This window comes from Dolichospermum planctonicum (genome assembly GCF_005402965.1).
Lineage (GTDB): Bacteria > Cyanobacteriota > Cyanobacteriia > Cyanobacteriales > Nostocaceae > Dolichospermum > Dolichospermum planctonicum.
This window is the reverse complement of the sequence record NZ_BJCF01000008.1, coordinates 1-57671: the sequence shown is the minus strand read 5'-3', so window position 1 is coordinate 57671 and position 57671 is coordinate 1. Positions and strand designations below refer to the sequence as shown.

The following is a 57671-nucleotide window of genomic DNA, read 5'->3' as shown; positions in this document are numbered from 1 at the left end:
ATTTTCTGATTTTTGAAAATATATTTTATGATTTGATAAATCCATATTTGGCAGGCTAGTAATCATTGATACAATTTTCAGGATTTGAGATTTTGACAGTTGGTAATACTAGTCAATAACTAAGGCAATTTCATCACATAAACGTCCTCCAGATAAGTACAAAATAGGCCATAAGAATGTATTTACTAACCTATTTTTGATTGTTGGGTTATGCCATTGAAACATATAAATTTCTTTGGCATTTAGTCCATAACGAGACAATAAGCAAGACAAGGTTGCGACTGAATAATAAGCACTATGATCAGGATGAACATATTCATATCCTGAAAAACCATAAGTATGTGGTAATTGGGTAATCAGTACACCCAATATGTAATACCCGTTTTTTACGACAGGCATCCACTAACCAATCATCTCGGTTAACCATCTTTAGTCTAGGTAGTTTCATCATAAAATTATCTCTACTCCTAATTTTGTTTATAATCCTAATCAGCTATTTTGATAACCTTTAAATGCAGTCAATTTATTGATAAAAATGTAAACCTGACCCATTAAGTTTTATCTAGACTGGTAATACAAAGTTAGAAAATTGTTTCAGTTAACCTTTGCGGAAAAAAGCCAATTATTTTTTCATAATTTAAAGCTATTTGTTCAGATGTCCTTTTCCATGTTAAAGATTTTGATCTAAGTAGCCCTTGATCTATTAATTGCTTGCGGTAGACAGGATTAATGTGAAGATGATAGATAGCAGAAGCCATACTTTTAATATCCATGGGATTAAGCATGATAGCAGCATTCTCAGCTACTTCTGGGATGGATGAAACGTTAGAAGTAATTACGGGCAATCCGCACGCCATTGCCTCGATAACTGTCAAACCAAAACCTTCATAAAGTGATGGTGCTAAGAGAACATCGGCTGCATTGTAAAGTTGAATGAGAATGTTTTTATCAGCAATACCAAAATCCAGAATATCTTGCCCAAGATTATGTTCTTTAATAAAGTCTATTTGCTTGGGTGTGAATTTACCACCACAACGCCAAAGACTCACTGATAGTCCGCTCTGTTTTAGAGTTTTTAGCACTTTCAACACAGTAATAATGTTCTTTCTTTGGTGAGTTGAACCAACATTAAGTAAACAGATTTCTTCAGGGGATCTCTGATATTTTTGCCGAAAATATTTTATTTCCTCTGATGGTAATCGCTGAAACGATGCTTCAACTCCATTAGGAACTACCAAAATTTTCTCTAATTCAATATCCAGCCTTTTATGAACATCCTTAGCTGTATTTGAGGAAACAGCAATGACACAATTAGCATAACACATTCCTTTAACTGAAAATTGCCAGGATGCCATACTGAAAGCGGGAAAACGGGATTGTCCTTTGAGAATTTCTGGATAGACAAACTGCACTAAGTCATGACAGGTAATAATAATAGGTTTGCCTTTCTTTTTCAACCAATAAGCAACATGAGCATTGGTATGATCAATAATGTGATAAATGTCTCCTTCTAGCTGACAAACTTGTTGGGGATGATGCCAATAGCGTTCATAAAACTTGCGGATACCAGTGCCAGAGTGCCACAGGTTTTCTTGGCTTTTGCTCCAAGGTTGGGGTGCAACCTCGACAACTTCCCAATTTGGACGGATTGTTTTTAATTCGGCAACTAAATTGTCAGCATAGACATCCATACTCAGGGCAACACCAGCTTCTCTACGAACGATCACTAACCGCATTGATGATCTATCTCCCAAAAGACATACTGTGGCATTTATTTCACCTCTTAATTCAGAACAAGTTCACTGTTTTTTTGCCCCAATACTTTCTGCCATAAAATATTTAGACGAGAAGCAATCCGTTCATGGGAGTAAAGTTGATTGACGCGATGAATACAATAATTACTAATCTCTTGACACCACTGGGGTTCACTAATCAGACGTGCTAATATGGCGGCCAATTCCTGAGTATTTTCTTCTCGAAAAATTAAATCTTCTCGTCCAATGACATTGGGAATTTCCCCACTGTTAGAACCAACTACGGGAACTCCCATTGCCATAGCTTCAATTAGGACGTGACCAAATTGCTCTTTCCATTCAGGAGTGGTACGGGAAGGTAACACTAGGACATCAAACTGACTAATCATCTCTGGTGCTTGTTCATGACGGACAGCGCCCTGCCAGATTACCCAATCTGCCACCTCTTGTTCTTGGGATATCTGGTTTAGTTCCGCTTCATGTTGACCAGATCCACAGATCAGGATGCGGAAGTTGAAACCCTGTTCCCGCAACTGGTGAGCAGCAGCAAAAATCAGGTCTATTCCCTTACTGTGGGTTAATCGTCCCAGAAATCCAATCTGGAATGGGCGAACTGCTTGCAGCAGCGCTTCGCTATCGCCTCTAGTGATCCGGTGTGGGCAAGGGGCAAAAAATTCAGGATCAATACCCATTTGCGGCATCACGGTTAATAAACCCTTGTAACCCCAACGGCACATAATTTCCGCCCCATCGTGATTACCTGAGATAATTGCACTAGCAGTATTAAGAACAAATTGACAGATCCAGCGACGGGGAAGGGATAGTTGCCGATCAATATTTTCCCAACCAAAAATAACCAGGGGTTTACCTGTAAATCTACTCCAGAGGGCAAATTGATAAGCACATAGAGAAAATACTTCCTCCTCAACCTGGACAATATCGGGGCGAAAAACATTCAGCACTTGCCAGATTTTCCAGGGTGGATAGATATGTGCGCCTCCACGACCACTAAATAAAACAGGAGCGGAGTAGGTGCGGATATGAGGGTAGGGTGTTTCCAGGGGGATGTGGCGATTCCATTCTAAAGCCTTCCAGTTACTTGGAGTCAGAAGACCTACTTCAATATCATCAATTTCTGCAATGCCTACGGAGTTCGCACAGCGTCTTGAAGAGAGGGAAGCTATAGCATTCAATTTGCCCTGGTTGATACCGACAACGTAGGTGTGACTCACAAAAAGTATGCGTATGGATGAAGAATTGGTCATTATAACTTTTATCCCCTATATAACCATCCAGTCTTGTTTGCCAGAGAGTCTAATTGAATGAATGGTGCTATTATCCGCTTTAAGACCCCATCTGTGGGGGAATTGTAGGTGACATAGACATAAAGTTGATCAAGCACTTCGTCGGCTAACCAACCACTCGGAGTATGAAAACCACAGCCAAGATTAAGTTTTAACATTAAATATCTCCAAAATAGACAATAGCAACTCAAGAAACAAGTTAGGAGTTTATTTAACTAAGTTTTTTAGGCAATCAGCGCCCGGATTTTAGTCACAGTCCAATCAACTAACTTTGGACGATGTTGGGGCGCAAACAACCATGTAATTATTGGTTCAGCTAGAGGTAATGGCATCAATCCCACCCAGATAAACCAGAGGCTGTAGAAAAGTCGCTTTTGCCAATTAAAGTCTGAGTATTTCCATAGACAGCGAATTCCGTAGTAAATTAAATTGAGTGGGCGATCGCTCGAAACTGGATGGTTTTGAGGATCTAAGCGTAAAGAAATAATCCGCGACCATAAACGTCCAAGTGAGCGTTGTTCTAAATCAGTAGGAACTTCATAACCTAATGCTTTGGCTTTCTGAGTTAACAGGGAAAAGTTTTGTAAGTCATGGCGCACAAAGCGTTGAAATCGAGCAGCGGTGACAGTTGCCAATGCCCACTGATTTGTATCATGAATTCTGTAAGTGCCTAATGGTTCTTCTATTGCTGCTACATCACCATAAAAAGGAACTTGGAAAGATAAATAGTCATCTGCTGTGAGTTTATATTCATCAGGAATGGGAAAAAGCTTTTCCAGAACCTGCCGATTCAGGGCATTACCACTAGTGGGAGTGCTAACATATTCACCCTTATCTAAGAGGACTTTCCACACATCTCCAGTGGAAAGAGGGGCAGATCCTTGGGGACAAGAGTAGCCAAGAGATTTGCCAATCTTATCAACAACTGTTAAACGATAGTGGACTTTAGAAAGTTCTGGTTTCCAAACAGAAACGATTTGTGCAACGGCGTGAGGAAATAAATAATCGTCGGAATCAAGAAAAATAATGATATCACCCTGACTTTTAGCAAATCCGCTATTAAAAGCCGCAGCTTGTTTGCCATTGGGTTGGAAAATGGGAATGATGCGTTGACCATATCCAGCAATAGTATCACGGGAATTGTCAGTTGAACCATCATCAACAACAATAATTTCAGTATGAGGATAGGTTTGGTTAATGGCGCTATTGATTGCTTGTGGGAGAAAGCGATCGTAGTTATAGTTATTGATGATGATACTAATAAATAGTTGAACCTGCATATTACTAATTGGCTAATAGTTTTCTAAATTAATTTAGCAATTGCGGGCGGTAAAAATAATTTCATCAACCTACGAATTCCACCTAAACTCAATCTTTTAGACAATGGATAGTATTGGCTAAAATAAATATCTAAAGCTTGCTTCTTATTCCCCACATTAATCAGCTGAATGATTGCAGTTGAGGCTTCTTTTTTAAGTTCATAGTCTTTAGAGCAAGATAGTTCTTCTGGAAAATCAGTATTGAGAATTATATGGAAAGATTGTGCAGTGGAATCATCATTGATATTGCTAGACATTGAATTTTTAGTCATTCGATACTTAGCAGTATGTTTGTCCAAGAAAAAGAAATTCGAGTATGCAAAGCCCAGTCGTAAACTAAAATCAAATTCTCCTCCATTTCCTACTTCTTCATAAGAACGCCATTTTATAGCCTTAGCGGCAGATGCCAGAATCATAAAACAATCGTTGGGGAACTGGTGCAGTAAGGCAGCCTCTATGGAAGATTTTTGTAATCCAGATTTATCGCTAGTACGAAAGTAGAATTGATTAAGCTTAGAGCTAAGATTATGGTCAATAGTACCTTCCTCGGAAATAAAATACTGCTTGCCATAAGCTGCGACTAAATTGGGATGAATATCCCAGCAACTATTTAAGTCTTCTAGGGAATTTGGTAGTAGTAAGTCATCATCATGAAGAAGAACTATTTTATCTCCTTTTGCTATCTCATATATAAAGTTGATATTTCCTGCCTGACCTAGAGAAGGAGAATGCCTAGTATAAGAAATAGGAATTTTGCATTTATTCTTAATATCTAAAACTAGGTTCTCAGTTATGTTATCATGAGAGTCATCACCTATGACGATCTCGATTGGTTGGAGAGTTTGTGCAAATACTGAATACAAAGCTTCTTGAAGAAACTTAGGTCTTTGATATGTTGGGATACATACAGATATGGATGATTGCATTAATTTTTTAGTATCACTAATTTTATAGGACTATCCTCGTTTGATTAAGTTTGGTCGTTTATAGGTTAGAACTCTGACTTTGCATAAAGACATTTTTTCTCTCTTCTGATTACTACCCTGCCATTATTTCAGGTGAGTAAATTTCTCTCTTAAATTTATAGTCTGCTTATATAGTTCTGAATCGGTTGACAATAATTCTTTAAGCTTATTGACACTAACTGAGTATTTAGGATTCGCAATTAAACGATGAAAATAATAACTGAATGTTCGTACAAGTATAAATATCCTTTTTGGATATGGCATATGCTTATACTTAGAGAGAAACTGATCAGAAAGCCAATCATCAACAAGCTGATATAGCATTTTATGATCTGACTCTGATTCAGGTCTGACATAGTTTTCGCCTGAGTCGTTAGATATAAAAATGTTGTTAAATTGAATTATATCAGAACAATAAAAATTTTGAATTAGCACCTCTTGAATTTCGCAAGAAATCCACCAATAGATACTATCGAATTGATTTTGATAGGGTAACAGAATAAAATCTTTGACTACATCTTGATGAAATGCCATTAGTTGTTCATCATTAGTTAAAAAGCATTGAGATTTCATTCCTTTGAGGGGAGTCTGGAATGTTTTGCGATTTATCGGGACAGCGATCGCTGGTTTGTATTGCAATAGCTGTTTTTCAAATGTTTCCCAGCTTCCTTTGATGAATTTTATATCGTCATCACAAAATATATAGTAGAGATATTCTCCTTTATTCAAAGCCATTTCCAGTAGCTTGTTTCTTCCTTCTGCCCAGGTAGATTTGGGGAAAAATATTGATTCTTCAATGGCTTGATTTATTACTGTTTCAATGGGCTGATCATAGGTTAAAAAGATAACGTCAGCATTTGGGTTTTCTGATAGATGCAAGTAATTTTTCATCAACTCAGCTTTACCTTGGACAAGATAGATAAAATCTTTCATGACAGATTACAAAGAAATGGGCATGGGTAGAAACTATTTTGTGTGGGGAGGGTATTTTTTTCTTCCCAGCGATTATCTCAGTTTGCAAATATTCAAAAGTTAGATATATTTTCAATTTTTACAGCAAAAACTTATTGAAGCGTAAGATTGCTGATTTCCTGAAACGAGCGAGGTTGCAATATTTCCCAACAGAAAAAAGTACGTTTATTAAGCAGCAAGCTCTTGACCGACTACTAAATTCAAATAAACTTATATTCTTTTATGTACCAATAAGAATCTTGTAAATCTGCTCTTTGCCTCACTATCTTTTTACCTGTGTAGCCGATCAATGATCGCATTACTTTTTTCAATTTTGGGGTTTGATGAATATCAAAATGATAAATTATGTTCCTCCATATATTGGTAGAATACCCTAATCCATCTCTCATGGTAGATAATGACTTTTCTGCTTCATTGGCGTACTCTTCGATTTTGCGACTTTTCTGTTTTGATTGATGACGAATTCCACCTAATGGTGAATTTGTTCCATATAATTCTGCATAAATGAAGAAGCGAGACCAAAGTTCAAAGTCACTAGCGAGTTTTAAATCGGTATTAACATAACCACCGGCTTTTTCCCATAAACTACGTTGCCAGAAGGTAGACTCCTGTTGTATCCATCCTGCGCTTTTCCTGCCATAGCCAATGTAATAACCATCCAAAAATGCTGTTTTGGAAAACCCAGGATATAAAGCAAATCCCTGACAAAAGCCATGCCAATCCCAACCTCCTGGCTGAAGGCTTGTTAGCCACTCAATTTGTGGCAACTCAGATATAATACTTGCTACTGTCCTAAATGCCCAAGGGCAGTACATATCATCGCTGTTGATCCATGCCATGATTTCACCAGTAGAATGTGAAAATCCCTTGTTGATTGCATGATATTGACCATCATCAGGTTCGCTACACCAAAAAGCTAACTGCTTTTCATATTTTTTTATAATTTCTACGCTACCATCATTCGATCCTCCATCAATAATGATATATTCTAAATTGGGATAATTTTGAGAAAGAACACTTTGAATCGTAGCTTCTAAAAATTCGGCTTGATTAAACGAAGGCGTTATTATGGAAAGCTTAGGATATTTTTGTAATAGCATTATATCTCCTGGGATATTCTTATAACTTAGGCATTGAGAACAAACATCATCTATAGTTTCTAACTAATAATATTCTTACTAAAACTACTTCCAACAATGTCTAATTGCCTCAAAATCATCAATAACTGAAAAAATCTCTTGCACATAATCCTTTGGTGTCCACTTGTATGCTTTTTCCCAGCCACGTTCTATCAAACTTTGACGGAGAATAGAATCTTCCGATAAATATTTAATAGCCTCAGCAATTTCTTCTGGCTGTTTAGGATTAACCAGTAAAGCAGCATCTCCTAGTTGTTCTTTTGCACCTGACACATTAGATGCAATTACAGGACATCCCAAAGCCATAGCTTCTAATGGTGGTAAGTTATCAGGACCAAAGAATGACATAAAGGTGAGAGCAAAAGCATGACGATACAGGGGTGCTATATCCTCTTGAGAGACAAAACCCAGAAAATGTACTTGTTGTGATAAATCAAGTTCTTGCACCATTTCTTTGACATGAGACTGATTGCCTTTATCAGAGCCGACAAAGACTAATGAAAACTCTAAATTGTACTTTTCTTTTAACAATTTAATCGCTAGTAATAAACCAATATGATTTTTATGTGGCCAAAATTGAGCGGGGTAAAATAAGTATTGACTAGGTAGATTATATTTTTTTAGAATCTCTTGATCTATCAGACTCCCTTCTGATGGGAATTTGGGGGTAAAAAAAGGAATAACTTTAATTCTTTCACTAGGAATCTGATAAAACTTTTCAATTTCTGCTTTGCCTACTTCTGTTCCAGTAATAATAAATGTAGCACGTCTCAATATTTTGGAATGAAAATTTTCTCGCCAGTCCCATTGCCCCCATTCTTGTTCAGATATACTCACTTCTGGAAAATAGGGCTGTAATCTGTGTTGTAAATCCCAAACAGTAGTTATATAGGGATAATTGACTGTAGGGCATCCTGGTACAAGAGATAAAGTTACATCTATTTGATTTAATTTTAATAAATTTAATATGTATTTTTCATACCATTCTTCAATTTGAAATTTACATCTTGGATGTCTTAATTTGTGAAATATAGCTTTTGTTATCAGGAATATTTTAGATTGCATTCTTTGTTTGAATGAGCTATGGAGAGAGACTGATTGAACAGGCGAAGATAATATATAATCCGGGATTTTTTGATTGGATATGTATAAAACAAATGTATGCCTACTTTTAGGAGCTAAATTTAATATACTTTCTAATAACTGATTTTCAAAAGTATAACCTCCTCCTACATCTGGGAGTTGATTGCTAATAAACAAACCGACTTTCATTTAATTCCTCACAACAAAATAAACCTTCCAGGTTTTGAGTCCTGGCTGTTGGTTAGTCAGCCACTCCTGAGAAGTAACTAACTGCATTTGCAGTCCACTTAACAGAAATTCTATTTCAGATTTAAACAGATAGCGCATTGTGTGGGTTTCTCGTAGCTCGTCAACAGCACCACTATTTTTATCTTTAATAAAGACATGATAATTCACATCTACGCAATTCTCATTCGGATAAATCACAGGCTCGGCAATGCGAGTTACCTGAATTAATTCATCTTCTAGATGTTTAACTCTCACCGTTGGCAGTTCTGTTAATACTGCTGAACCATACCAAATATCAAATACAAAAATCCCCCCTGGTTTTAAATGAGTTTTCACTGTAGTAAATGCAGCTAATAAATCTTCATTAGTGGTTTGATAGCTAATGACATGAAATAGAGACAGGACAACATCAAATTTTTGATCAAGTCGAACTTGACGAATATCACCATGGGTAAATTGCAATCTTTTGGATAATTCCTGCGGACATTGAGAGAGTCGTTCATGGGCAAGGTGTAGCATTTCTTGGCTCAAGTCTACACCATGAAGATGGTAGCCCATTTTTGCCAGCAGTGTAGCGTGATTTCCTGTACCACAACCTAGTTCTAGAATGTTTTTACTATCTGGTGCATGGGTTTGAATCAGACTATGGATAAATTCAGCTTCCCCTACATAATCTTTATCACGGTAGAGTAGGTCATAGTAGGGTGCATAGTTACCAAAAACAGTCATATTAACGAATTAATTGTAATTGTTGGGAATAATTAATTATGATGCTTTTGAATTTGAAATTTATTTGGTTATCAGGAGGAATATTTGAAATTAATTAACATGATTAATTTAACATGATTAATTTCATCTCCTTAATAAGTCTCAGTCAGGATTTGGTTAACAGTTTTAGCAACAGTGATGATTTGTTCTTCAGTCAATGCTAATCCACTAGGAATATAAAAACCTCGCCGCGCCAAATTTTCCGCTACTGGACAGGAAATACCCGCAAATAATCCCATTTTTTTAAACACGGGTTGCTCGTGCATACACCAGAAAAAAGGACGAGTCCCAATCTTGTGATTAGCCAGCTTTTTCATGGCTATTTGTTTATCAAAGGGAACTTCATCTTTGAGGACAATACCATATACCCAATAAATATTTTCTGCATAGTCTGTCTTGAGTATTGGTAGCTGAATATTGGGTATATCTGCTAATAATTCAGTATACAGTTGCCCCATCCAGCGTTTACGGGCAACAAATTCATCTAAACGTTCTAATTGAGCTACTCCCACCGCTGCTTGGAGGTTACTCATTCTCATGTTCCACCCCAATTCTTCATGGACAAACCGTTTTTGGGGTTGAAAGCAGAGGTTACGTAGAGATAGACAGCGTTCAGCTAACTGAGGATTATCGGTAACAATTATTCCTCCTTCACCAGTGGTAATGTGTTTATTGGGATAAAAACTAAAGGTGCTAATGTCGCCAAAGCTACCACAAGGGCGGTTTTTATAGGTCTGCCCGTGCATTTCGGCGGCATCTTCAATGATGTATAATCCATATTTATCGGCTAAATTTAGCACTGAGTCCATATCCACTGGTAAGCCGTAGATGTGAACCACCATAATGGCTTTTGTGCGGGGGGTGATTTTCGCTTCAATATCACAGACATCCATATTCCAGGTGATGGGATCTGAGTCCACAACTACAGGGGTAGCACCAGCACGGACAATGGCCGCAGCACAGGAAATGATGGTGAATGTGGGGAGAATGACTTCATCTCCTGGTCCAATATTTAGGGCAGCTATAGCAGCATCTAGGGCAACAGAACCATTACTGACAGTAATACCATATTTGCGACCAACACGGGCGGCAAATTCCTGTTCTAGTTGTTTGACAAAAAGTCCTTCTGAGGAAATCCAACCTGTGTCAATACACTCAATCAGATATTTCTTTTCGTTACCATTTAATAATGGTTGGTTAACGGGAATTGGGTTCATTTTATGGCTACACAAATTCTACAACTTTTGCTTCTTCGGCGGTAATACCCACAAATCTGGTTTTGTCCTGTTCTCCCACGTAAGGACCTTGTTTAACTTCAATCATTTCAATTTCTTCTAATACTTTGAAGCCGTGTCCTCCAGTTACTAAGAGGATAACATCACCTGTTTCTAGAACGCGACTTTCTAAATATTTTTGTTGGTCGTTGTAGAAGTCTACGCGGAGTTTACCACTTTTGATAAACAGGACTTCTTGTGTGTAGCTAACTTGGCGAATTACAGGATTATGAACATGAGGTTGAATGACTTTTCCTGTGGAGTGGCGCATATAAGCCAGTTGTTGGGAAAGTTCATTGGGGGTGAAAAAGTGAATTCCGGGTTGATTGAATCGGTGAGATAGGATTAATGCAAGTAGCTGGTTTTGATGGGTAATTTTTTCTATCATTCATTTGCGATTAAATAAATTAATATTTTAGTTTGCCTTAATACAAACTTTGATCATAAGTGCAGATATTGCTCAATTCAGTAATGTGAAATATAAGCCAGAATAAACAGGAACAGAATATTCAGGGTAAAACGGGATTATACAACTATCAACTCTATCTTCCCAAATATCAACTAACTTATAACCAATATCAGTTAGTGAATCAATAAACTGCTTCCGATTAAAAATAAACTGTGGATAAAATACTTTTCCGCCATTTTGGAGGCTTACAAACTGTTTTCCATCATATAAAGGTAAGCGATTAATCAATAAGTGATTAGGTGGTTTTTCTAAGCAAGCAAGCAAGCAAGCAAGCGAATCAACATATTGTAAAGAACCAGAAGCAATAAAAATATTTTTTCCATTAGCTTCTATAAATTCTGTTGTAAAAGACAAAGATAGAGAAGAATTTAGGTCTTGAGCTAATTTCTCTCCAGCTTTTGCAATTGCAGGTACATCACAGACTGTCCAATTTAATCCATCAGGATATTTTAAGATAGTGGAATAACTGTAAAAATGATTGCCAACATTGCCACCAAAGTCAAATACAGTAAGTTTGTTAGAGGATTGATTAAAGATTTGACTTAGCCAAAATAAAACTGGATAGTCATAGGAAGCGGTGTTCGTAGACAATTTATCCTTGTATTCTTGAGCCAAATCAAGATTATCGTATCCTATTGATTTAGTTTTTGGAGCAGATGCTATAGCTTCTTCAAAGGTTGAAAAAACACCTCGAAAGCAGCCATAGCAATCACCGGAAAATCTGCGATCGTATTTCCTGGACTGAAAAGAGCGATAGATTTTTTTTGCAAATGGGATGTTTTTGATGATTTGTTTCATATTCTTGGTTTCAGGGCAGTTACAAATTTAATTAAAGTTGTCGTTTTATGATTTCATCCAGTTGAATTGCACGTTGAGCAAAGGTATGATCTTTTGCCGATAATAATCAGGTTTTACATGGTTCACTCTCAACAATAAACAAAGACTCGTAATTAACTTTATCAAATACATCAAGCAAACTACGTTTGGTTGCATTAAATATTTTTATATTTTTTGACTGTGCTATTGTATTTAGCATTTCATACTGATTCCAAAGCACAATGTAACTTAACAACCCGGATTTAAATGTAGATATATCAGTAACAAGTTTTGCTTTTTCTTCTGGATAAAAATGTTGATTAGCAAATTTTCCTGAATAATTTAATATTGAATCATGATCACATCCTAATAGATAAATCTCAGAAAACCCCATGAAAATAGCAGATTGTAGAGCCATGATAGTGACAGACATAGGAGGTAAAACTGGATGACATAAATCCACCTCTTTATCTAGTTTGATTGCTCTTGTATCGTGATAATATACATTGCGATCTAAGAGAATATTGTTCTGATTGACTCTAGCATATTCATTTATTCCCAAGAAAAAACTACATTTTTTAGATATATCTCCAATTTCTTTTAATAATTGTAAATAATTTTCTATGTTATGGGGTGGATGCCAAGGAGCAATACAATAGTATTGTGGATCAATTAACCTAAAATCTGGATGTAAATAAAAATTACTAACAGCAATACAAAATTCGTTTTTTAGTAATTTCAAGTTCTGATCATTAATTGATGGACCAGTTGCCAAAATAAAACATCGGTTTCCTTGATGAATATTTTTTAGCTCTCGATTTTGTTTTGTAATAGCATACTCTTTATGAGAGTGTCTATTGTTAAAAATAGTTTTATTTCTAATTGATCTGAAAATGTCTTGAAATCCTGGGGGTAAAGTCCAGAATGCTATTTGCTTGATTGTTTTTTTAGCCTTACTTTTAAGATTCATAGTAGTCTCTCTAACTTCTCTAATGCAATCCAAAAACCCTCACCTTCATTTTTATGTCCCTGCCATATTTCAGGAATAAAAGAAGCTTGAGGAGCATACCTTTCAATATCTTCAGCTAAGGCATAAAAGTCAATTTCACCTTCACCGATTTGTAAACCTTCCCCATCAACACCTTTAGCATCAGCAATGTGTAAATGAGCAGTGTAAGGTCCAATTTGTTCAAGAAATTCTTTGAATGATATTTTGTGATAAGTACAAGCTAGTTTGGAATGAGAGATATCTAAGCAAATACGATAGTTATGTTGACGACAAAAATCAGTAATGTCTTTTGGATCTACAAAAAGATTATGATTTCGTTGTCCCCCAAAATGCCAAGGAAAGGGGGGCATGGTTTGAGGGATGATTTCGACTCCATCTGCATCTAGTTGAGATAGACTATCGTCAAGTGTTTTATATAGTTGCTGGCGAACTGACAAAGATAATAAAGTATCATTTGTAAATCCACCAACATTGGTAACAATGCAGGGGCGACTTGCTCGGTTGAAAAACGGTTTTAATTGTCGAGTAATGTCGATCACTCGTTGTAATTCTTTAATTGATAGTTGACGGTAATCTTTGTCTTGGGAAGATAGATCCAATAAGTGATCGCCTGCAAACAACTCTGGAGCGTGTACAATTACATCTAAATCATAGACTTGATCAATATACTGGTGAATATCAACTTCTAAATCTTTATAGCTCAGATGAAATTCTAGTAAATCAGGATTTGATTGTGACAATAGAGTTTTAAAGTCATGGTAGCGAACTGGAACACCCCAAGGTCGTTTAAAACGATAATCTCTTGCTTTGACTTGTTCCACTTCTAAGTCGCTAGGGTAAAAAAAATCACCTGCTTTTAGCGATCGCCTGGAACGTTTACCAATTAACTCTGTCTTCCGATTGGGTTGTAAACCTTTTCCGGGACTTTTTACATCAATCATGGATTCAGTAATGATTTGTCCTACCTCTAAATCGCAGTTAATCACCAAACTCTTAGCCAAGTTTTCTCGGTTCATTAATTCCCCTTGACTGAGGTTTCGTTCTCCATTTGTACCCAGAGATTGTTCTACTTGGCGAATTCCTTCAATCATCAGCCGAAATTCATCTGGTAATAAACTCACTTTGTGGTCATTACCTTCCATTGTTTTGTCTAGGGTGAAGTGTTTTTCTATTACCTTAGCACCCTTAGCTACGGCGGCGATCGCTACATGAATACTCCGTTCATGGCCGGAATAACCAACGGGACAATTACCAATTTCTTTTAGACGGTCTATATAGTTTAGATTGACATCTTTAAAGGGGGCTGGATAGGTTGAGTTACAGTGCAGCAAAACATACATCGCACCTAACCGATTTAGTAATGCCACTGCGTCAATTATCTCAGCTTCAGCCGACATCCCCGTTGAACAAATTAATGGCTTACCTGTTTTTGCTAAAGCCGTGAGTAAATCATAGTTAGTCAAATCAGCCGATGCCACTTTATAAGCCTGTATTCCATACTGTTCTAGTAGGGATAAACTCTCAATATCCCAGGGTGTACAAAGGGGTAAAATTCCCTGTGTTTGACAGTAATCAAAGGCCGTGAACATTTCATCGGTTGTTAATTGGAAACGAGTTAACAAATCTAGAGTATATTGTGACCCTAAATCTTCACTAGCATCATTAGCATTCCCAGCATTCCGATATAGTGATTTGAGATCGCGCATTTGGAACTTTGCACAGTCTGCACCTACCGCTACCGCTTGATCAATTAACTGTTTAGCAAGTTCCAAGCTACCATTGTGATTATTGCCAATTTCCGCAATGACAAAAGTAGGAGATTGGGCATCAATGATAAAATTTCCGATCCGAATACCTGCTGACTTCCGACAAGCAACTGCAACTAAATGACGGTTATTGTCTAAAAGGGGAATGAATTCAACTTCATTAGAAAAGCAAGATTGAATCTTTACAGGATCATCATTGTAATTAGCAAATTTATAATTTTTGTTAGAAATTTTTGAGACTGGTTGATTGAGATTAATAGATTCTTGTTGCACCAACCAACGGCGAAAGTCTCCGTCTGTGAGGACACCTTCTAAAACACCTGCTTCTGTCACCGAGAAAATAATGCGGTTTTTGTTGTCGCTGATTTTTTTCAGGGCATTTAATATATCGTCTTCAGCGAAAACAATGTACTTTAATAAATTTTTGTCAATGATCATAATACTTTAATTTTTAAAAAATTTTAAAAGTTAATTTTTCACAATATAACAAGGTGTCATACAAAATGGAAATTTATTTATCACCACATCTTGATCCTGAAAATACTCATCTACAGCTTTTGTTTCTCCAGGAAAAACACCGTAATCGTCTATAATTAGTACCCACCCCCTGACAATTCTAGGAAACAGTAATTCTAAAATTACAGAGGCAGGTTCGTATATATCAGTATCTAAATTGAGAAGAGAAATTTTTAATTCTGGATGGTCATTCACATAATTGGGGACTGTTTTTAAAATGTCTCCCTTCACTAATTCTACATTCTTGTCAAATCCCTTAATTTTTAGCACTTTTGTAAGCTGATCTACATCAATACTTTCTTCCCCCGCACTATCAATAAAAAGCTGTCTAGGTGCTTTGTCTTCCTGAAAATCAGTTTCAGGAAATTTACCATAGATATCAAAACCAATTATTTTTTTAGCGTGGGAATTACTGAATAAATCTCGAAATGTGGCGAACCTTGTCAATGATGTTCCTTTAAAAACGCCACATTCTACTATTGCTCCTGGTATGTTTACCACCATTTTGTATAATTCATAATGAGCTAATAACTTAGCAATTCTGCTATTATCACAGGATAGGTAGAAGTTATTTTCGTATTCAAATGCCTTGGAAAAATCAGGTAGATTAATCATGTTTTTTTTAGAACTATTAAGGTTTACGTTTGTAATTGATTAAAAACTCTATATACTGAAAATCCTCTAACGAATCAATTTCCCAACTTTGAGCTTCATCCATCACAAACAGAGAAACTTTACCGCCCAATCGGTTATTTAATTCTTTTAAAACCCAGGGTTTAAAGATATAAATTGAACCATTTTCCATATATTGGAGGTTTAAATCTTGGCGACGGGGACGGTGGTGATAGTCATAGTTGATAGACTGGGCAACATCATCTACTTGATGCCAAATAAAGCGATGGGTTGGGGAAACTGAAACGAGAGAATCAGCGTTTTCCGCTCTGATTTGCTCAATAGCGCGATCTATATCTAGTCCGGTGCGTAAAGGGGATGTACATTGTAGGAAGACTATAAGTTCTGGGTTAATTCCCTCTTTTTCAATCTCTGTTAAGGCATGAATAAGAGCCGATTCTGAAGAAGCAGTATCTTTGGCAAGTTCAGGGGGTCGGTGAATAATACTTGCACCATAGTCTGTTGAAATTTGGGCAATTTCGGCATCGTCTGTGGTAACGTAAATGCGATCGACTAGATGGGATTCTTGTGCATCTAGGATAGAATGGGCGATTAAAGGTTTATTAGCTAGAGGACGAATGTTTTTGTAAGGGACTCCTTTTGAGCCTCCACGTGCAGGAATGCAAGCTATAACAGTCATTATTAAAATTTACCAACTACTTCAGTTTTTCTTGTTTCCCAAGGAAGCATTGGTAATAAATAACCTTTGCGATATCCTCGCGTATTTACATCTCCAGTCTCAACAAGACTAAAAATTAATGCTTCCACGCTTTCGTATACCTCAACCCCAGGGATTCCAGATCCCAATCTTAAAATGTAGCGTCCACTATTTAACCACAACCCTGGTATTCTGACTTGAGTTTTGTAAATACCTGGTTCACGATATTCTAAAAGACCATTATCCTGATCACAATCTTCTAATGACATAATATGGGAACCGTCACTTCCATGAAAATTTAATGCAATGACTGCCGCCCGAACTGAGTTGCATACTTCATAAACTGTTTCAATAATGAAATCTCTACGAACATCTAACTCACCATCTACCGAACCATTTTCATCTAAAAGTCTACATTCCATAATTCTTATTGGAGTATTTTTTCTGGCTGGATTCTTCCATAAACGTCCACCCAAATATCCAGAAGTAAGATATCTCTCTGTAGATGCTTCACTATTACCATTGAATACAAGACAGCCTTTTTCTAAAAAAAGACATTTCTTTGTCAAACTTAGAATTGCCCCCATATTATGACTCACAAACAAAACCGTCCTTCCCTCCTTCCCCACATCCTCCATTTTTCCCAAACACTTCTTTTGAAACTGGGCATCCCCCACCGCCAAAACCTCATCGACAATTAAAATCTCTGGTTCCAAATGTGCCGCCACCGCAAACGCCAACCGCACATACATCCCAGAAGAATACCGTTTTACGGGCGTATCCAGAAACTTCTCCACCTCCGCAAACGCAACTATCTCATCAAACTTGCGTTTAATCTCTTCCTTACCCATGCCCAAAATTGCCCCATTGAGAAATATATTTTCTCTCCCTGTTAACTCTGGATGAAACCCTGTTCCTACCTCTAATAAACTGGCAACTCTACCCTTGATTTTGATGCTTCCTTGAGTTGGTTCTGTAATGCGGCTTAAAATCTTTAATAGTGTTGATTTACCTGCACCATTGCGCCCAATAATGCCAACTCTATCACCTTGTTTAATTTCAAATGAAACATCCTTTAAAGCCCAAAACTCTTCAAAAGCGGGATTTTCCTTTTTAGCTTGAGGATTAATCAAACTACCGAGAGATTTAACTTTATTAGTAATCACATCTCGCAGTGCTGTGTAGCGTTCCTGTTGCTGATGACCAATAATATATTTTTTACCTAAATTTTCAACGCGAATCACTGTATCAGACATCTTTAAAAAAATAAATTAGTTTCCGTCAATTTTGTAGAATCCAGGTGCTATTATCAATAGATAGTCCTTATTGAGAAAAGTAGATCTATCTTTTTTTACAAAAAACTGCTACAATCTTTATCTGATAATCTTTTTAGACTATTTAGTTATCCCGTCAGGTTATCAACTAAATCACATCAGCAAATGTCTGTTCCATTTTGCGAAAATACCAAATTCCACTCAATAATAGTAAAACTACTAACATCATCGAAAGAATAAAACCTGGTAAATATAATTTTGATTCCCCTCCTAAAATTGTCCACCTAAAACCATCTATTACTCCTACCATTGGATTTAAGGAATAGATAAATCTCCACTGTTCAGGAACTATACTGCTACTAAATCCTACAGGTGAAATGTACAAACCAAACTGCACTATAAAAGGGACAATAAACCGAAAATCTCGATACTGCACATTCAATGAAGCTAACCACAAACCCGCACCCATAGAAGCAGCAAAAGCGATACCAATAAACAATGGTAAAGTCAAAATCCGCCAACTAGGAACAAAGTTATACCATGCCATTAATGCCAATAAAATCATTCCCGAAATCATAAAATCTACAAAGCTAACTACTATCGCACTGGTCGGTACTACCAACCGAGGAAAATAGACTTTAGAAAGTAAATTGGCATTAGTAATTAAACTATTACTGCACTCCGAAAGAGAATTGGAAAAAAACTGCCAAGGTAACATAGCGGAAAATACAAGAATTGGATAGGGCGCACCTTCTGAGGGTAATTTCGCCAATTGTCCAAATACAACTGTAAATACTACCATTGTCAAAAAAGGACGAATTAACGCCCAAATAATACCAATGACAGTTTGTTTATATCTAACTAAAATATCTCTCCATGCTAGGAAATAAAATAATTCTCGATAACGCCAGATGTCTTGCCAATATTGCTTTTCTGTACGCCCTGCTTCAATTATTAATTCTGGGTGAAAATTCGGTTCTTTCATAATATTTGAAATATCAATTTATAACCCGGAAATCTTTAACACTTTTATCGCCTAGCATCCGAGATTGTCTATAAGTAAACTCTCCCACAGAAGGATTAAGATGGGGATGAATTACACCTGTTGCTTGTTGCCAAAGTTCTGCCGGTGCAAGAGATAATTCATATCTAGATTCATGCTTATAGACATGATACCATTTTGTTTCTTGGCACTCTTCACACCAAAAAGCCTCTAGCCACTCACCATGTAAAGAAACCGTGGTTTTAGTATTAACTAAAATCATGGCTTCTCGACGAGAAATACCCCGTTTTTGGAGTTGTCCAGCTTGTTCGGTAAATAGTCCATATTTTTGGCTAACACTATCTATATAGCAGTTATGTATTGGACAATAGATAGCTCTGCGTTTAGAACGTTTCCGATTTCGATCACACCTTTTCTGCACTTTGGCCTCCTGATCATTAACTAAAAAATAGATCCTAAGAAGGTTGTATGGCAAGGACTGAGATCAAAAAGACCATCAAAGCCCAATTCCTGATTCAACATTGTTTGAGGTATTAATTTTTTTAGCTTAGGAACGTGGATTTATTAATTTACAATTCTTTGTAAAGACAGCGCAATCTAAGATTAGATTAACTCAATCAAGAGTTGTACTTTATTTAATTCACATTCTTATCTAATTTTTTCTGATTGGCTCATTTAAAGAGAATTTTTTACACCTATATTCTTTTGAAAATAGACTATGTTTTAAATTAGCATTGTTGCATAGTTTATTGTAGACAAATTGGCAAAAGGTTTGTAGGCTTGCAGATGAATCGGAAAAATCAACTTTTCTAGACTTGAGTAGATGTATTTGATAATTCAATCTCTCACTTTTGTAAAAAACTATGCTAATCGAGTGGTGTATCTGAATTTAGAAATACTAGATTGAAAGCAATTAAATGATAGTTAAAGATCAAAGTCAATATCTAATTTCCCGTTTTTCTTTAAGTTTAGACAATCTTTACAGCTTTTGACCAAAAACAGTTAAATTATAAATATTCTAAGAATATGTAACTTATCTACTGACAAATTTATCAATAATATATTTAGGAAAATGAAAGCTTACAGAGATTTTGCCAAGTTGTCCACTACAACTGATAAAACAGTGTTAATTTACAAATCAGTTAACTCTGCAAGTCCTATATTTAATTGAAATATCGAGTTAAAAATAAATTAGAAACTATATAAGGTTTGAGATGATAAAAACTACCTATGCTCTCCAGAATTTGTCTCATATAAATAGACAGCAGCATCAATCTACACCTTTCATTGACACAGTTCAGTCAGAAGAGAGTAATGAAGGTGGATTAAACTTAGGCAAATTATTGGCGGTTATTCGTCGCAGAATCATTATAATTGCCATTGGCACAACCACTTTTGCCTTTGCTAGTGTAGGATTAGCTTTGAATAAACCTCCAATGTATGTGTCTCAATTTAGACTTTTAACTGAACCGATAACAGCTGAAGATAAAGTAGCCCAAGACGACAGGTATAACAGAGGTGATTCTAACAAAATAGATGAAACTAAGTTAAATATTTTACAAAGTCCTAAACTGATATATCCTATCACTCAAAAAGTCCAGATGTATTACCCAGGTAGCAGCGCACCTGAACTTAATATCAAAATCCTACCTAATACTCAAATTTTAGAAGTTACTTACCAAGATCCTAACCCTAAGAAAGTTTTGTTTGTATTAAATCAAGTATCTGAATCATACTTAAAATACAGTTTAGATGAACGCCAAACAGAAACTAAATTGGGAATTAAATTTGTTGAAAAACAATTGCCACAACTACTAACGAGAGTAGAAAATCTTCAGTCACAACTACAAATTTTTCGGCAAAAATATGGGCTGATTAATGCTGAAGTTCAAGGACAGGAACTTGCTAGTCAATTTAACCAAATTGTACAGAAACGGCTAAATACAGAAATGCAATTAGCTAGAACTAAAACACTCTATACTAGTCTGCAAAAACAGTTGAGACTGGAAACTGATGAAGCAGAGGCTATTTCCATATTGAGTGAGTCTCCTGATTACCAGAAGCTATTAAGCCAACTCCAAGATAGAGAAACTGCAATTGCTATAAAATCATCTGAATATACAGAAAATAGTCCAAATATTCAAACCCTGCTGATTCAAAAACAAAATTTACTGGATTTAGTAGGCAGAGAAAAACGGCGACTTTTGGGAATAAAATTGTCAAACACAAAAATGAATTCCTTAGATTCAGTTACACCAAATTCGGCTCGTCTGCGAGAAATTCAAAAATTTCTTGAGATAAATAAACAAATTGAGGTATTAAAAACAGAAATCCAATCTCTTAATCAAGCTGAAAGTTCTTTGGGGCAACAAATTAAACGCTTTCCCTTTATTATTCGTCAAAAAGATGATTTAGAACGGCAATTAAAAATTTCTGTTGATAATCTTAATCACTTTTTAACGGAACGGGAAAGATTACGCATAGACTCAGCTCAAAAGCAGATACCTTGGCAGATACTTACTCCTCCTAGTCAGCCTAAAAATATTGCACCAAGTACCATAGAAAATTTAATTTTAGGAACAATTTTAGGTTTATTATTAAGCACAGGATTTGCTTTTATTATAGATAAGCTCAACAACGTATTTTATGACTTTGAGGAAGTTAAAGATAAAATTAAATTGCCAATATTAGGGAATATTCCTCATATTAGGTTTGAAAAGAATGGTAAGCTTTATCGAAAACAGAATAGCTCAAACTTCTGGGAATCTTTCCGCTCTATTTATACAAATATTTCTTTTTTAAATGGTGATAGTTCTCTCCGTTCTCTAGCAGTTATTTCGGCTGCTCCTGGAGATGGTAAATCAACAATTGCTTTTTACCTAGCTCAGACAGCAGCAGCAATGGGTAAACGGGTGTTGTTGGTAGATGCAAATTTGCGTCATCCTAGTATCCATAAAATGTTGGACTTACCGAATACAAAAGGATTAAGCAATCTGATTTCTGAAGGACTAAATTTTGAGAATGTTATACACACAAACAGTAGCAGTATTGGAGAAAAAAATTATGATGTGACGAAAGCGACTGCAAAAGATATGGGAAAATCATCTTTAGAGCATAACTTGTTTATATTGACTACGGGAGAAATTCCCCCAAATCCCACAATTTTGCTGTCATCTCCTCAGATGCAAAGCTTGACAGAACAATTTAAACAAAATTTTGATTTAATCATATATGATACATCGCATCTATTAGGTTTTGCAGATACTAATCTGCTGAGTAAATACACAGACGCAAGTATTTTGGCTATAAGAGTAGGTAAAACAAACCTTTCTGTTTTAGCCAAATCATTAGAGCAATTAAATTTCTCTTCTACTCCTATTTTGGGTGCGATTGCTATTGATAATATATAGGAATTTGGTTTAATTAATGCCTGTTCCCTGTTAAGAGTTCCCTTCTCTCAACTTCTCGGTTTAGCATAACAAGTACCGAATAACCTAAAATTTTTACAACTCAACAATATAAATAAAAAGATGCTAACTACAAAAAATGAAATTCAATACTTAAATTCATCTATGGAATTTGAAGTTTCAAGAAAGCCTGCCAAAATTGATATTATTGGCTCTCCTGTTACTGCTTTACCTTTTGAGGTACAAATAAATATCATATTAGAATGGGCGATGAATAAAGTTAGCAAAGTTATTTGCGTATCGAATACTCATATGCTTGTAGAGGCTTATTGGCATCCAGAGTTTTGCTCTGTTTTAAAGAGTGCGGATATTGTGACTCCTGACGGAATGCCGCTGGTTTGGATGTTGAAACTAATGGGTGTACATGCTCAAAACCGCGTTGCTGGTATGGATATTCTTTTATCTTTGTGTAAATTAACTCCACTAAGAAACATTCATCTTTTTTTCTTAGGTGCTGATGTAGTAACTCTAGAGAAGATGAGAAGGAAGTTAGAGCGTGTCTTTCCAAATGTAAAAATTGCTGGTATGGAGCCTTTTCCATTTCGTCCACTCACACACGCAGAGGATGAAGCTATTATCAAAAAGATTCATGATAGTGAGGCGGGAATAGTTTTAGTGGCTTTAGGATGTCCAAAACAGGAGTTATGGATGAACCAACACAAAAACAAAATTCAGGCTGTAATGATTGGCTTGGGTGGGGCGTTTCCTGTCTTTGCAGAAAGTCATAAAAGAGCGCCGTATTGGATACGTCATTTAGGTTGTGAGTGGTTATATCGTTTGATTCAAGAACCATTGAGACTATTTAGTCGCTACAGTACAACTATCCCAACTTTCATGTGGTTAGCTTTAAAGCAAATCTCAAATTTGGCTCTAAGTAGGTTTACTATGAATTTACCGTAAGTGATTAGTGATTAGTTGTTGGTTATTCATTGTCAATTAGTAATTACTAATTAGTATCTTTTAAAAAGCCTAAAATTGCTGCATTGACAACATCAGCAGCACCTGTGGAGGCATCATGATAACAATTCTGCAAAATTTGTAAGCGAGAATTGGGGAGATATTGATGTAATTTTTCTGCATGACTAACAGGAAACCAACTATCTTGATCACCCCATAAAATTAAAGTTGGACATTCAATGTTTTTGAGATTTTTTTGAATATTACTCAACATATTAGGCTGATTTGTGCGGAAATTCTCGATTTCTTTGGCAGCAATTTGTAATTCTTCGGCAACTTTGACTACAGTTCCCGGAATTTCAATAAATGGGTACGTAATCCAATAAATATCTTCTTCGGTTAATAATGAGGGATCATATAATACCTTGCGTCTTTCTGTTCCCATAACTTGTCTAACTAAAGGTGCAAACCAATATGCTAGACGTAAATAATCAATTGCATGGATGATTTCTATTGGTGTTTGTGCCAGCAAATCCATAGCCCAATGAGGTAATGTTTCCGTGAAAATAGGAGCATTAATGACTACTAAACGTCCGATTAAATGAGGACTGACACCTGCTAATCCCAAGGAAATTAATGCCCCTATTGATTCTGCCACAATGATAGGTGGTTCATCACATAAACCCTGAATAATGCGTTTTAATTCAATAATTTGATGTCCATTTTTTTCTCGACGGGATAATGGCTTTTCGGAAAAACCAAAACCTTTAAAATCACAACAAATTACGCGAAAATGTTGAGATAATGGCTTAATACTAAGCCGCCAATTATAACTCCAACTGCCTAAACCATGTAATAAAATTAGGGGTTTACCCGTACCTTTTTCACCATAGGCTATTTGAATTGGATAACCTTGAGAATCGGTAATAGTGAGATTTTGCCGCCCTTGAGGAAAATTATCTTGCCACCAATCTTTCATAACTTTATGTAGGAGTAATTTAACTACCAGTGATAACTTGCCATAATATTCTTATTAATATCACGGGGATGGATATTAAGAGAATAGCAATCAGAAATAAGCCGATAATCAAGAGGAGGATAAAGGAGTTATTTGCTTTTTTGTTTTTGTGAGGATCTTTTAGGGCTTCTTCTAATAAAATGATATTATAATTATTAGCTTTCCAGGCAAAATCAAAGAAGTCTCCTAACATGGGAATAGAGCCAACTAAGGAATCAATAATCACATTCATGACCATCCTTCCTAATGTGGCTGTAGATAGGCCTAATTGTGCGGCTTCAATGATAATATAAAAGGAAAATATTAGTCCTAGAGCGTCACCACATAAAGGTAGTAATCCAATGATTGGATCTAAACCGATTCCCACTTGTGTTCCGGGAATGGTAATTATATTATCTAGTATTTTACTAAGTTGACGTAAACGTTTTAATCGAGGTGCATAACCATCAGTTGTGATAGAAAAGTGTTCAGGAGAATTAGGCATTATTCATGATTTCCGGTGGGTGATTGACTTTCCTATTATCTCATTTTCTAACTGAAATTTTTCAGATTTATTTGAGAAATATATAGTTGTTGCTTGACTGTAATTTAAAATCAGATTTTTCTGTTTTAATTTTCAATTTTTAATTCTTCATTTCTTCACCGACAGTTACATTTAATTGGTATCCGACTAAAAGAACAAAAGCACTCATCCATAACCATAACATTAAAACAATAACAGCACCCACTGCACCATAAACTTTATTATAATTGCCGAAATTCTTAACATAGAGGCGAAATATTGCAGAAACTATGGCCCAAAAAATAGCTGCTAAAATTGCTCCTGGTATTAGTGGTGTATTTGTTTTACATTTGCTAGGTCCATAGCGATAAACAAAAGCAAAAGCGGTTGCAACTGTAGCCAATGCTAAAGGCCAACGTAAAAATTGCCAAAGATGGGATATAAAGATTAAATAAGTATTGTTATTTACGACAATTCCCAGGAGTAAATCACTAATAAATACTAAAAAAGAAGCCAGCATTAATAATAATATAGTCCCGATTGTTAAACCAAGAGATATAAGTTTTGCTTGCCAAAAAGGACGCATTTTTTTGGGGTGAATTTGTTGAATTTGATCTAAAGCTGTCATAGCGGTATTAATTGCCCCAGAAGCTGTCCAAAGGGTAATTACAAAGCTCAGAGAAAATAAACTACTATTTTTAGAATTAGCAATTTCATGAGTAGTAAAATCACGAATTAATATCCAAGCTTCTTGGGGGACAATTTTACTCAGTTCTGTCGCTAGTTGAATAAATGTGTTTCGCAAAGATTCTGCAAATAAACCAATTGCTGTTAGTAAGGCTATAATTGCCGGAAATAGGGATAACATGGTATTAAAGGCTATTTCCGCAGCTAATCCTAACAGTCTTGTTTCTATTGTCCTCGCAAAAGTTTTTTTCAATGTGCGCCATTTTAAGTGACGAAAAAAGCTGATAAAATGAAAATTGAACATATTTAAGGGGGTTCTGGCAGAGTTTATCAGGCCTCCTCAGTGATTATACTATAAAAATCTATAATGAAGCAGGTAGTGGCAAGACTATAGCTATTCAGCGACAAAGTACCAATTTAATTCAAACTTGAGCAAGAAAATCAGGCTCAAGCCCGGAAAAGTCTGACTATGGCTTTAGGTGATGTTATTGATCAATTGATCAACTATACTGCATTTTTTGTAGTAATATGTATTAAGGGAATGGAATTATATTTATGTTATGGTTCAAATTACTCAAGCACCAGTCAATTATTTTTCCTTTGCAGATTACTATGCTTATGATGATGGTACTGGAAATCGCTATGAATTAGTGGATGGAGAATTAGTTTTAATGCCTCCAGAATCAATTTTTTACTCCGATGTATCAATGCGATTATTGTTGGAATTGGCTAAAATAGTCCCTCTTTATTTATTAAAATATAAAGAGATTATGATTGAGGTAAGTGGACGTAGGGCTAAGGTACGAATCCCTGATTTATTAGTTTTGGGTGAAGAATGTCGCGCTGCTTTAGAAACTACGAAAAGAGGAACAATTACCCATGATATGCCACCACCATTAATAGCAATAGAGGTGGTATCTCCTGGTACTGAAAATGAGGTACGAGACTATCGTTTCAAGCGTTCTGAATATGCAGCCAGGGGAATTGCTGAATATTGGATTGTTGACCCTGTACAGAACAAAATTACAGTTTTATCTTTAGTAGAAGGCTTTTATGAGGAGTTTACCTATACAGGTGATGATTTGATTAAAAGTGCGGTATTTCCAGAAATTGAGATTAAGGTGAGTGATATTCTCGTTCCATAAATTTTCCATAAATTATAGCTTAAGAACGGGGTTTGAATGAGAGCAAAAAGATCGCCTTTTCCTAAAATAGAATAAGCGATCACTTATTTCATTAATTAAAATCTAAAATTTGTTCAAAATCCCATGGCTTCTGCAACGGCCTTTACATCTGCTGCAATTCCTTGTTTAAATTGGGCATGACTGTGTTTAATAGCGGTATCTGGGTCTTTTAAACCATTACCAGTGAGGACACAAACTACAGTCGCAGCGGTGGGAACTTCGTCTTTTACCTGTAACAATCCTGCTACAGAAGCTGCACTAGCGGGTTCACAGAAAATCCCTTCTGATGATGCTAATAAACGGTAAGCGTCGAGAATTTCCTCGTCAGTCACAGCCCGGAAAGTGCCTTGACTGGCTGTTTGTGCTGCAATGGCTTTATCCCAACTGGCAGGATTACCAATTCTAATGGCTGTGGCTATGGTTTCAGGATGTGTGACTGGTTGACCATTGACCAAGGGTGCAGCCCCAGCGGCTTGAAAACCCATCATTTTCGGGAGGCGATCGCATTTGCCATGTTGATGGTATTGACAAAAACCCATCCAATATGCTGTAATGTTGCCGGCATTGCCCACGGGAATACATAGCCAATCGGGGGCATCACCTAAAACATCAACAACTTCAAAAGCGCCGGTTTTTTGCCCTTCTAGGCGGTAGGGGTTGACAGAATTTACTAAGGTTATGGGATATTGATCCGCCATTTCTCGGACAATTTCCAGAGCGCGGTCAAAATTTCCTTGAATTGCTAGGACTTCGGCCCCATAAAGTAACGCTTGTGCCAACTTGCCCAAGGCCACGTAACCATCAGGAATTAATACAAAGGGGCGCATCCCTCCTCTTCTAGCATAGGCAGCGGCAGCGGCGGAGGTATTACCAGTGCTGGCACAAATTACAGCTTTAGCACCAGCTTCTGCTGCTTTAGAAATTGCCATTGTCATTCCCCGGTCTTTGAAGCTACCAGTGGGGTTAAGACCATCATATTTGACGTACACCTTGACCTGTCTGCCAATACGTTCGGCGATGGCTGGCACGGGAATCAAAGGCGTGTTACCTTCTAAGAGAGTGACCACGGGGGTTTTTTCGCTGACAGGCAAGTATTGACGATAGGCTTGTATTAGCCCTGGCCAAGGTTGGCAATGAGATTTAGCAGCAGACAGGCTCAAAGTCACGGGATTCAAAATTTATTAATTAAGGATTTGTGGGGGGAATGCTTTTAGTATAAGTATTCCAGGTTTCAAGTCATAATCTTAGTTGTGGGACATCTTCACCAAGATCGGGGAGGATGATGACCAGATTTGTAATTTATTAGAGTATATGATGAAAACTATACAATATTTTAACAAAGCTGGAGATTAGCATGATTGGCATATTATAATTATAATATTTATAACTAATGGTGTGAGTTAAGTTTGTAATGCCAACAACTATGTCTACTATGTCATCCAGTGTTTCCGAATGCGAATCCCACGTTAACCTAGTTAAGAAGTTAACTAAGGCTTATTATCGAGACGATCAGCAGGTCAAGTTTATGGACTTGCAAGCAGAGGTAGATTCTCTTCTAGAGCAGTTGCAAAATCTCAAGAGCGAACTGGAAGTTCCTAGAGAGGAAGATTGATAATCTCCGTTTCTAGGGGGGATTCTACATTCGATAAATCTCTTATTTGTCTTCGATACCTAGATTAAAAGACACCAAAACCTAAAAACTTTTTGGGTGTCTCGTAAGCGTCAGCCGAATGGTGTTTAGGTTTTGATTCTGTGGGTTTTTGGGCTAATTTATGGTGAAATACTACCGTTTCCGGGGCAGAGGATAGGGAGAAAAGAATATAAATAAGACTGAGGCAGGAAACACTCATTAATAAAGTGTTAATAAGCAAATTTTTAAGATTAAAAGGCCCGCCACAACAAAACAGAGATGGTTTGCGACTAGTTGTAATGCGGTTTTTTGTGAAAATAAAATTTCACGTAGCAATTCAATATAAAATCTAAAATTTAAAATCGAAATTAGCTCCATGACAAATCTGACTCCTAATTCTAGTTTTAGTGTAACCCTGCGCTTACAAATTCCTAATCGAGTGGGGATGTTAGCATCTGTTACCCAAGCGATCGCCTCCACGGGTGGTAATCTAGGACAAATTGATTTAATTGAACAAAATCGTCAAGAATCTATACGTGATGTTACAGTTGATGCCGCCAGTACGGAACACGCAGAAACCATAGTGCAAGCGGTAAAAGAATTACCAGATATTCAAATAATTGATGTTTATGACCGTACCTTTAATTTACATCGCGGTGGCAAAATCAGTATTGTCAGCAGAATTGCTCTTAAAAGTGTTTCTGATTTAGCAATGGCTTATACTCCAGGGGTCGGTAGGATTTGTAAAGCGATCGCCGAAAATCCAGAGGAAGTGTACAATCTAACTATTAAACAGAATACAGTGGCGATCGTCACCGATGGGAGTGCTGTATTAGGTTTGGGGAATTTGGGACCTGGGGCGGCTTTACCGGTCATGGAAGGAAAGGCCATGCTATTTAAAGAATTTGCTGGACTTGATGCTTTTCCCATCTGTTTGGATACTCAAGATGCTGATGAGATTGTCAAAGCTGTGAAAAATATCGCTCCTGTATTTGGTGGTGTGAATTTGGAGGATATTGCTGCACCGCGCTGTTTTGAAATTGAACAAAGATTACAAGCAGAATTAAATATACCGATTTTCCATGATGATCAACATGGGACAGCAATTGTCACCTTAGCAGCCTTATTAAATTCTCTTAAACTTGTCCAGAAGTCCATTGGAGATGTCCGCATTGTCATTAATGGTGCTGGTGCGGCTGGGGTAGCCATTGCTCGGTTACTCCGCAAAGCTGGTGCAGAAACGATTTTGATGTGCGACTCTAAGGGCATTATTTCTACAAATCGCAGCGATTTAACCCCTGAAAAACTGGAATTTGCCGTTAAAGCCCAAGGAACTTTAGCAGGTGCAGTGCAAGGGGCGGATGTATTTATTGGTGTCAGTGCGCCGGGAGTTTTGACACCGGAAATGGTTCAAGGAATGACAAGAGATGCCATTGTGTTTGCTATGGCCAATCCCATTCCCGAAATCCAGCCAGAATTAGCCCCTAAAAATGTCGCTGTCATGGCTACGGGACGGAGTGACTACCCTAACCAAATTAATAACGTCCTGGCGTTTCCAGGGGTGTTTCGTGGAGCTTTAGATTGTCGGGCGAGGAGGATTACTACTAATATGTGTTTAGAAGCGGCTAATGCGATCGCTTCTTTGGTTAATATTTCTGATTTAGACCGCCAACATATTATTCCTTCTGTCTTTGATAAACGAGTTGCTAGTGCGGTTGCTGCTGCGGTGCAACAAGCTGCAAGGGAGGAAGGTATTTGTTCTAATTAGGGTTTACTCAGTAGCCATAAAAGTTGTCTGTGGGGCTAGAGTTTATTTAGGAAGCCCTAATTACAAAAAACAAAAAACAAAATCCCCGACTTCTTCAACAAGTCGGGGAGCTAATTTTGATGAACAAAGGTAATTTTATTAACCGAGAGAAACAGTTAAACTCCCAGGTTTAGCTAGATCTCCTGTTAATACCACACCCCGATGATTACTATGTAAATGACGGAGAATTTTGTAAATTGCTTCAATTTCCTCAGTAGCACCGGCAATATTTGCCAATTCAGCAATAGAAAGTGCTTTCTTCTGGGTTTGTAACACTTCTAAAACTCGTTTTTGTAAATCGAGAATCACAGCAGCGGCTTTTTTACCAGCTTCTACACCGGGTTGGTGATAAGCATTGACATTGATTAAACTGGCATATAAACCTACTGCTCTCTCATACAATGCAATTAATGCGCCTACGGTACGGGCATTAACTTGGGGAATAGTGACTGTAATGGAATCGCGGTTATTCTCATACAATGCTTGACGAGTTCCCAACAAGAAACCGGAGAGATAATCACCAGCAGTGACACCGGGATCAACTTCTGGGGATTTTCCTTGACGGTCTTCTAAAACTTCAATCAAGGTAGCAAAGAAATTAGGTACACCTTCCCGTAATTGTTGGACATAGGCGTGTTGGTCTGTTGAACCTTTGTTACCATAAACTGCAAGACCTTGATATACAGTTTTCCCGTCCAAGTCCTTTTCCTTACCCAAAGATTCCATAACCAGTTGTTGCAAATAGCGGCTAAATAACAACAAACTGTCCTTGTAGGGGAGAACCACCATATCCTTCTGGCCTTTGCCATTTCCAGAGAAATACCAAGCCAGGGCTAATAAAGCGGCTGGGTTATCCTTGAGATGAGGGACGCGAGTGGCATCATCCATCTCTTTTGCTCCAGATAGCATAGCACGGATATCAATGCCCTGTAATGCCGCAGGTAATAGCCCTACAGCGGACATTTCCGAGGTACGTCCACCCACCCAATCATACATGGAAAATCGGGCTAACCAGTTTTCCGATTGTGCGACTTGATCTAAATTACTATTTTGTCCAGTGATGGCAACTGCATATTGAGAAAAATCTAATTTTTGGGCTGTATAGGCTTGTTTTACCTCAATCATGCCATTGCGGGGTTCGGGAGTTCCTCCAGATTTGGAAATTACTAATACCAAAGTGGTAGCCAGTTTATTTCCTAATTGGGATAGAACTCTATCAATACCTGCGGGGTCTGAATTGTCAATAAAGTGAATTTGTAGGGGAGGTAAGTCTGGGGAAAGGGCTTCAGCGACAAATTGGGGACCCAAGGCCGAACCACCAATACCGATAGAGATAATATCTGTAAAGCGGCTTTCTTTGGGAGGATGAATTGCACCGGTGTGTACTTGGTCTGCAAAAGCTTCGATTTGTTCTAGAGTTTGAACTATTTCTTGAGTTAGTTCTGGTGTGGGGGCTAAATCTGGATTTCGCAACCAGTAATGACCTACCATGCGGTTTTCATCGGGGTTAGCGATCGCACCTTTTTCCAGTTCTACCATATCCGCAAACGCTTTGTCAAACTTAGGTTTTAATGAAGCTACAAACGCATCATCAAACCGCATCCGACTAATATCTAAATACAGTCCTAATCCCTCGTGTAAATATAACCAATCTTGGTATCGTTGCCAAAGTGCCTGAGCATTCATAAGAGGGAAATCTCAAATAAAGTGTTGGTCAAACATAAGTTTAATGTATGGTTTTGGTGATCCCTGCTTTGTATTATACAGTTTTTAATAAAAGCACAGATACCGATATGATACTACTGTTAGTTTTAATACTTATTATATCCAGAGATTTGGTAATTACTGATACGCGAAACTTGACAACGGACAATTGACAATTGACAATTGTCCACTAACCACCGACCACTGACAAATGACGAACTAATGATTGAATATCTAATTTTTCTAGCTATTTCTACCGCAACCTTCGCGCTATTTGCGCTAGGACTGAATTTACAATGGGGTTTTACGGGTTTAATTAACTTTGGTCATATTGCTTTTATGACTTTAGGAGCGTATACAACAGTTTTGTTAACTTTCAAGGGTGTACCATTATTACTTTCGGCTGTAGTTGGAGCAATTGTTGCCGCTTTATTGGGTTTAGTCATAGGTTTTGCGACTCTCCGCTTACGAGAAGATTATCTGTCAATTGTTACCATTGGTACAGGTGAATTAATTAGATTAATAGTAAATAATCAGGAATTACCTGTAGGTAAAGATTGGATATCTGGCTCTTTTGGTGTGCAAAGTTATGTCATACCGTTATCAACAACCCCAAATTTATTTTTGCGGTTGGTGATGATTGCTGTGTTAACTTTATTAACAGGGATCACGTTATTTTCTTTGTGGAATTGGGTACGAACTGCTCAAATTTCCGCAAATAATAATCCGATTAGAAACAGCGGCCTCAAACAAGAATTTACTTCCCGATTTATAGTAGGAATTGCTTTAGGATTATTAGCTCTAGCAATTTATATTTCTGGGACAGTTGGATTATACAATTATAATCCCAAAGCTGGTTTAATGTTGTTGGTATTGTTAATTTTAGCTTTTGTATTTTGGCGGTTAGAAATTTTAGTGCGATCTCCTTGGGGAAGGGTGCTAAAATCTATTCGTGAAGATGAAGAAATTCCTAAGGCATTAGGTAAAAATGTCTTTTCTTATAAACTACAATCATTAATGTTGGGCGGTGCGATTGCTGGTATTGCGGGGGCGTTCTTTGCTTGGCAATTGGGAGCAATTTATCCCGATAATTTTCAACCTCAACTTACTTTTGACGCTTGGATTATGGTAATTTTAGGTGGTGCAGGAAATAATATTGGCACAATTTTAGGTGCGGTTATTTACTTTGCTTATGACTCTTTAACTAGGGAATTTTTACCGAAAATTGTTCCTTTAGATGTAGAAAGAATTGGTGCTTTTCGGGTGATGTTTATTGGTTTGATTTTAATGGTGTTAATGATTTGGCGGCCTCAAGGTATTTTAGGGAAAAAGGAGGAACTTACTCTTGGTAAATAATCAGGAATTAGGGGACGAGAAATATCAAGATTTTTGAGGGTTGAATGAAATGGCTTATAGGGATTTTAAGCTGCCGGAATTAGTGAAAAAATTTGGCTTAACTATTAATAAAAGAAAGGAAGGAAATAAAATAAATTTAATTAATGGTATTGTAACTACAGGGAATATGTGGAAATTTTTGCAACTACAAGATCAAGTAGTTTACATTGATTTCAATGAATATTATATTAAAGATATCAAAAAAATATTGGGTATCTTGTCTAAGGCAGTTAATTAAACACTCAGGATAAAATCATGATGGTAAATAATATCAAATCACCGGAATTACCGCTATTGGCTGCAACTGGACTCTGTAAAAATTTTGGTGGAATTAAGGCAGTTGAAGAAGCGAATATTGAAGTTATCAAAGGTAGTATTACTGGGTTAATTGGTCCTAATGGTGCTGGTAAAACCACTTTATTTAATTTACTTTCTAATTTTATCCATCCAGATAAGGGTAGAGTCATTTTTGATGGTGAACCTATCCATCAATTACAATCATATCAAATTGCTCAACAAGGATTAGTCAGAACTTTTCAAGTTGCACGGGTTTTATCAAAATTATCGGTATTAGAAAATATGCTTTTGGGAGCGCAAAAGCAAACTGGTGAAAACTTTTGGCAAGTGCAACTGCAACCTCATGTTATTCTTAAAGAAGAAAAGCAATTAAAGGAACGGGCTATGTTTTTGTTAGAATCCGTAGGCTTGGAAAAAAAGGCTTCAGACTATGCTGGTGGTTTATCTGGAGGACAAAGAAAACTTTTAGAAATTGGCAGGGCATTAATGACTAATCCTAAGTTAATATTATTAGATGAACCTGCTGCTGGTGTCAATCCTCGATTAATTGATGAAATATGCGATCGCATTATCAGATGGAATCGTCAGGAGGGAATGACATTTTTAATTATTGAGCATAATATGGATGTAATTATGTCTTTATGTGATAGAGTTTGGGTATTAGCAGAAGGAAAAAATTTAGCTGTGGGGAATCCTCAAGAAATCCAAAATAATACCAAAGTTTTAGAAGCATATTTGGGACAATAACGTTATATTAGATATGCCTAAGAAAATTAGAGAACTGAAAAATTTATTACTGCAATCCGGTTTTACATATAAACCGGCAAAGGGAAGTCATAGCAAATGGATACATCCAAAATTATCTAAAGCTATTATCATTGCTGGTAAAGATGGTAGTGATGCTAAACAATATTTAGAGAAGCAAGTTAATGAAGCAATAGTAGAATTGAATAAAATAGAAACAGAAGAAAAGGAGGAATCAGAGGAATGAAATATACAATTATTATTCAATGGTCTAAGGAAGATGAATGTTATGTAGTTTCATTACCAGATTTTACAGATGTCATGCAGCCTTGTACTCATGGAGACACTTATGAAGAGGCTTTAAAAAATGCCCAAGAAGTTTTAGAAATGCTGATTTCATCTTATTTAGAAGACGGACAACCAATACCTGAACCGCAAATTTTAGGAAAATCATTAACAGCAGCTTAATTTTTCATTAGTCCACGCAGGTGGACTTTATTTGTATAGCTGTGATTTATAATCGCCAAGGCTTTTTATTCCTATAAAAACTAAAACCAGTGAGTAACCGTAACCTACAAGAAACCCATTTAAACCGCGCCCGTGCTAGTCTTAGACAAGCATTATCTTGGTATGGATATCTCCGTAAATCTGGACAACTAGCCGCCAACCCAGAATTAGAAAATTTACTCAAACCGGAAATAGAAGCTTTAAATAACACATTGAGTAAATTAGATGCAAATGTGATTAGAATTGCGGCTTTTGGTTTAGTCAGTCGGGGAAAGTCAGCAGTATTAAACTCTTTAATAGGGGAAAAAATTCTGCAAACAGGACCTTTAAATGGTGTGACTCAATGGCCGCGTTCTGTGCGCTGGAAACCGGGGGATAAGGTATTAGTCGAATTAATAGATACCCCTGGGTTAGATGAAATTGCAGGAGAATCAAGGGCGGAAATGGCGCGAAATGTAGCCCGTCAAGCGGATTTAATTTTGTTTGTTGTTTCTGGGGACATTACTAAAACTGAATATCAAGGATTATGGGAATTACGTCAAGCCCAAAAACCCTTAATTTTAGTTTTTAATAAAATTGATTTATATCCAGAAATTGACAGAAATGCAATTTACAAAAATCTGCAACAATTAGGGGCGGGAAATTCCCAAAATAATCCTTTATTACCAGATGAAATTGTCATGGTAGCAGCAGAACCTGCGCCCATGGAGGTGAGAGTAGAATATCCAAATGGAACTATTAATTATGAATGGGAAACACCACCTCCCCAGGTAGAGGAATTAAAGCAAACAATCTTGAATATATTAAACAGAGAAGGACGATCTCTTTTAGCTTTAAATGCACTAATTCAAGCTAGGGAATCTGAGGAAAATATCGCCCAAAAAACCATTGATATGCGGGAAAAAGAAGCAGAAGATATTATTTGGCGATTTACTCAATATAAGGCTTTAGTTATTGGTTTAAATCCTATTGCTTTTTTAGATATAATTGGCGGTTTTATTACTGATTTAGCCTTAATTCGTACCTTAGCTAAATTGTATGGTTTACCTATGACTAGTTATGAAGCTAGTAAATTATTAAAAACCATTTTATTTAGTTCCGGTGGTTTATTGTTGGGAGAAATCAGCAGTAATTTAATATTAGGTTTAGGTAAAACTACCGCAGCCCTAACTAGTGGTGATAATCCATTTAACATTACCACTTTTACCAGCAGCGCCATTATTCAAGGAGGAATTGCTGGTTATGGTGCTTATACCGTCGGTAAAGCTGCAAAGTTATATCTAGAAAAAGGCTGTACTTGGGGACAGTTGGGCGCTAATACCGTCATTCAGGAGATTTTATCTCAAGTTGATAAAAACACTATTTTGTATCGCTTACAGCAAGAATTGGGCGGTAATTTTGGAGAATTTTGATTTTTAATTAATCAAAAATAATCAAAAAAAAGAAAATTTTTTTTGTTGTGGGGATTGACTTCCGGTGCTAGGGGTGATATTGTGATAATGGGAGTGCGTCTTTTAATAAAAATTTTATCACCACTCCATTATATTAATATAGCACATCGCCGGCGATGTTGCAACTCCACCCCGAAAAAAAAATTTGCCCCCCCCCCGACGCAAAGCTGAGAAATTGTGTAGAATTGCTGGGTGTAACGATGAACTGAGATAATGGATTTTAATCTGCAAGCGCCCTTTGTCCCTACGGGTGATCAACCACAAGCGATCGCTCAACTTTCTGCTAGTATTCAAAAAGGAAATCATTATCAAACATTACTTGGTGCGACAGGAACCGGGAAGACATTTTCCATAGCCGCAGTTATTGCTAAAGTGAATAAACCTACTCTAGTATTAGCACATAATAAGACATTAGCAGCCCAATTATGTAATGAACTGCGGGAGTTTTTTCCTGATAATGCAGTAGAGTATTTTGTTAGTTATTATGATTATTATCAACCCGAAGCATATCTACCGGTTACAGATACTTATATAGAGAAAACATCAGCAATTAATGAAGAAATAGATATGTTACGACATTCTGCTACCCGTTCGTTATTTGAACGTCGGGATGTAATTGTTGTTGCTTCAATTAGTTGTATTTATGGTTTAGGAATGCCGGCAGAATATTTAAAAGCTGCAATTCGATTACAAATAGGAATGGAAATTGATCCCCGGCAAATTTTACGAGATTTAACAGCAGTTCAATATAGTCGTAATGACATAGAAATGGGGAGGGGTAAATTCCGAGTTCGAGGTGATGTTTTAGAAATTTCTCCGGCTTACGAAGATAGAATTATTCGCGTCGAATTTTTTGGTGATGAAATTGACGCAATCAGATATATAGATCCTGTCAGCGGTGAAATGATTGGTAATTTAGAAGTAGTAAATATTTATCCTGCGCGTCACTTTGTTACTCCCAAAGAAAGAGTAGAAATAGCTTGTGAAGATATCGCTAGAGAACTAAAACAGCAAAAATTAATATTAGAAGAAACGGGGAAATTAGTTGAAGCGCAACGTATTGATCAACGCACCCGTTATGATTTAGAAATGTTAAGAGAGGTGGGATATTGTAACGGAGTAGAAAATTATTCTCGTCATTTAGCCGGAAGACAAGCAGGAGAACCACCAGAATGTTTAATTGATTATTTTCCCAAAGATTGGTTATTAGTTATAGATGAATCTCATGTTACCGTTCCCCAAATTCGGGGAATGTATAACGGAGATCAAGCGAGGAAAAAAGTATTAATAGATCATGGTTTTCGACTTCCGAGTGCTGCGGATAATCGTCCTTTAAAGGCAGAAGAATTTTGGCAAAAAGTCAATCAATGTATTTTTGTTTCTGCGACTCCAGGAAATTGGGAATTAGAGATTTCTGAAGATCAGATTATCGAACAAGTAATTAGACCAACAGGAGTAATTGATCCAGAAATATTTGTGCGGCCAACGGAGGGACAAATTGATGATTTATTAGGAGAAATAAAAGATCGAGTTGACCGTCAGGAAAGAACGTTAATTACAACATTAACTAAACGTATGGCTGAAGATTTAACCGAATATTTAGAAGCAAGGGGAATTAAAATTAGATATTTGCATTCAGAAATTAATTCTATTCAACGGATAGAAATTTTACAAGATTTGCAAAATGGTGTTTTTGATGTCTTAGTTGGTGTAAACTTATTACGGGAGGGTTTAGATTTACCAGAAGTTTCTCTAGTTGCAATTATGGACGCAGATAAAGAAGGATTTTTGAGAACAGAACGTTCTTTAATTCAAACTATTGGACGCGCAGCACGTCATGTTAAAGGAAAAGCCATTTTATATGCTGATAAATTAACAGATAGTATGATTAAAGCTATTGATGAAACTGATAGAAGAAGGGGGATTCAAATGGCTTATAATGAACTGCATGGAATCATACCGCAGCCGATTAAGAAGAAGTCGAGTAATGCTATTTTATCATTTTTAGATGCTTCTCGGCGTTTAAATGCTGGTGATTTAAAAATAGTTGATGAACATTTAGATGAATTATCTTTGGAAGATATTCCTGAGTTAATTATCTTATTAGAAAAACAGATGAAAGAAGCAGCGAAGAAGATGGAATTTGAAGAGGCTGCAAAATTACGCGATCGCATTAAGCATTTAAGAGATAAAATGTTAGGACGTTAATATATGGTATTTGTGATTTGTGTAAATATTTTTTTAACGAACCACAGAGAACACAGAGAACGCAGAGGAAGAGCGGAGGAGGGGATGTTTTGTGGTGACAACGAAGCACCAATATTAAAGCTAAAGCGCAAATGAATAGCAGTAGGAACTTTATTAAAGAATGTAACTTTATCTAATTCCATTTCCGTAAATTTTTATGAACCACTGCTAAATACCACATATAGTCATCAATTTTGTACTCGTCCGCAGCTTTGAGAATATATTCCCGTGCTAAGTCTAAATTATTCTCAGCTTCATAATATAAACCCAAATAGAGATGACTGTAAAAGTTACCCTTTAATCCTGATAATTTTCCCACATTCAAAACATCATCTTTGGAACAATTACCAGCAAAGAAATCATATATAACTCTCATAATTTTCCGAGAATCATTTTTCACAGGTAATAGAGAATTACGTGCTTCCGTAACTCCAGATAATCTAGCCATACAAAGATACCGCCAAACGGTTTCCTCCACATCTTGAGAATTGACAGTTAAATCAATTTCAAACTGTTTAGCACCCTGAGAAAATCGTTCAGCATAATAATAAGATAAACCCCGTTGCCAAAGATAAGGAGTAATGTGAAAATCTAAATTTTCCGCAGTATCAAAATCTTGAATTGATTCCTGAATTTTCCCTAACTTAAAATAGACCATACCTCGACGAATATAACTATGAGGATGATTTGGCTGACGATTAATAGTATGATTCCATTCCTCTAGTTGATCTTGTAAAGAATTAATAAAAAACATATTAATAAGTAATTTTCTTCTTCTGTGTTCTCTGTGTTCTCTGTGGTTCGTTAAAAAAAATTAACTCCACCCTGCGGTACTAGCTTATAATACACCTTGTACCTGCATATTCAAAGGGGAATAGATGACAATTAAGCGGTTGCTGTTAATAGTGCTAACGCTATTAGTGATTATGTTGTCAGGTTTATCTTTATTAAGTAGCTGGCAAAAACCTCAATTCCAAAGTCGTCTAGAATTGTACCAGACTAATATAGTTTTACAGGCCCAAGCATGGCAACCAGAAGATAGTAGTGATCATAGCATTCAAACAATTCAGGAATCTATTATTGGCGAAAATCCCTTAGAAAGCGCGACCAAGCAATATCAAGAAGCTAGTGAATCTATCAAAACTAGTTTACAGGTAACTAAAAAGAAGTTAACGAAACTCCAATTTTCAGTAACTACTTCTATTTCCGCAGAAGAGAAAAGTTTACAAAACTTAATCCAGGAAGAGGAGAAATTGTTAGCGGAAGTAGACTTACGACTGGGAATTTTGCAAGCACAGGAACAAGAAACAGATAAAGCTATCAAAACCTGGAGTAATCTACAGCAATACTCAGATATTAACCCCAAATATCCAGAAACCGCTGAAACATTAACCGGAATGTGGAGTAAACCTCCGCGTTTATTCCCCAAAGCTGAAAAACTGATTCAACAAAACCTCAATGGTTGGTTTCGGGATACAGCCTTAGTGCAATTATATAGACTTCAACAACGTCAAGAAGCGTTATCAGCTTTAGAAATTGCCCAACAAGAGGCTGCAACCCAAGCGTTGTTCAAATTAGGAATAATTGCGACTATTCCCAGCTTAACAGCTTTAATAGGGACAATTCTGCTCATTTTCTTATTGACTCAACGCTTACTCAAAGGTCGAGAATCCCTATTAGCTAGAAATGGTGATTTACTTTGGTCAACTCCTTGGAATTGGGAAATAATTATTCAGGTTTTTGTCCTTGGTTTCTTTTTAATGGGGCAATTATTTATACCAGAATTATTATCTATTTTGCCTATTCCCCGTGGTACAGGTAATGTAAGAGTTGAAGCTTTGACAGTTTTAGTCAGTTATGTGTTAGTTGCTTTAGGTTGTTTGTCAGTGCTGTATTTTTCTATCAAGCGTTTTTTCCCCCTTCCTCCCAACTGGTTTCGCTTTAATTTCTTTAGTAATTGGTTTTGGTGGGGAATAGGTGGATATTGTACAGCTTTACCCATTGTCGTTATCGTATCGTTAATTAACCAAAAATTATGGCAAGGACAGGGGGGAAGTAACCCACTATTGCAAATGGCGCTAGAAAGTCGAGATCATACTGCATTGGGGATATTTTTCTTTACCGCAGCTATAGCAGCACCGGTTTTTGAAGAATTTCTATTTCGCGGGTTTTTATTACCATCTATGACGCGCTATACTTCCGTATGGGGGGCAATTTTCACCAGCGCACTGTTATTTGCTGCTGCTCACCTCAGTTTATCAGAAATACTACCGTTGACAGCATTGGGAATAGTATTGGGAGTAGTTTACACGAGAACACGCAACTTATTAGCCTCCATGTTCCTCCATAGTCTTTGGAATAGCGGCACATTAATCAGTTTGTTTATTCTAGGTAGTAATAACTAAGTGAATGTCAGATAATAGGTAAAGACAATTCATGAAGTTATCAATAATCCTTCCTAAGCTATGACGCGGCTAAATTGTACAATCCTAATATGGCTAAATCTTGTGGTGCGGGCATCTTGCCCGCTATGATTATACTTAAATGCAGAACAGCTTAGTCAGGGATAATACGAATTTTATATGCAGATGCACAGAATAATAATCACTCGTACAACTTCATCTTAATTTGGTATTAAGGATGAGGTAAAAACTAACCACTTGAGGATATAAAGGAATAAGAAATTAAGTCCTTAACTGCTTGTTCAAAAATCATCCGGATCTGACAAAAATAGATAGGTATAAAAATCTATATCGTCCTAGCAATACTTTTTTCAAGGTTAATCATTGCCGGGTATTGGTAAATGTGATATGATAAGGCAATATTTATTTTTTGCCAAATTTGCTATATTTTATGATTATTTGAATCATACAGGAGTCATGTTTAAAAAAGTAATTATCTAATTATCAATGATCAATTCCGTAAATTTTATAATTTAGACATGAAGGAGAATAGCTAAATATGACTAATGTTAACCCTTCCTATGCTACAAAACAACTGTTAGCTGGTTATGCGGGAATTGTTTTTGGTGGTTTTGGTTTGCATAAATTTATTCTTGGTTACACATCAGAAGGTTTTATTATGTTGGTAATTTCCGTTGTTGGTGGCTCCCTTACCTATGGATTTACATTAATAATAATGCAACTGGTCGGTTTGATTGAAGCCATGATTTACTTAAATAAACCTCATGAAGAATTTATTAATACCTACTTTGTAAATAAACAAGGTTGGTTTTAGGATTTTTTATCAAGTAAATTGATATGCAAATTCTCAAACATAAACATAAGCACTTACTCATCCTGCTAATGATGAGTATGGGGTATTTTAGTGTAGTATCAGATTGGGAAATAAATTATTTTTGGAAAAGCCTGATTTTGATGTTGCCATTACAGTTAACGGCTATAATTTACACTACCAGGACAAAACTATGATGTTTGGGATGAAGATATTTTGGGGATTTTTGTCGAGAAGTTAGGATATAAAAAAACTTAATATTTTTTCCCTCGCCTGAAGTGCAGATTTTCGCCTAATCTCAAGGTAGAGACACTGGTTGTGAAGTGTCGAACCCAGAAGAGTGAATGTAAAAACCTATCATGCAACTAACCCCAAAAACTGAACTACTGGTCCTGGAATCTACTCCCTCCCAAAAAATACTAACTAGCGAGAAAATTATTTTAGACGTTGGGGGGATGAAGTGTGGTGGATGCGTTAATGCAGTAGAAAAACAGCTTATTCAGCATCTAGGAGTTAAAAGCGTCTGTGTTAACTTAACAACGGAAGTTGCAGTAGTAGAAATAGAACCTGGTGCTGTAGATGCAGATACACTGATTCAGGGGTTAACAGCCACAGGATTTCCCAGTCAACTACGTACAGCTAAAAGTGCTGGTGATCAATCTGCTGTTTCCCCCAACCCCGCCTCAAGACAGCGCCAAGAAATGCAGTCTATAATTAGACAGTTAGTAGTGGCTGGCTTGTTACTATTTTTATCAGGAATTGGCCATTTTGGTAATATTGGTGCAATTTTACCTATTTTAAATAACATCTGGTTTCATTGTGGACTAGCTACCATAGCAATTATTATTCCTGGTAGACCAATTTTAGTGGAAGGCTGGTTAGGTTGGCGACGGGGTGCGCCCAATATGAATACCCTGATTGGTTTGGGAACGCTTACAGCTTATATTGCCAGTTTAGTAGCTCTATTGTTTCCCCAAATGGGTTGGGAATGCTTTTTTGATGAACCAGTAATGATGCTAGGTTTTATTCTTTTGGGGAGAACCTTAGAAAAACAAGCTAGACTCCGCGCGGCTAAAGCATTTCGCCAATTATTAGCCCTTTCTCCGCAAACAGCCCGGTTAATTATTAACCCAGAACCAGAAAAATTAATTGCTGGTGCAAATATTATCGAAATTCCGGCGGAACAGGTGCGGGTAGGTGAATGGTTACAGGTGCTACCAGGTGATAAAATTCCCGTTGATGGTGAGGTTCGTTTTGGACAAACTACCATAGATGAATCAATGTTAACCGGGGAATCAGTACCCGTAATTAAACAACCAGGAGATATTGTCACTGGGGGAACTTTAAATCAGTCAGGAGCGATCGCTATTCAAGCCACCCGCACAGGTGATGATACTACTCTAGCCCAAATCGTGGCTTTAGTAGAAGCGGCCCAAACTCGTAAAGCTCCAGTGCAGAAATTAGCGGATACGGTGGCTGGTTATTTTACCTACGGTGTCTTAGCAGCGGCTTTTTTCACCTTTGGATTTTGGTATTTGTGGGGAACTCACTTATGGCCAGATGTTACCATGTCTGGGACAATGGAAATGGCTCACAATATGGGACATCATCCCCAGCATTTAGTCCCCCATACTGAGTATTATTCACTATTAATTAGTTTAAAATTAGCGATCGCTGTCATGGTAGTTGCTTGTCCCTGTGCTTTAGGACTAGCTACCCCCACAGCTATTCTGGTGGGTACTGGTGTAGGTGCAGAAAGGGGATTATTAATTAAAGGTGGTGATGTTTTAGAAAAAGTTCATAAATTAGACACTATAGTTTTTGATAAAACCGGAACTCTCACCACAGGTAAACCCACGGTGACAGATTGTATATCCATTACCGAATCAGCTTTAGAAATATCATTAATTCAACTAGCAGCGGCGGTAGAAAGCGGCACTTATCATCCCCTAGCTACAGCCATCCAAGAAGAGGCCAAACGCCAATATTTAAGCATTCCCAATGCTGTAGACTTCCATACTGAACCTGGTATGGGTGTGTCCGCTGTTGTGGAGGGTAAAAATGTGCTTTTAGGTAACTGGGAATGGTTTAATTATCACCAAATTGATATTAACGAAACAGCACAACAACAGGGAAATAAATTAGCCAAAGCGGGAAAAACTGTCATAGGTGTGGCTGTAGATGGGATTTTAACCGGATTAATTGCTGTGAGTGATACCCTCAGACCAGATGCTCAAACCGCAGTAGATAAATTACATCAGATGGGTTTGCGGGTAATGTTGCTTAGTGGTGATAGAATGGAAGCAGCTACGGCGATCGCTAAACAACTAGGAATAAATAACACTGATATCATAGCAGGTATCCCGCCAGCCCAAAAAGCTGCTATGATTCAATCTCTTCAGTCTGGGAAAAGCAAATCATTCGTCGCTATGGTCGGAGACGGTATTAATGACGCTCCAGCTTTATCACAGGCCGATGTAGGCATCGCTTTACATTCTGGCACAGATGTCGCTATGGAAACCGCCGAAATTATTTTAATGCGAAATTCTCTGATTGATGTTGTCAAAGCCATTCACCTCAGTCGAGCGACTTTTAATACTATTCGCCAAAATTTATTTTGGGCTTTTGCTTATAATACAATAGGTATTCCCTTAGCTGCTGGTGTACTATTACCTAGCTGGGGTTTTAATCTTGGTCCGTCCAGTGCAGCAGCACTAATGGCCTTTAGTTCTGTCAGTGTTGTCACTAATTCAATTTTTTTAAGGAGGTTGGCTCTAAACCGATAGCCACTGTGGCCTAGTCACAATTGACGTTAAATTAAAAGATACCAAAATTCTCAAACTTTTCTAGAGGCTTCAATTCCCAGGTTTTTAGCGTAATTTCTCATCAAAAACAGGCAAAATGAAAATAGCGATTAGTGGTGCAACAGGATTTGTGGGTAGTCGGCTAGTAGAAAGACTATACACCGAAGGTCATAAAGTAATTGTATTAACACGGAATGTCACATCTGCCCAAAAGGTTTTTCCGGCTTCAGCTTTTCCTAATTTAGAAATTATTGCCTATACCCCCACCGTATCAGGTTCGTGGCAAGATGCTATAATAGGTTGTGATGGAGTAGTGAATTTAGCCGGAGAACCCATTGCGGAAGAACGGTGGACACCAGAACGGAAACAGGAACTTCTCCACAGTCGCAAACTGAGTACAGAGAAAATTGTCGCAGCCATAACTAAAATCAATCCTCGACCAACTGTATTAGTTAATGCTTCTGCTATTGGTTATTACGGAACTAGCGAAACAGCAACCTTTGATGAAAATAGTCCCCCTGGTCAAGATTTTCTCTCCCAAGTCTGCAAAGAATGGGAAAAAGAAGCTGAGAAAGTTAAAGATACTGGTGTCCGTTTAGTGATTTTGCGTTTAGGCATTGTTTTAGGGAATGGTGGTGCTTTAGGGAAAATGATTACCCCTTTTAAACTCTTTGCTGGTGGACCCATTGGTAGTGGTCGTCAGTGGTTTTCCTGGATTCATTTAGATGATATTGTCAGTTTAATTATCCAAGCTTTAACCCAACCCACAATGAGCGGAGTATATAATGCTACTGCTCCCCATCCCGTGCGGATGACAGAATTAAGCACAACTATGGGTCAAGTGATGAATCGTCCTTCCTGGTTACCTGTACCTGCTTTTGCTTTAGAAGCGATGTTAGGAGATGGGGCAAAAGTGGTATTAGAAGGGCAGCAAGTCTTACCCCAACGGACTTTAGCATCAGGTTTTCAGTATCAGTATCCTAACTTACAACCAGCATTAACACAGATTCTTAAATAGTCGTAAGTTTACCAATAGCTGATGTTAACTTAGTTATATTATTAACAGTCCTAAGCTGTTGTGGTGCGGGCATCTTGCCCGCTGTAATTATATATATAAACTAAATGCAGTACAGTTGATGACTAGCAGCTAATCTTGCTATGGCAAATCACTTGATTTTTTTGCTACAGACCAGGGTCGAATTTGACCTAAAGTTACGGTAATTCTGTCACTAACATAGTTCATCTCTTTTTTCTAGTTTATAGCACTTGGCAGATTAGCAGATTAGGACAATTCATTTTTTGTCAATTTTTTAGACACCCAGCTAATAATACCACTCAGCAAAGCCCCTCCCATGAGGATGCCAATAGCAGGGTTAAATAATGGTATCCACAGTTTATGCCATAAATCCAAACCAAGGTTGATTCCCGAAGCATCACCAATCACAGCAATAACAAGCCACGCGAAACCTAAAATCACAAGGAAAACATCAGCAACAAGGATGAAGTTAAGCCAGTTTAATAATTTGTCTTTCATTTTTATTGGTAATTAGTGATTGGTGATTGGTGATTAGTAAAGAGTTAATTGTCTTCAAATAACCATTTTTTGACTTTGGCTAAATTTTGCCAATCAGGTTTTCTACTGAAACCATCTTCAATACTATTTTTAACTTCTTCTTGCCATTCTTCATTGACAAATATTAACTGTTTTGCAAACTCAATGTGTTCACGCAAACCTTTTTGACCTGTTTCCAGCATAGCTAAAGCGAGATTAATTCTTGCTTGTGGGTCTTGGGGATTAAGTTTCACCGCTTTATTGGCGGCTTTATAAGCCAGTGAACCCTTGTTATCAAGGAGATATAACCAAGCTAGACAAATCCAAGCTGAACTAGCTTTAGGAGAGCGATCGCATACCTCTTTAAATACAGGAATTAGAGATTCTACAGATTCTCCAGCTTTATACCGTTCTAAACCTGTATCAAATAGGGAATCAATTGTATTAGTCATTTGTTAGTTGTCAGTTGTCAGTTGTCAGTTGTCAGTTGTCAGTTGTTATTAGCAACCAATAACTGACAAACCTGTCTAAATATTACACACCGAAAGATTTACCGCAACCGCAAGTTTGGACAGCGTTGGGGTTAGTGAATTGGAAACCACCACCAATCATGGCATCGCTATAATCGAGCATGAGACCATAAAGGTAAAGTAAACTTTTGCGATCGCTGATAATTTTGAAGCCATCATAATCAAAAACCTCATCATCGGGGGTAATCTTGCTGATATCCTCAAAATCCATCATATAAGACATTCCCGAACAACCACCTTGTCTAACTCCCACCCGTAGACATAAATCTTTTCCTTGTTTGTCTTGAAGAGACTTAACTTGACGCAATGCAGTTTCAGATAACAGAATTGAGCGTTGTTGAGTTTGAGTGGCTTGTGTCATGGATGATTAACTCCTGAACTGATTTGATCAATACTCTAGCAGGGGTTTTAGTACCTCTGGGGTTATGGATGTTTTTGTATTCATTTTAGCGACATGAGGATAGGAAAACAGCATCAGAAGATGGGAACATGAGAACATGGGTAGAAGATGATCAATTATTCTTGCCCTCTTCCCCGTTGCCTGTTTCTGAGCAACCCAGAATTTTTATTCTAGAATTGAAGGCTAATTAACAGTAACTCAAAAGCTAACAATTAATAACAATTAAGCACTTATGCTTTCTATGCAAAGTCACACCTCTATGGTAACAATATTGGAATTTTGTTGTAAAATATCTTTATGCTACTAGGATTCAAGACAGAACTCAAGGTAAACAAGCAACAAAAACTACTACTGGCACAGCACGCAGGAGTAGCTAGACACGCTTGGAATCAAGGTTTAGCATTGTGTCAACAGGTTATCATACATAACAAACTTAATCCTGAAGATAAAATTAAATTTCCTACAGCCATAGATTTACATAAATGGCTAGTAGCATCAGTTAAAAGTCAATGTCAATGGTATTATGAAGTATCTAAATGCGCTCCTCAATACGCATTAAGATATTTATCAGAGGCCTTTAAATCTTTTTTCAAGAAAAACACAGGATTTCCTAAATTCAAGAAAAAAGGTAAACATGATTCTTTTACTTTAGATGGTGCAATTCACATTGAGCAGAAAAAAGTAAAAGTTCCTGTCATTGGTTGGCTAAAAACTTATGAAGTTCTCCCCTTTGGATATCAACCCAAATCAGTCACAATTAGCAAACAAGCTGACAAGTGGTTTGTATCTTGGAAAATAGAAGTAGAAACCAGTCAAAACCCTAAAAAACAAGAGTGTGTGGGAGTTGACTTAGGTATAAATCATTTAGCAATGTTATCAACAGGAGAAGTATTTGATGGCTTAAAAAGCTATAAAAAGTATGAATCTAAACTGGCAAGAATGCAATATTTAAATCGGCATAAAAAAGTCGGTTCTAATAATTATATAAAATCCCAAATCAAAATAGCAAGACTACACCAAAAAATAGCTAACATGAGAAAAGATACATTACACAAAATCACTACTTATATCAGCAAAAACCACGCGGTAATAGGGATAGAAGATTTGAATGTGTCTGGAATGTTAGCAAATGGTAAGTTATCAAAAGCTATTGCTGATATGGGCTTTTATGAATTTAGGAGGCAGCTAGAATACAAAACTCAACTATATGGCAGTAAGTTAGTAGTTGTGGATAGATTTTATCCCAGTAGTAAAACTTGCTCCAGTTGTGGAGAAAAAAAATCATCACTGTCATTATCTCAAAGAGTGTTTAAATGTGAGAAATGCGGTTTTGAGTGTGATAGAGATGTAAACGCTGCAATTAATTTGAAACAAGAAGCGGTTAGATTAACCGTGTTAGCCTGTGGACTAGATAGTGCCGACACTTCTAGGATGAAGCAGGAAGAAAAAGCAGACTTTTGTTAGCACTAGTTAGCTTTTTTGGATCGGATTAGGTATGTTTAATGATTAACCATTCCCAAAAGTCGCTCTTCTCGTCGCTTTGTTTTGACTCATTTATTCTATGACAAGTTTTAATCGCTCTACCAGTCGTCGGTTGCAGAAATTAACCCAGATTCCTTCTGTATGGGAGGGCGATCGCCGTCCATTGTCATCACCACACAGCCCAGCCGACCCAGAGTCCAAAGGAGAATGTATTATCTGGGTGGATGCCTCAGAAGGTATAGTTAGAGGCATGGACATGGTAGATCCCAGTCTGGGACCTGAAGCCATTGTGCGGACATTAATGCGGGCAATAGAACATCCACAAAGTCCGGCCAAGCCCGCTAGACCCCAAAGAATCGTTGTACGGGATCGAGAAATTCAATTTTACTTGCGGGGTGTGTTGCAAGATTTAGGTATTGCTATTGACTATGTACCCGAATTACCAATAATTGATGAACTTTTTCGCTCTTTTGCGGAAATCGTTGACGGACAAACTCCTGATTTACCGCCCAAATATGCCAAGCTCCTCCATGATAAAGCCTTAGAAGTCTGGCAAGCTGCTCCTTGGAACTTTTTAGAGGAACAGCAAATTTTATCAATAGAAATTAATCAATGGGATGTAGACAAACTCTATGCCTCTGTCATGGGAATGTTAGGAATTGAGTATGGAATTTTGTTTTATCGTTCTGAGGATTCCCTGAAGCGGTTTCGGGCTGCCGTTATAGCTGATGATGATGAAACAAATCGAAATTTAGAGGCAGCCTTCCTCAAACAAGATTGTTTATTTCTCACTTTTGATTCTGTAGATGATAACGACGATGATGATCTAGGTGATTTGGCGGATATGCCTGATTCAGAAATTGAACCTACTTTCGGGAATATTCACCCGTTAGAAGGGCTACGTTCGGTTTTGTATGAAGAAGAAGCGCTACTAACTTTTGTCGCTTTAGAAAGTTTACTGCGGTTTGTGCGTGATTACCGTCGTCAATTATCTCAGGAAGATGGTCTCACTCTGGGCCAACGTTATCGAATTTCCTTACCAGAAACCGATGGAAATCGTAAATCCTTAACTGTCGCTGTTTCTACAATGCCAGAATTGACAGCAGAACTAGAAGAAATGGCTGGTTTGGATGAAGATGAAGAAGATGAAGAAGATGATTCTATATTTGAAGCCTTAAGAGACGATTTGATTCCAGAAGATGCGTTTATGAGTCTAGGTGTGTTATCCTGGAAAACATTAGATCACCTACGTCAAGGTGCTAACCACCAAGCAGGGGGTGAATTTGAGCCTGTGGGGGATGGTTTACCTGTGATTGTGATTCAAACCTCTCGTCCTAAAGCTAAGGGGATTATTAAAAATATTCAAGAGGCTGGAGGACTGAACGCAATTTGTTTCCATACTGTTACTGATCCGATAGATGATAATCTCTATGACTTGGGTTTATTGCAAACACGTAATCATGAATTATTTCTGTTTGGGCAATTTTTAGATGATGACCCAGTGCATATAGAGGCTAAGAGAAAATGGCATCAGCGATGTCAAAATACTCAGGGTCATTGTGGTTTAATTATTGCTAAGGGATTGACTGGCTCAACTCGTGGTAATCCCCAATTAGGAGATATGATGGCTCTATTGGAAGCTCATGTACTTTCCGCTGCTGAGTTGACCTTGGAGACAGTTGACTAAATAGAAAACCTAATTACCTTGGCTACAGCTATAAAAATCCGGTCGCTTCAGTGTTTGAATTGTGGAACTGAACAGGACCTAGATGGAAATGTTGGGTATTGCCACGACTCTAACACAGAGACAGAGCAAAATCAACGGTTATATTATTCTACGAAGTGTCAAGAATCACCGAGGCTTCTGCCCGGTGAATATATCAATTGAATATCTTTAATAAAATTAATTTTTTTGTTACTTTGTTAATTCAGACTTACTCTGATAGTATCATTTCTGTTTTGAGTTCCCAGACTCTTGAAATCAAGTTAACATACAGCTAAGTGCATGATAATGACAAATAAAAAATGGGCCGTTAAACGGATAACAGTTAATCTAGCAACACAAGAAGCAGAGAAACTAGAAAAATATTGTCAACAGACAGGGAGACCAGCAACAGATGTAATTCGGGAACTAATTAGAAGTTTACCCCAAGGGGAAGAAGTGGCAAACAATTAATAATTGCCAATTAATAATTCCCAGCAAATTCCCACACTAATTCAGTTACAATTTGTAAAGAGATTGAACAAGGAACGAGGGAATGCGCGTTGCAATTGTAGGTGCGGGACTTGCTGGGTTATCAACTGCGGTAGACTTAGTAGATAGGGGCTGTGAAGTAGAAATTTTCGAGTCTCGTCCCTTTGTGGGTGGCAAAGTCAGCAGTTGGGTAGATAATGATGGCAATCATATTGAAATGGGGCTGCACGTATTTTTCGGCTGCTACTACAATCTGTTTGCATTAATGGAGAAGGTTGGTGCTGGAGAAAACTTACTCATCAAAGAACATAGTCATACTTTTATTAATAAAGGCGGAAAAACAGGAGCTTTAGATTTTCGCTTTTTCACGGGTGCGCCTTTAAATGGATTAAAGGCGTTTTTCACAACTTCTCAACTGTCTTTACAGGATAAACTACAAAATGCGATCGCTTTGGGTACTAGCCCAATAGTACAGGGTTTAGTAGACTTTGACGGAGCAATGAAAACTATCCGCAAATTAGATAAAATCAGCTTTTCTGATTGGTTTTATAGTCACGGAGGCAGTAAAGGTAGTATTAAACGCCTATGGAATCCTATTGCTTATGCACTGGGATTTATAGATTGTGACAATATTTCTGCCCGGTGTATGTTGACAATTTTCCAGTTTTTTGCTGTCAGAACCGAAGCTTCAATTTTGCGAATGTTGGCGGGTTCACCTTCCGAATATTTACATAAACCTATTGTTAAATATTTAGAAGAAAGAGGCACAAAAATATACACTCGTCGTCAAGTGCGAGAAATTCGGTTTACTGATGTGGTTGGGGAAGCAGAAACCCGCGTAACTGGTATATTAGTTGCTCAAGGTGATACAGAAGAACTGATCACGGCTGATGCTTATCTTTGCGCTTGTGATGTTCCCGGAATCCAACGAGTTTTACCCCAGGCCTGGCGGAAATGGCCAGAATTTGATAACATTTATAAGTTAGATGCTGTCCCCGTCGCTACAGTGCAGCTACGTTTTGATGGTTGGGTGACAGAACTAGAAGATGAGGAAAAACGTAAACAGCTTTCCGCAGCCGTGGGAATAGACAATCTATTGTACACTGGTGATGCAGATTTTTCCTGTTTTGCTGATTTGGCTTTGACTAGCCCCGCAGATTATTATCGTCCTGGGGAAGGTTCATTATTACAATTGGTGTTAACACCGGGAGATCCTTTTATTAAACAAAGTAATGAAGCGATCGCTCACCACGTGCTTAAACAAGTCCATGAACTATTTCCTTCCGCAAGGGATTTAAACATGACTTGGTACAGTGTGGTTAAATTAGCTCAGTCTTTGTATAGAGAAGCACCGGGCATGGATGAATACCGTCCAGATCAAAAAACACCCATACCTAACTTTTTCTTAGCTGGAAGTTACACCCAACAGGATTATATTGATAGCATGGAAGGAGCAACAATTTCTGGACAACGTGCGGCCAAAGCAATTCTGGAAAGTTTGAAGAAGTAGGTAATGGGTAATGGGTAATGGGTAATGGGTAATAACAACTAACCGCAGACCAATCTAAAATCCTATGAGTGAATGGCTAGAACATAGTGTACAGGTAGAGGTAGAAGTTCCCATAGAATTAGCATGGGGGCTTTGGTCTGATTTAGAACAAATGCCTAAATGGATGAAATGGATTGATTCTGTGCAAATTCTCCCAGATAAACCGGAAATTTCTCTATGGAGACTGAAAACAGGGGGGTTAGAATTTACATGGAAATCCCGAATTACTAAAATAATTCCTCATCAAATTATTCAATGGGAGTCTGTGGATGGTTTACCAAATCAAGGAGCAATTCGCTTTTATGATCGCTATGATAATAGCATCGTGAAAATGACGGTTTCCTATGCAATTCCTGGCTTAATTGGTAAACTCATGGATAATTTGTTTTTAGGAAAGGTGGTAGAGTCCACAATTCAAGCGGATTTAGAAAGGTTTAAACAATACGCTTTGAATGTGAAGGACAATTAATGTAACCAAAGACGAGTAATTTTCTCTAATGCGGAAATTTCGTCTGCGGTCATTTGCCAACCTAAAGCACCAACATTTTGTTTAACTTGTGTTGCGGTTTTGACTCCAACAATGGGAATCACATTACCTTGAGCTATTAACCAGTTTAAGGATACTTGGGCAGGGGTGCGATGGTACTTTTCACCAATCTCTCGTAACAAAGATAACAATGGAGCGATCTTATTTAAACCATCTTGACTAAATCGCGGATCTATGCTTCTTGCACCTTGAGGTTTTTGAGAGGATATATACTTACCTGTGAGTAATCCTTGAGCTAGGGGACTATAAGCTAAAATAGTTACACCTAACTCACGGGCTGTTTGGTAAATACCGTTACCTTCTATTTGGCGCGTTATTAGTGAATAACGCACCTGATTTACAGCCAAAGGTACACCCTTAGCGGCTAATATCTGGTGTGCTTCTCGCATTTGAGCGGCTGAATAATTACTGACACCAACTGCCCCTATTCTACCTCGTTTGACTTCATCTGCCAGGGTATTCATGAGAGTTTCTTGACTCAAAAAGAACGCAAAAGGCCAATGAACTTGGTATAATTCAATTCTCTCAACTTGGAGACGTTGGAGACTGGCCGTTAAAGCTTCAGATACAGATTTACCCTGCCAACGCCAAGGTAAAGGTCCAAACTTGGTAGCAATTTGTACTTTTTGGTTGGTTTGTTTCATGAACCGGCCTAAAAATTCTTCCGAAAGTCCTAAACCGTAAACTTCCGCAGTATCAAAGAAAGTGACACCAGTATCTAAGGCGGTGTTAAAAGCAGCTTGTAACTCTTCTTCACCGTATTCATGACCATAATTCCAAAAGAGTTTGTCACCCCAAGCCCAAGTACCGATACAAAGAGGGGGAACAGCTAAACCATTTTTTCCTAAGGTGATAGTTTGCATTTGGGTAAAATTGAATTTATTTATATTTCTTTACTTTTTTAGTTTACCGTGATCAAAGTTAAGTCGTTGGATAATGGCAGTATGAATTATGTTTCGCGCTAAGACGCAAAGGCGCGAAGTTGAAGATTTTGATTGGGAAAATGCTATATTTTGTCAGGAATAGAAAAAATTACCTATGGACGATAATACATATCATAACCAAAACCAATCTCTGGTTTTACCCCGGGTGAATATTTTCACCATGTTCCGGCTAGGATTGTTTCAAATGGGGTTGAGTATGATGTCTATTTTGACTTTGGGGGTACTCAACCGAGTCATGATTCAGGAAATTGCCATTCCGGCTACATTGGTGGCTTTTGTGTTAGCATTGCCTTTGTTTGTGGCCCCAACCCGAATTTTATTTGGGCAAATGTCCGATGCTAGACCATTATGGGGATATCATCGCACAAGTTATGTATGGTTGGGAGCAGGAATATTTGCGATCGCTGCCTTTTGTGCGGTACAAGTAATATGGCAGTTAAATTCTGCTAATATGGGCGAAAGTTGGGTATGGACTAGCCAAACAATGGCTTGGACAGCGGTTTTAGGTTTAGTTTTCGTGGTCTACGGACTGGCCATTTGTGCTAGTGGTACGGCTTTTGCGGCTTTATTAGTTGATATTTCCGAAGCCGACAACCGTTCTCAAGTTGTCGGTATTGTTTGGTCAATGTTGATGGTAGGGATTATAGTTGGAGCTATTATCAGTTCTAGCTTATTAAACCAATTAAACGCTAATGCACCCATAGAAACTTTACAAGCTGCAATAAATCGCTTATTCCAGATTGTTCCCGGTATGGTTTTTTGTTTAGCAATTGTCGCTACTTTGGGGGTAGAAAAAAAATATTCTCGTTTTTTCCATCGTTCTACTCCAGAAAACCGGGAAGATAGTATTACCTTAGGTGGTGCTTGGAAAATTTTAACAGCTAGTCCCCAAACAGGTTTGTTTTTCACTTTTTTATTAGTGATGACTATTAGCTTGTTTATGCAAGATCCTATTCTAGAACCTTACGCAGGGGAAGTGTTTAAAATGCCTTTAGCGGAAAGTACCAAACTCAACGTTTTTTATGGAACGGGCATATTAATCTCCTATGGTATCACAGGTTTTTTGATTGTGCCTCGGTTGGGTAAACGCAAAACTATAAAATTAGGCTGTGTTTTAGTCGCATTTGCGGCTTTATTACTGGGTTTTTCGGGATTATCTGCCAATCCATTGGAACTGAAATCAACTTTAGTTTTATTTGGTTTAGCGACTGGTGTTGTCACCACTGCGGCAGTTAGTCTGATGTTAGATTTGACAATTGCTGAAGCTGCCGGTACATTTATAGGTGCTTGGGGACTTGCTCAGTCTATATCTAGAGGAATTGCCATTGTCATTGGTGGTACTATTTTAGATGTGGGGCGCAAGTTGTTACCAGATAACTTAGTATTAGCTTATGGTTTGGTATTTGCTTTAGAAGCTTTGGGAATGTTGGTATCAATTGCTTTTTTGAATCGTGTCAATGTGGCAGAATTTCAAACTAATACCAAAAAGGCTTTAGCTTCTGTTCTCGAAAGTGATTTAGATTAATGGTAATGGGTAATTGGTAATTGGTAATTGGTAATTGAAAACCAACTGACAACGGACAACGGACAACTGACTAATAACAAATGAACGACTTTTGGAATACGATTTTAGAATTTGCTGAAACCACTACTATCAGAGTAGGAAAACAGTTAATGCAGGATTTTGGCAAAGTTCAAGCTACACAAAAACCTGATGGTAGTTTAGTGACAAAATCCGATAAATGGGCAGATCAAGAAATTAGAGATGCTATTGTTTCTACTTTCTCAGGTTACGGCATTTTGAGCGAAGAAAGTGATAACGTGCTGCAAGCAGGTCAAAGTTTTCCTGATAAAGAATGGTGTTGGGTAATTGATCCTTTAGATGGTACAACTAATTTCACCAGAGGACTTCCTATTTGGTCAATTTCTCTGGGTTTACTTTATCGAGGAACGCCGATTTTTGGCTATGTTTATGTGCCACCATTAAATCAAGCCTTTTACGGGTTTTGGGCGGGTTCATCGGGCTTAACAACGCCAACGGGAGCATTTTTAAATCATCATCCTATCCATACAAGTAAAGATATTCCTAGCAAAAACCACTTTTTTAATCTTTGTTCTCGCAGTACCGGCATTATTAAACCGGATTTTCCCTGTAAAATTCGGATGTTAGGGGTTGCTAGTTATAACTTTCTGACAGTCGCAACCGGTGCGGTTTTGGGGGGAATTGAAGCCACACCAAAGGTATGGGATATTGCAGCTGCTTGGGTAATTGTTCAAGCTGCTGGTGGTACATGGTTATCTCTCAATTCTGTGTCTTTTCCATTATCGCCGGGAATGGATTATAGCGATCGCTCTTTTCCGACCATGGTTGTGAGTAATTTAGGTTTAGTCCCCATTTTTACACCATTTCTCTCTCATCTCAAACTCTAAAATGTCTAGTTTGATTTTTGGAGATTTCTGGAATTTAGTACAATCATGGTAGCTACTATGGCTAAAATCAAAATTTTACAGGACAATAGATATTATAGCTTGTTATTATGGGAATTTTAGAAGGAGTAGAAGTATAGAAATAACAAATAACAAATAACAACTAACAAAATTATGAAAGGACTTTGGCTAGAAAGTAATCAATTACAATTACGTACTGATATTCCTATTCCTGAACCACCAGCGGGGGAGGCTTTAGTGCGGGTTTTGTGTGCGGGAATTTGTAATACTGATTTGGAATTAATTAAAGGTTATTATCCCTATACTGGCATTATTGGCCATGAATTTGTTGGTGTTGTAGAACAAGGTCCAGAACATTTAATTAATCAAAGAGTAGTGGGGGAAATTAATGCTGCTTGTGGTTATTGTCGCTTTTGTCGCAGTGGACAACCTACCCATTGCGAAAATCGGACGGTTTTAGGTATTGTGAACCGTAATGGTGCTTTTGCAGAATATCTATCTTTACCTATTGAAAATTTGCATATTGTACCGGAAAATGTCTCTACAGCAGCTGCAACTTTTACAGAACCCCTGGCCGCAGCTTTGGAAATTCAACAACAAATAACATTATGTGAAGATGATCGAGTATTAGTAGTTGGAGATGGTAAACTGGGTCAATTAATAGCCCAAACTTTAGCTTTAACTGGTTGTGATTTATTAGTAGTGGGAAGACATGAAGATAAATTACTAAATTTGGCAGCGAGAGGAATTAAAACCGCTTTGGCTAATAGTGTCAAAGATAGATATTTTGATGTTTCTATTGATTGTACAGGAAATCCAGAAGGTTTTAATACTGCCCGACGGGCTTTACGTCCTCGTGGTACATTGATATTAAAAAGCACCTATGCAGGAAATCTCAGTTTAGATGCTTCTGCTTTGGTGGTAGATGAAATTACTCTCATTGGTTCTCGTTGCGGTCCTTTTGTGCCAGCGTTAGAATTATTAGGGACCAAAAAGGTAAATGTACAATCTTTAATTCAGGGTATTTATCCCCTATCTCTTGGTTTAGAAGCTGTTGAAAAAGCTAAAACTAAAGGGGTTTTAAAAGTGTTGTTAGAGATGATTTGATAGATAATTGTCAGTTATTTTGTAGCTGTATTTGATAATGTTCATTATTTCTATGATCCAGTAAGTTCAGCTTGAGTGAGGTATACTTTATGCGGGCAAGATGCCCGCACCACAAGAGTTTTATCATTAATAATTAATATCTGTACTTGATAATATCGGGAATTGCTGTAAGTGCTGTATTTGATAATGTTCATTATTTCTATGATCCAGTAGGTTCAGCTTGAGTAAGGTATACTTTATGCGGGCAAGATGCCCGCACCACAAGAGTTTTATCATTAATAATTAATATCTGTACTTGATAATATCGGGAATTGCTGTAAGTGCTGTATTTGATAATGTTCATTATTTCTATGA

Annotated in this window: 55 protein-coding genes; 24 read left to right on the top strand and 31 right to left on the bottom strand. The window is 37.4% G+C overall.

Going from position 1 to position 57671, the window contains the following annotated elements:
- Window positions 1-108 precede the first annotated feature (108 nt).
- The 20 genes from FFO06_RS05845 to FFO06_RS05750 all read right to left on the bottom strand — a co-directional run bounded on the left by FFO06_RS05845 (window position 109) and on the right by FFO06_RS05750 (window position 19410).
- Window positions 109-369: a hypothetical protein gene (locus FFO06_RS05845; RefSeq protein ID WP_137907188.1), complete on the bottom strand. Its 261-nt coding sequence runs from the start codon at window positions 367-369 to the stop codon at window positions 109-111.
- Window positions 370-581: 212 nt separating this feature from the next.
- Window positions 582-1736, bottom strand: a complete 1155-nt coding sequence (locus tag FFO06_RS05840) for a glycosyltransferase family 4 protein (protein ID WP_137907187.1) — start codon at window positions 1734-1736, stop codon at window positions 582-584.
- 47 nt (window positions 1737-1783) lie between these two features.
- Window positions 1784-2986: a glycosyltransferase gene (locus FFO06_RS05835; protein WP_236097076.1), complete on the bottom strand. Its 1203-nt coding sequence runs from the start codon at window positions 2984-2986 to the stop codon at window positions 1784-1786.
- Window positions 2987-3027: 41 nt separating this feature from the next.
- The gene (locus FFO06_RS05830) at window positions 3028-3216 is read right to left on the bottom strand and encodes a hypothetical protein (RefSeq protein ID WP_137907185.1); all 189 of its coding nucleotides are present in this window, start codon (window positions 3214-3216) and stop codon (window positions 3028-3030) included.
- 66 nt (window positions 3217-3282) lie between these two features.
- The gene (locus tag FFO06_RS05825) at window positions 3283-4338 is read right to left on the bottom strand and encodes a glycosyltransferase family 2 protein (RefSeq protein WP_137907184.1); all 1056 of its coding nucleotides are present in this window, start codon (window positions 4336-4338) and stop codon (window positions 3283-3285) included.
- 23 nt (window positions 4339-4361) lie between these two features.
- Window positions 4362-5303 carry a glycosyltransferase family 2 protein gene (locus FFO06_RS05820; RefSeq protein ID WP_137907183.1) on the bottom strand — a complete coding sequence of 314 codons (942 nt, stop codon included), beginning with the start codon at window positions 5301-5303 and terminating at the stop codon, window positions 4362-4364.
- Between the two features lie 123 nt (window positions 5304-5426).
- A complete protein-coding gene (locus tag FFO06_RS05815) occupies window positions 5427-6275 on the bottom strand; it encodes a hypothetical protein (RefSeq protein ID WP_137907182.1) in 849 nt (282 codons plus the stop codon).
- A 239-nt stretch (window positions 6276-6514) separates the two neighbouring features.
- The gene (locus FFO06_RS05810; RefSeq protein ID WP_137907181.1) at window positions 6515-7414 is read right to left on the bottom strand and encodes a glycosyltransferase family 2 protein; all 900 of its coding nucleotides are present in this window, start codon (window positions 7412-7414) and stop codon (window positions 6515-6517) included.
- 84 nt (window positions 7415-7498) lie between these two features.
- The gene (locus FFO06_RS05805; protein WP_228036457.1) at window positions 7499-8518 is read right to left on the bottom strand and encodes a glycosyltransferase family 4 protein; all 1020 of its coding nucleotides are present in this window, start codon (window positions 8516-8518) and stop codon (window positions 7499-7501) included.
- Window positions 8519-8725: 207 nt separating this feature from the next.
- A complete protein-coding gene (locus FFO06_RS05800; protein WP_137907179.1) occupies window positions 8726-9493 on the bottom strand; it encodes a class I SAM-dependent DNA methyltransferase in 768 nt (255 codons plus the stop codon).
- 131 nt (window positions 9494-9624) lie between these two features.
- Entirely contained in the window at window positions 9625-10749 is a 1125-nt protein-coding gene (locus FFO06_RS05795; protein WP_137907178.1) for a DegT/DnrJ/EryC1/StrS family aminotransferase, read from the bottom strand.
- A 7-nt stretch (window positions 10750-10756) separates the two neighbouring features.
- On the bottom strand, window positions 10757-11194 hold the full coding sequence (locus FFO06_RS05790) for a cupin domain-containing protein (RefSeq protein WP_137907177.1): 438 nt from the start codon (window positions 11192-11194) through the stop codon (window positions 10757-10759).
- Between the two features lie 72 nt (window positions 11195-11266).
- Window positions 11267-12073: a TIGR04325 family methyltransferase gene (locus tag FFO06_RS05785; protein WP_137907176.1), complete on the bottom strand. Its 807-nt coding sequence runs from the start codon at window positions 12071-12073 to the stop codon at window positions 11267-11269.
- A 106-nt stretch (window positions 12074-12179) separates the two neighbouring features.
- Window positions 12180-13061: a motility associated factor glycosyltransferase family protein gene (locus FFO06_RS05780; RefSeq protein WP_137907175.1), complete on the bottom strand. Its 882-nt coding sequence runs from the start codon at window positions 13059-13061 to the stop codon at window positions 12180-12182.
- Window positions 13058-15304, bottom strand: coding sequence for an N-acetylneuraminate synthase family protein (locus FFO06_RS05775; RefSeq protein WP_137907174.1), 2247 nt, complete (start codon window positions 15302-15304; stop codon window positions 13058-13060). Before FFO06_RS05775 ends, FFO06_RS05780 begins: the two co-directional genes overlap by 4 nt.
- 30 nt (window positions 15305-15334) lie before the next feature.
- A complete protein-coding gene (locus tag FFO06_RS05770; protein ID WP_137907173.1) occupies window positions 15335-15997 on the bottom strand; it encodes a TylF/MycF/NovP-related O-methyltransferase in 663 nt (220 codons plus the stop codon).
- Between the two features lie 16 nt (window positions 15998-16013).
- A complete protein-coding gene (locus tag FFO06_RS05765) occupies window positions 16014-16694 on the bottom strand; it encodes an acylneuraminate cytidylyltransferase family protein (protein ID WP_137907172.1) in 681 nt (226 codons plus the stop codon).
- Window positions 16695-16696: 2 nt separating this feature from the next.
- The gene (locus FFO06_RS21865; protein ID WP_137907171.1) at window positions 16697-17968 is read right to left on the bottom strand and encodes an ABC transporter ATP-binding protein; all 1272 of its coding nucleotides are present in this window, start codon (window positions 17966-17968) and stop codon (window positions 16697-16699) included.
- Window positions 17969-18134: 166 nt separating this feature from the next.
- Window positions 18135-18971 carry an ABC transporter permease gene (locus FFO06_RS05755; RefSeq protein WP_137907170.1) on the bottom strand — a complete coding sequence of 279 codons (837 nt, stop codon included), beginning with the start codon at window positions 18969-18971 and terminating at the stop codon, window positions 18135-18137.
- 13 nt (window positions 18972-18984) lie between these two features.
- Window positions 18985-19410: a hypothetical protein gene (locus tag FFO06_RS05750; protein ID WP_137907169.1), complete on the bottom strand. Its 426-nt coding sequence runs from the start codon at window positions 19408-19410 to the stop codon at window positions 18985-18987.
- 793 nt (window positions 19411-20203) lie between these two features.
- Between FFO06_RS05750 and FFO06_RS05745 the strand changes: the two genes are divergently transcribed.
- Window positions 20204-22399: a GumC family protein gene (locus tag FFO06_RS05745; RefSeq protein WP_137907168.1), complete on the top strand. Its 2196-nt coding sequence runs from the start codon at window positions 20204-20206 to the stop codon at window positions 22397-22399.
- Between the two features lie 162 nt (window positions 22400-22561).
- Window positions 22562-23356 carry a WecB/TagA/CpsF family glycosyltransferase gene (locus FFO06_RS05740; protein ID WP_137907229.1) on the top strand — a complete coding sequence of 265 codons (795 nt, stop codon included), beginning with the start codon at window positions 22562-22564 and terminating at the stop codon, window positions 23354-23356.
- Between the two features lie 46 nt (window positions 23357-23402).
- Here the strand turns inward: FFO06_RS05740 and FFO06_RS05735 are convergent, their stop codons facing one another.
- The 3 genes from FFO06_RS05735 to FFO06_RS05725 form a co-directional block, all read right to left on the bottom strand.
- On the bottom strand, window positions 23403-24332 hold the full coding sequence (locus FFO06_RS05735) for an alpha/beta fold hydrolase (protein WP_137907167.1): 930 nt from the start codon (window positions 24330-24332) through the stop codon (window positions 23403-23405).
- Window positions 24333-24351: 19 nt separating this feature from the next.
- Window positions 24352-24855 carry a DUF4112 domain-containing protein gene (locus FFO06_RS05730; protein ID WP_137907166.1) on the bottom strand — a complete coding sequence of 168 codons (504 nt, stop codon included), beginning with the start codon at window positions 24853-24855 and terminating at the stop codon, window positions 24352-24354.
- Between the two features lie 139 nt (window positions 24856-24994).
- Window positions 24995-25864, bottom strand: coding sequence for a YihY/virulence factor BrkB family protein (locus FFO06_RS05725; RefSeq protein WP_137907165.1), 870 nt, complete (start codon window positions 25862-25864; stop codon window positions 24995-24997).
- A 256-nt stretch (window positions 25865-26120) separates the two neighbouring features.
- Here FFO06_RS05725 and FFO06_RS05720 point away from each other — a divergent pair, with 256 nt between their 5' ends.
- A complete protein-coding gene (locus FFO06_RS05720; RefSeq protein WP_137907164.1) occupies window positions 26121-26705 on the top strand; it encodes a Uma2 family endonuclease in 585 nt (194 codons plus the stop codon).
- A gap of 113 nt (window positions 26706-26818) precedes the next feature.
- Here FFO06_RS05720 and thrC read toward each other — a convergent pair whose 3' ends face one another.
- Window positions 26819-27910 (bottom strand): threonine synthase, encoded by a 1092-nt coding sequence (gene thrC, locus FFO06_RS05715; RefSeq protein WP_137907163.1) that lies wholly within the window; start codon window positions 27908-27910, stop codon window positions 26819-26821.
- A 257-nt stretch (window positions 27911-28167) separates the two neighbouring features.
- Here thrC and FFO06_RS05710 point away from each other — a divergent pair, with 257 nt between their 5' ends.
- Both FFO06_RS05710 and FFO06_RS05705 read left to right on the top strand, forming a co-directional pair.
- Complete coding sequence (locus FFO06_RS05710) at window positions 28168-28356, top strand: hypothetical protein (RefSeq protein ID WP_137907228.1); 189 nt, start codon at window positions 28168-28170, stop codon at window positions 28354-28356.
- Between the two features lie 394 nt (window positions 28357-28750).
- The gene (locus tag FFO06_RS05705) at window positions 28751-30142 is read left to right on the top strand and encodes a malic enzyme-like NAD(P)-binding protein (protein WP_137907162.1); all 1392 of its coding nucleotides are present in this window, start codon (window positions 28751-28753) and stop codon (window positions 30140-30142) included.
- 138 nt (window positions 30143-30280) lie between these two features.
- Here the strand turns inward: FFO06_RS05705 and FFO06_RS05700 are convergent, their stop codons facing one another.
- Window positions 30281-31867, bottom strand: coding sequence for a glucose-6-phosphate isomerase (locus tag FFO06_RS05700; RefSeq protein WP_137907161.1), 1587 nt, complete (start codon window positions 31865-31867; stop codon window positions 30281-30283).
- A gap of 240 nt (window positions 31868-32107) precedes the next feature.
- Between FFO06_RS05700 and FFO06_RS05695 the strand changes: the two genes are divergently transcribed.
- The 7 genes from FFO06_RS05695 to uvrB all read left to right on the top strand — a co-directional run bounded on the left by FFO06_RS05695 (window position 32108) and on the right by uvrB (window position 38487).
- On the top strand, window positions 32108-33241 hold the full coding sequence (locus tag FFO06_RS05695) for a branched-chain amino acid ABC transporter permease (RefSeq protein WP_137907227.1): 1134 nt from the start codon (window positions 32108-32110) through the stop codon (window positions 33239-33241).
- A gap of 49 nt (window positions 33242-33290) precedes the next feature.
- Window positions 33291-33518 carry a hypothetical protein gene (locus tag FFO06_RS05690; RefSeq protein WP_137907160.1) on the top strand — a complete coding sequence of 76 codons (228 nt, stop codon included), beginning with the start codon at window positions 33291-33293 and terminating at the stop codon, window positions 33516-33518.
- A 20-nt stretch (window positions 33519-33538) separates the two neighbouring features.
- Window positions 33539-34324: an ABC transporter ATP-binding protein gene (locus FFO06_RS05685; RefSeq protein ID WP_137907226.1), complete on the top strand. Its 786-nt coding sequence runs from the start codon at window positions 33539-33541 to the stop codon at window positions 34322-34324.
- A 13-nt stretch (window positions 34325-34337) separates the two neighbouring features.
- On the top strand, window positions 34338-34568 hold the full coding sequence (locus tag FFO06_RS05680) for a type II toxin-antitoxin system HicA family toxin (RefSeq protein ID WP_027402977.1): 231 nt from the start codon (window positions 34338-34340) through the stop codon (window positions 34566-34568).
- The gene (locus FFO06_RS05675; protein WP_137907159.1) at window positions 34565-34789 is read left to right on the top strand and encodes a type II toxin-antitoxin system HicB family antitoxin; all 225 of its coding nucleotides are present in this window, start codon (window positions 34565-34567) and stop codon (window positions 34787-34789) included. The genes FFO06_RS05680 and FFO06_RS05675 overlap by 4 nt, the downstream gene beginning before the upstream one ends.
- 89 nt (window positions 34790-34878) lie before the next feature.
- Window positions 34879-36240: a GTP-binding protein gene (locus FFO06_RS05670; protein ID WP_137907158.1), complete on the top strand. Its 1362-nt coding sequence runs from the start codon at window positions 34879-34881 to the stop codon at window positions 36238-36240.
- A gap of 249 nt (window positions 36241-36489) precedes the next feature.
- On the top strand, window positions 36490-38487 hold the full coding sequence (uvrB, locus tag FFO06_RS05665) for an excinuclease ABC subunit UvrB (RefSeq protein ID WP_137907157.1): 1998 nt from the start codon (window positions 36490-36492) through the stop codon (window positions 38485-38487).
- Window positions 38488-38659: 172 nt separating this feature from the next.
- On the opposite strand, the gene FFO06_RS05660 is transcribed toward uvrB, so the two are convergent.
- Window positions 38660-39280, bottom strand: a complete 621-nt coding sequence (locus FFO06_RS05660; RefSeq protein ID WP_137907156.1) for a tetratricopeptide repeat protein — start codon at window positions 39278-39280, stop codon at window positions 38660-38662.
- 124 nt (window positions 39281-39404) lie between these two features.
- Between FFO06_RS05660 and FFO06_RS05655 the strand changes: the two genes are divergently transcribed.
- The 4 genes from FFO06_RS05655 (at window position 39405) to thyD (ending at window position 45582) form a co-directional block, all read left to right on the top strand.
- The gene (locus FFO06_RS05655; RefSeq protein ID WP_137907155.1) at window positions 39405-40931 is read left to right on the top strand and encodes a type II CAAX endopeptidase family protein; all 1527 of its coding nucleotides are present in this window, start codon (window positions 39405-39407) and stop codon (window positions 40929-40931) included.
- Window positions 40932-41487: 556 nt separating this feature from the next.
- Window positions 41488-41763: a TM2 domain-containing protein gene (locus FFO06_RS05650; RefSeq protein WP_137907154.1), complete on the top strand. Its 276-nt coding sequence runs from the start codon at window positions 41488-41490 to the stop codon at window positions 41761-41763.
- 356 nt (window positions 41764-42119) lie between these two features.
- Complete coding sequence (locus FFO06_RS05645; RefSeq protein ID WP_137907153.1) at window positions 42120-44546, top strand: heavy metal translocating P-type ATPase; 2427 nt, start codon at window positions 42120-42122, stop codon at window positions 44544-44546.
- 115 nt (window positions 44547-44661) lie between these two features.
- Window positions 44662-45582 carry a thylakoid membrane protein ThyD gene (thyD, locus tag FFO06_RS05640; RefSeq protein WP_137907152.1) on the top strand — a complete coding sequence of 307 codons (921 nt, stop codon included), beginning with the start codon at window positions 44662-44664 and terminating at the stop codon, window positions 45580-45582.
- Window positions 45583-45846: 264 nt separating this feature from the next.
- Here the strand turns inward: thyD and FFO06_RS05635 are convergent, their stop codons facing one another.
- From FFO06_RS05635 to FFO06_RS05625, 3 genes are all read right to left on the bottom strand, one after another.
- Complete coding sequence (locus FFO06_RS05635; protein ID WP_028083014.1) at window positions 45847-46098, bottom strand: DUF8620 family protein; 252 nt, start codon at window positions 46096-46098, stop codon at window positions 45847-45849.
- Between the two features lie 44 nt (window positions 46099-46142).
- Entirely contained in the window at window positions 46143-46568 is a 426-nt protein-coding gene (locus FFO06_RS05630) for a tetratricopeptide repeat protein (RefSeq protein ID WP_137907151.1), read from the bottom strand.
- Window positions 46569-46650: 82 nt separating this feature from the next.
- On the bottom strand, window positions 46651-47007 hold the full coding sequence (locus tag FFO06_RS05625; protein ID WP_028083016.1) for an iron-sulfur cluster assembly accessory protein: 357 nt from the start codon (window positions 47005-47007) through the stop codon (window positions 46651-46653).
- A 336-nt stretch (window positions 47008-47343) separates the two neighbouring features.
- On the opposite strand from FFO06_RS05625, the gene FFO06_RS05620 reads away from it, so the two are divergent.
- From FFO06_RS05620 to FFO06_RS05600, 5 genes are all read left to right on the top strand, one after another.
- Window positions 47344-48510 carry an RNA-guided endonuclease InsQ/TnpB family protein gene (locus FFO06_RS05620; protein WP_137907150.1) on the top strand — a complete coding sequence of 389 codons (1167 nt, stop codon included), beginning with the start codon at window positions 47344-47346 and terminating at the stop codon, window positions 48508-48510.
- Between the two features lie 97 nt (window positions 48511-48607).
- Window positions 48608-50215, top strand: a complete 1608-nt coding sequence (locus tag FFO06_RS05615; protein WP_137907149.1) for a DUF6930 domain-containing protein — start codon at window positions 48608-48610, stop codon at window positions 50213-50215.
- A gap of 318 nt (window positions 50216-50533) precedes the next feature.
- On the top strand, window positions 50534-50704 hold the full coding sequence (locus FFO06_RS05610; RefSeq protein WP_137907148.1) for a ribbon-helix-helix domain-containing protein: 171 nt from the start codon (window positions 50534-50536) through the stop codon (window positions 50702-50704).
- 82 nt (window positions 50705-50786) lie between these two features.
- A complete protein-coding gene (gene zds / locus FFO06_RS05605) occupies window positions 50787-52232 on the top strand; it encodes a 9,9'-di-cis-zeta-carotene desaturase (protein WP_137907147.1) in 1446 nt (481 codons plus the stop codon).
- A gap of 64 nt (window positions 52233-52296) precedes the next feature.
- On the top strand, window positions 52297-52740 hold the full coding sequence (locus FFO06_RS05600) for an SRPBCC family protein (RefSeq protein WP_137907146.1): 444 nt from the start codon (window positions 52297-52299) through the stop codon (window positions 52738-52740).
- On the opposite strand, the gene FFO06_RS05595 is transcribed toward FFO06_RS05600, so the two are convergent.
- Entirely contained in the window at window positions 52737-53681 is a 945-nt protein-coding gene (locus FFO06_RS05595; protein ID WP_137907145.1) for an aldo/keto reductase, read from the bottom strand. The genes FFO06_RS05600 and FFO06_RS05595 overlap by 4 nt on opposite strands.
- Window positions 53682-53856: 175 nt before the next feature.
- Here FFO06_RS05595 and FFO06_RS05590 point away from each other — a divergent pair, with 175 nt between their 5' ends.
- From FFO06_RS05590 to FFO06_RS05580, 3 genes are all read left to right on the top strand, one after another.
- Complete coding sequence (locus tag FFO06_RS05590) at window positions 53857-55287, top strand: BCD family MFS transporter (protein WP_137907144.1); 1431 nt, start codon at window positions 53857-53859, stop codon at window positions 55285-55287.
- 80 nt (window positions 55288-55367) lie between these two features.
- Window positions 55368-56192 (top strand): inositol monophosphatase family protein, encoded by an 825-nt coding sequence (locus FFO06_RS05585; protein WP_137907143.1) that lies wholly within the window; start codon window positions 55368-55370, stop codon window positions 56190-56192.
- Window positions 56193-56363: 171 nt separating this feature from the next.
- Window positions 56364-57317 carry an MDR/zinc-dependent alcohol dehydrogenase-like family protein gene (locus FFO06_RS05580; RefSeq protein WP_137907142.1) on the top strand — a complete coding sequence of 318 codons (954 nt, stop codon included), beginning with the start codon at window positions 56364-56366 and terminating at the stop codon, window positions 57315-57317.
- Window positions 57318-57367: 50 nt separating this feature from the next.
- On the opposite strand, the gene FFO06_RS21100 is transcribed toward FFO06_RS05580, so the two are convergent.
- Window positions 57368-57511, bottom strand: coding sequence for a hypothetical protein (locus FFO06_RS21100; RefSeq protein ID WP_162501176.1), 144 nt, complete (start codon window positions 57509-57511; stop codon window positions 57368-57370).
- Window positions 57512-57671 lie beyond the last annotated feature (160 nt).

Excerpts from the sequence above, each read along its gene's own strand:
- FFO06_RS05805 (WP_228036457.1), bottom strand. The coding sequence starts at position 8,518 with ATGCAATCTAAAATATTCCTGATAACAAAAGCTATATTTCACAAATTA.
- thyD (WP_137907152.1), top strand. The coding sequence starts at position 44,662 with ATGAAAATAGCGATTAGTGGTGCAACAGGATTTGTGGGTAGTCGGCTA.
- FFO06_RS05655 (WP_137907155.1), top strand. The coding sequence starts at position 39,405 with ATGACAATTAAGCGGTTGCTGTTAATAGTGCTAACGCTATTAGTGATT.
- FFO06_RS05685 (WP_137907226.1), top strand. The coding sequence starts at position 33,539 with ATGGTAAATAATATCAAATCACCGGAATTACCGCTATTGGCTGCAACT.
- FFO06_RS05630 (WP_137907151.1), bottom strand. The coding sequence starts at position 46,568 with ATGACTAATACAATTGATTCCCTATTTGATACAGGTTTAGAACGGTAT.
- FFO06_RS05745 (WP_137907168.1), top strand. The coding sequence starts at position 20,204 with ATGATAAAAACTACCTATGCTCTCCAGAATTTGTCTCATATAAATAGA.
- FFO06_RS05680 (WP_027402977.1), top strand. The coding sequence starts at position 34,338 with ATGCCTAAGAAAATTAGAGAACTGAAAAATTTATTACTGCAATCCGGT.
- FFO06_RS05690 (WP_137907160.1), top strand. The coding sequence starts at position 33,291 with ATGGCTTATAGGGATTTTAAGCTGCCGGAATTAGTGAAAAAATTTGGC.
- FFO06_RS05735 (WP_137907167.1), bottom strand. The coding sequence starts at position 24,332 with ATGAAAGATTGGTGGCAAGATAATTTTCCTCAAGGGCGGCAAAATCTC.
- FFO06_RS05820 (WP_137907183.1), bottom strand. The coding sequence starts at position 5,303 with ATGCAATCATCCATATCTGTATGTATCCCAACATATCAAAGACCTAAG.
- FFO06_RS05700 (WP_137907161.1), bottom strand. The coding sequence starts at position 31,867 with ATGAATGCTCAGGCACTTTGGCAACGATACCAAGATTGGTTATATTTA.
- FFO06_RS05580 (WP_137907142.1), top strand. The coding sequence starts at position 56,364 with ATGAAAGGACTTTGGCTAGAAAGTAATCAATTACAATTACGTACTGAT.
- FFO06_RS05825 (WP_137907184.1), bottom strand. The coding sequence starts at position 4,338 with ATGCAGGTTCAACTATTTATTAGTATCATCATCAATAACTATAACTAC.
- FFO06_RS05600 (WP_137907146.1), top strand. The coding sequence starts at position 52,297 with ATGAGTGAATGGCTAGAACATAGTGTACAGGTAGAGGTAGAAGTTCCC.
- FFO06_RS05790 (WP_137907177.1), bottom strand. The coding sequence starts at position 11,194 with ATGATAGAAAAAATTACCCATCAAAACCAGCTACTTGCATTAATCCTA.
- FFO06_RS05780 (WP_137907175.1), bottom strand. The coding sequence starts at position 13,061 with ATGAATCTTAAAAGTAAGGCTAAAAAAACAATCAAGCAAATAGCATTC.
- FFO06_RS05705 (WP_137907162.1), top strand. The coding sequence starts at position 28,751 with ATGACAAATCTGACTCCTAATTCTAGTTTTAGTGTAACCCTGCGCTTA.
- FFO06_RS05740 (WP_137907229.1), top strand. The coding sequence starts at position 22,562 with ATGGAATTTGAAGTTTCAAGAAAGCCTGCCAAAATTGATATTATTGGC.
- FFO06_RS05785 (WP_137907176.1), bottom strand. The coding sequence starts at position 12,073 with ATGAAACAAATCATCAAAAACATCCCATTTGCAAAAAAAATCTATCGC.
- FFO06_RS05725 (WP_137907165.1), bottom strand. The coding sequence starts at position 25,864 with ATGTTCAATTTTCATTTTATCAGCTTTTTTCGTCACTTAAAATGGCGC.
- FFO06_RS05840 (WP_137907187.1), bottom strand. The coding sequence starts at position 1,736 with ATGCGGTTAGTGATCGTTCGTAGAGAAGCTGGTGTTGCCCTGAGTATG.
- zds (WP_137907147.1), top strand. The coding sequence starts at position 50,787 with ATGCGCGTTGCAATTGTAGGTGCGGGACTTGCTGGGTTATCAACTGCG.
- FFO06_RS05815 (WP_137907182.1), bottom strand. The coding sequence starts at position 6,275 with ATGAAAGATTTTATCTATCTTGTCCAAGGTAAAGCTGAGTTGATGAAA.
- FFO06_RS05635 (WP_028083014.1), bottom strand. The coding sequence starts at position 46,098 with ATGAAAGACAAATTATTAAACTGGCTTAACTTCATCCTTGTTGCTGAT.
- FFO06_RS05645 (WP_137907153.1), top strand. The coding sequence starts at position 42,120 with ATGCAACTAACCCCAAAAACTGAACTACTGGTCCTGGAATCTACTCCC.
- FFO06_RS05650 (WP_137907154.1), top strand. The coding sequence starts at position 41,488 with ATGACTAATGTTAACCCTTCCTATGCTACAAAACAACTGTTAGCTGGT.
- FFO06_RS05625 (WP_028083016.1), bottom strand. The coding sequence starts at position 47,007 with ATGACACAAGCCACTCAAACTCAACAACGCTCAATTCTGTTATCTGAA.
- FFO06_RS05610 (WP_137907148.1), top strand. The coding sequence starts at position 50,534 with ATGATAATGACAAATAAAAAATGGGCCGTTAAACGGATAACAGTTAAT.
- FFO06_RS05810 (WP_137907181.1), bottom strand. The coding sequence starts at position 7,414 with ATGCTATTACAAAAATATCCTAAGCTTTCCATAATAACGCCTTCGTTT.
- FFO06_RS05620 (WP_137907150.1), top strand. The coding sequence starts at position 47,344 with ATGCTACTAGGATTCAAGACAGAACTCAAGGTAAACAAGCAACAAAAA.
- FFO06_RS05710 (WP_137907228.1), top strand. The coding sequence starts at position 28,168 with ATGTCTACTATGTCATCCAGTGTTTCCGAATGCGAATCCCACGTTAAC.
- FFO06_RS05585 (WP_137907143.1), top strand. The coding sequence starts at position 55,368 with ATGAACGACTTTTGGAATACGATTTTAGAATTTGCTGAAACCACTACT.
- FFO06_RS05765 (WP_137907172.1), bottom strand. The coding sequence starts at position 16,694 with ATGACTGTTATAGCTTGCATTCCTGCACGTGGAGGCTCAAAAGGAGTC.
- FFO06_RS05660 (WP_137907156.1), bottom strand. The coding sequence starts at position 39,280 with ATGTTTTTTATTAATTCTTTACAAGATCAACTAGAGGAATGGAATCAT.
- FFO06_RS05615 (WP_137907149.1), top strand. The coding sequence starts at position 48,608 with ATGACAAGTTTTAATCGCTCTACCAGTCGTCGGTTGCAGAAATTAACC.
- FFO06_RS05830 (WP_137907185.1), bottom strand. The coding sequence starts at position 3,216 with ATGTTAAAACTTAATCTTGGCTGTGGTTTTCATACTCCGAGTGGTTGG.
- FFO06_RS05795 (WP_137907178.1), bottom strand. The coding sequence starts at position 10,749 with ATGAACCCAATTCCCGTTAACCAACCATTATTAAATGGTAACGAAAAG.
- FFO06_RS05720 (WP_137907164.1), top strand. The coding sequence starts at position 26,121 with ATGGTTCAAATTACTCAAGCACCAGTCAATTATTTTTCCTTTGCAGAT.
- FFO06_RS05590 (WP_137907144.1), top strand. The coding sequence starts at position 53,857 with ATGGACGATAATACATATCATAACCAAAACCAATCTCTGGTTTTACCC.
- FFO06_RS05595 (WP_137907145.1), bottom strand. The coding sequence starts at position 53,681 with ATGCAAACTATCACCTTAGGAAAAAATGGTTTAGCTGTTCCCCCTCTT.
- FFO06_RS05730 (WP_137907166.1), bottom strand. The coding sequence starts at position 24,855 with ATGCCTAATTCTCCTGAACACTTTTCTATCACAACTGATGGTTATGCA.
- FFO06_RS05775 (WP_137907174.1), bottom strand. The coding sequence starts at position 15,304 with ATGATCATTGACAAAAATTTATTAAAGTACATTGTTTTCGCTGAAGAC.
- FFO06_RS05755 (WP_137907170.1), bottom strand. The coding sequence starts at position 18,971 with ATGAAAGAACCGAATTTTCACCCAGAATTAATAATTGAAGCAGGGCGT.
- FFO06_RS21100 (WP_162501176.1), bottom strand. The coding sequence starts at position 57,511 with ATGAACATTATCAAATACAGCACTTACAGCAATTCCCGATATTATCAA.
- FFO06_RS05695 (WP_137907227.1), top strand. The coding sequence starts at position 32,108 with ATGATTGAATATCTAATTTTTCTAGCTATTTCTACCGCAACCTTCGCG.
- FFO06_RS21865 (WP_137907171.1), bottom strand. The coding sequence starts at position 17,968 with ATGTCTGATACAGTGATTCGCGTTGAAAATTTAGGTAAAAAATATATT.
- FFO06_RS05800 (WP_137907179.1), bottom strand. The coding sequence starts at position 9,493 with ATGACTGTTTTTGGTAACTATGCACCCTACTATGACCTACTCTACCGT.
- FFO06_RS05770 (WP_137907173.1), bottom strand. The coding sequence starts at position 15,997 with ATGATTAATCTACCTGATTTTTCCAAGGCATTTGAATACGAAAATAAC.
- FFO06_RS05675 (WP_137907159.1), top strand. The coding sequence starts at position 34,565 with ATGAAATATACAATTATTATTCAATGGTCTAAGGAAGATGAATGTTAT.